55 protein-coding genes (2 of these 55 only partly in view) are annotated in these 56,516 nt (G+C 75.2%); 14 read left to right on the top strand and 41 right to left on the bottom strand.

Going from position 1 to position 56,516, the window contains the following annotated elements:
• The 22 genes from SJY06_RS00570 to SJY06_RS00675 all read right to left on the bottom strand — a co-directional run.
• Positions 1 to 754, bottom strand: the 5' portion of a protein-coding gene (locus SJY06_RS00570; protein WP_380163558.1) for a flagellar motor switch protein FliM. 161 nt of this gene lie to the left of the window's left edge; 754 of the gene's 915 nt are visible here — the first part of the coding sequence; it begins with the start codon at positions 752 to 754; its stop codon lies beyond the left edge, outside the window.
• Between the two features lie 66 nt (positions 755 to 820).
• Positions 821 to 1,384 (bottom strand): flagellar basal body-associated protein FliL, encoded by a 564-nt coding sequence (gene fliL / locus SJY06_RS00575; RefSeq protein WP_380163560.1) that lies wholly within the window; start codon positions 1,382 to 1,384, stop codon positions 821 to 823.
• Positions 1,385 to 1,471: 87 nt separating this feature from the next.
• Entirely contained in the window at positions 1,472 to 2,356 is an 885-nt protein-coding gene (locus SJY06_RS00580; RefSeq protein ID WP_380163562.1) for a flagellar motor protein MotB, read from the bottom strand.
• Between the two features lies 1 nt (position 2,357).
• Positions 2,358 to 3,143, bottom strand: coding sequence for a motility protein A (locus SJY06_RS00585; protein WP_380163564.1), 786 nt, complete (start codon positions 3,141 to 3,143; stop codon positions 2,358 to 2,360).
• Positions 3,143 to 3,532, bottom strand: coding sequence for a flagellar FlbD family protein (locus SJY06_RS00590; RefSeq protein ID WP_380163566.1), 390 nt, complete (start codon positions 3,530 to 3,532; stop codon positions 3,143 to 3,145). The genes SJY06_RS00585 and SJY06_RS00590 overlap by 1 nt, the downstream gene beginning before the upstream one ends.
• A 189-nt stretch (positions 3,533 to 3,721) precedes the next feature.
• The gene (locus tag SJY06_RS00595) at positions 3,722 to 4,894 is read right to left on the bottom strand and encodes a flagellar hook protein FlgE (RefSeq protein WP_380163568.1); all 1,173 of its coding nucleotides are present in this window, start codon (positions 4,892 to 4,894) and stop codon (positions 3,722 to 3,724) included.
• Between the two features lie 81 nt (positions 4,895 to 4,975).
• The gene (locus tag SJY06_RS00600; RefSeq protein WP_380163570.1) at positions 4,976 to 5,449 is read right to left on the bottom strand and encodes a flagellar hook assembly protein FlgD; all 474 of its coding nucleotides are present in this window, start codon (positions 5,447 to 5,449) and stop codon (positions 4,976 to 4,978) included.
• A gap of 138 nt (positions 5,450 to 5,587) precedes the next feature.
• Positions 5,588 to 7,243, bottom strand: a complete 1,656-nt coding sequence (locus SJY06_RS00605) for a hypothetical protein (RefSeq protein WP_380163572.1) — start codon at positions 7,241 to 7,243, stop codon at positions 5,588 to 5,590.
• A gap of 2 nt (positions 7,244 to 7,245) precedes the next feature.
• Complete coding sequence (locus SJY06_RS00610; protein WP_380163574.1) at positions 7,246 to 8,370, bottom strand: transglycosylase SLT domain-containing protein; 1,125 nt, start codon at positions 8,368 to 8,370, stop codon at positions 7,246 to 7,248.
• A complete protein-coding gene (locus tag SJY06_RS00615) occupies positions 8,367 to 8,783 on the bottom strand; it encodes a hypothetical protein (protein WP_380163576.1) in 417 nt (138 codons plus the stop codon). Before SJY06_RS00615 ends, SJY06_RS00610 begins: the two co-directional genes overlap by 4 nt.
• Positions 8,780 to 10,126: a FliI/YscN family ATPase gene (locus tag SJY06_RS00620; protein ID WP_380163578.1), complete on the bottom strand. Its 1,347-nt coding sequence runs from the start codon at positions 10,124 to 10,126 to the stop codon at positions 8,780 to 8,782. Before SJY06_RS00620 ends, SJY06_RS00615 begins: the two co-directional genes overlap by 4 nt.
• Entirely contained in the window at positions 10,123 to 10,794 is a 672-nt protein-coding gene (locus tag SJY06_RS00625) for a hypothetical protein (protein ID WP_380163580.1), read from the bottom strand. The genes SJY06_RS00620 and SJY06_RS00625 overlap by 4 nt, the downstream gene beginning before the upstream one ends.
• Entirely contained in the window at positions 10,778 to 11,839 is a 1,062-nt protein-coding gene (gene fliG, locus SJY06_RS00630) for a flagellar motor switch protein FliG (RefSeq protein ID WP_380163582.1), read from the bottom strand. The genes SJY06_RS00625 and fliG overlap by 17 nt, the downstream gene beginning before the upstream one ends.
• On the bottom strand, positions 11,836 to 13,473 hold the full coding sequence (gene fliF / locus SJY06_RS00635; RefSeq protein WP_380163584.1) for a flagellar basal-body MS-ring/collar protein FliF: 1,638 nt from the start codon (positions 13,471 to 13,473) through the stop codon (positions 11,836 to 11,838). The genes fliG and fliF overlap by 4 nt, the downstream gene beginning before the upstream one ends.
• Positions 13,470 to 13,841, bottom strand: coding sequence for a flagellar hook-basal body complex protein FliE (locus SJY06_RS00640; protein WP_380163586.1), 372 nt, complete (start codon positions 13,839 to 13,841; stop codon positions 13,470 to 13,472). The genes fliF and SJY06_RS00640 overlap by 4 nt, the downstream gene beginning before the upstream one ends.
• A complete protein-coding gene (locus tag SJY06_RS00645) occupies positions 13,838 to 14,245 on the bottom strand; it encodes a flagellar basal body rod protein FlgC (RefSeq protein ID WP_380163588.1) in 408 nt (135 codons plus the stop codon). Before SJY06_RS00645 ends, SJY06_RS00640 begins: the two co-directional genes overlap by 4 nt.
• Positions 14,246 to 14,249: 4 nt before the next feature.
• Positions 14,250 to 14,603 (bottom strand): flagellar basal body rod protein FlgB, encoded by a 354-nt coding sequence (locus SJY06_RS00650; protein ID WP_380163590.1) that lies wholly within the window; start codon positions 14,601 to 14,603, stop codon positions 14,250 to 14,252.
• A gap of 190 nt (positions 14,604 to 14,793) precedes the next feature.
• On the bottom strand, positions 14,794 to 15,135 hold the full coding sequence (locus SJY06_RS00655) for a hypothetical protein (protein WP_380163592.1): 342 nt from the start codon (positions 15,133 to 15,135) through the stop codon (positions 14,794 to 14,796).
• 76 nt (positions 15,136 to 15,211) lie between these two features.
• On the bottom strand, positions 15,212 to 15,694 hold the full coding sequence (gene fliS / locus SJY06_RS00660) for a flagellar export chaperone FliS (protein ID WP_380163594.1): 483 nt from the start codon (positions 15,692 to 15,694) through the stop codon (positions 15,212 to 15,214).
• Entirely contained in the window at positions 15,691 to 17,040 is a 1,350-nt protein-coding gene (fliD, locus tag SJY06_RS00665) for a flagellar filament capping protein FliD (RefSeq protein WP_380163596.1), read from the bottom strand. The genes fliS and fliD overlap by 4 nt, the downstream gene beginning before the upstream one ends.
• A gap of 127 nt (positions 17,041 to 17,167) precedes the next feature.
• The gene (locus SJY06_RS00670; protein WP_380163598.1) at positions 17,168 to 18,325 is read right to left on the bottom strand and encodes a flagellin; all 1,158 of its coding nucleotides are present in this window, start codon (positions 18,323 to 18,325) and stop codon (positions 17,168 to 17,170) included.
• A 108-nt stretch (positions 18,326 to 18,433) separates the two neighbouring features.
• The gene (locus SJY06_RS00675) at positions 18,434 to 19,399 is read right to left on the bottom strand and encodes a sigma-70 family RNA polymerase sigma factor (RefSeq protein ID WP_380163600.1); all 966 of its coding nucleotides are present in this window, start codon (positions 19,397 to 19,399) and stop codon (positions 18,434 to 18,436) included.
• Between the two features lie 208 nt (positions 19,400 to 19,607).
• Here SJY06_RS00675 and flgN point away from each other — a divergent pair, with 208 nt between their 5' ends.
• From flgN to fliW, 4 genes are read left to right on the top strand one after another with little or no spacing between them, the layout of a single operon-like run.
• On the top strand, positions 19,608 to 20,093 hold the full coding sequence (gene flgN / locus SJY06_RS00680) for a flagellar export chaperone FlgN (protein ID WP_380163602.1): 486 nt from the start codon (positions 19,608 to 19,610) through the stop codon (positions 20,091 to 20,093).
• Complete coding sequence (flgK, locus tag SJY06_RS00685) at positions 20,093 to 21,487, top strand: flagellar hook-associated protein FlgK (RefSeq protein WP_380163604.1); 1,395 nt, start codon at positions 20,093 to 20,095, stop codon at positions 21,485 to 21,487. Before flgN ends, flgK begins: the two co-directional genes overlap by 1 nt.
• Before the next feature lie 23 nt (positions 21,488 to 21,510).
• Complete coding sequence (locus SJY06_RS00690; RefSeq protein WP_380163606.1) at positions 21,511 to 22,365, top strand: flagellin; 855 nt, start codon at positions 21,511 to 21,513, stop codon at positions 22,363 to 22,365.
• Positions 22,366 to 22,382: 17 nt separating this feature from the next.
• Positions 22,383 to 22,796, top strand: a complete 414-nt coding sequence (gene fliW / locus SJY06_RS00695) for a flagellar assembly protein FliW (RefSeq protein WP_380163608.1) — start codon at positions 22,383 to 22,385, stop codon at positions 22,794 to 22,796.
• A 39-nt stretch (positions 22,797 to 22,835) separates the two neighbouring features.
• On the opposite strand, the gene SJY06_RS00700 is transcribed toward fliW, so the two are convergent.
• The 5 genes from SJY06_RS00700 to SJY06_RS00720 all read right to left on the bottom strand — a co-directional run bounded on the left by SJY06_RS00700 (position 22,836) and on the right by SJY06_RS00720 (position 26,476).
• A complete protein-coding gene (locus SJY06_RS00700; RefSeq protein ID WP_380163610.1) occupies positions 22,836 to 23,927 on the bottom strand; it encodes an SIS domain-containing protein in 1,092 nt (363 codons plus the stop codon).
• A complete protein-coding gene (gene purS / locus SJY06_RS00705) occupies positions 23,924 to 24,193 on the bottom strand; it encodes a phosphoribosylformylglycinamidine synthase subunit PurS (protein WP_380163612.1) in 270 nt (89 codons plus the stop codon). The genes SJY06_RS00700 and purS overlap by 4 nt, the downstream gene beginning before the upstream one ends.
• A 9-nt stretch (positions 24,194 to 24,202) precedes the next feature.
• Entirely contained in the window at positions 24,203 to 25,417 is a 1,215-nt protein-coding gene (locus tag SJY06_RS00710) for a hypothetical protein (protein WP_380163614.1), read from the bottom strand.
• Entirely contained in the window at positions 25,414 to 25,761 is a 348-nt protein-coding gene (locus tag SJY06_RS00715; RefSeq protein ID WP_380163616.1) for a PadR family transcriptional regulator, read from the bottom strand. The genes SJY06_RS00710 and SJY06_RS00715 overlap by 4 nt, the downstream gene beginning before the upstream one ends.
• Positions 25,762 to 25,825: 64 nt before the next feature.
• Positions 25,826 to 26,476, bottom strand: coding sequence for a hypothetical protein (locus SJY06_RS00720; protein ID WP_380163618.1), 651 nt, complete (start codon positions 26,474 to 26,476; stop codon positions 25,826 to 25,828).
• A gap of 137 nt (positions 26,477 to 26,613) precedes the next feature.
• Between SJY06_RS00720 and SJY06_RS00725 the strand changes: the two genes are divergently transcribed.
• Positions 26,614 to 27,267, top strand: a complete 654-nt coding sequence (locus tag SJY06_RS00725; RefSeq protein ID WP_380163620.1) for an MBL fold metallo-hydrolase — start codon at positions 26,614 to 26,616, stop codon at positions 27,265 to 27,267.
• A gap of 63 nt (positions 27,268 to 27,330) precedes the next feature.
• On the opposite strand, the gene SJY06_RS00730 is transcribed toward SJY06_RS00725, so the two are convergent.
• Positions 27,331 to 28,236 (bottom strand): phosphoribosylaminoimidazolesuccinocarboxamide synthase, encoded by a 906-nt coding sequence (locus tag SJY06_RS00730; protein ID WP_380163622.1) that lies wholly within the window; start codon positions 28,234 to 28,236, stop codon positions 27,331 to 27,333.
• Between the two features lie 38 nt (positions 28,237 to 28,274).
• Here SJY06_RS00730 and SJY06_RS00735 point away from each other — a divergent pair, with 38 nt between their 5' ends.
• Positions 28,275 to 29,834, top strand: coding sequence for a S10 family peptidase (locus SJY06_RS00735; RefSeq protein WP_380163624.1), 1,560 nt, complete (start codon positions 28,275 to 28,277; stop codon positions 29,832 to 29,834).
• 22 nt (positions 29,835 to 29,856) lie between these two features.
• On the opposite strand, the gene purD is transcribed toward SJY06_RS00735, so the two are convergent.
• Positions 29,857 to 31,122 carry a phosphoribosylamine--glycine ligase gene (gene purD / locus SJY06_RS00740; RefSeq protein WP_380163626.1) on the bottom strand — a complete coding sequence of 422 codons (1,266 nt, stop codon included), beginning with the start codon at positions 31,120 to 31,122 and terminating at the stop codon, positions 29,857 to 29,859.
• A gap of 62 nt (positions 31,123 to 31,184) precedes the next feature.
• Here purD and SJY06_RS00745 point away from each other — a divergent pair, with 62 nt between their 5' ends.
• Positions 31,185 to 32,225: a zinc-binding dehydrogenase gene (locus SJY06_RS00745; RefSeq protein WP_380163628.1), complete on the top strand. Its 1,041-nt coding sequence runs from the start codon at positions 31,185 to 31,187 to the stop codon at positions 32,223 to 32,225.
• Positions 32,226 to 32,350: 125 nt separating this feature from the next.
• Here the strand turns inward: SJY06_RS00745 and SJY06_RS00750 are convergent, their stop codons facing one another.
• The 5 genes from SJY06_RS00750 to SJY06_RS00770 all read right to left on the bottom strand — a co-directional run bounded on the left by SJY06_RS00750 (position 32,351) and on the right by SJY06_RS00770 (position 39,602).
• Entirely contained in the window at positions 32,351 to 33,637 is a 1,287-nt protein-coding gene (locus tag SJY06_RS00750) for a multidrug effflux MFS transporter (RefSeq protein ID WP_380163630.1), read from the bottom strand.
• An 81-nt stretch (positions 33,638 to 33,718) separates the two neighbouring features.
• Positions 33,719 to 35,005 carry an adenylosuccinate synthase gene (locus SJY06_RS00755; protein ID WP_380163632.1) on the bottom strand — a complete coding sequence of 429 codons (1,287 nt, stop codon included), beginning with the start codon at positions 35,003 to 35,005 and terminating at the stop codon, positions 33,719 to 33,721.
• 98 nt (positions 35,006 to 35,103) lie between these two features.
• Positions 35,104 to 36,141, bottom strand: a complete 1,038-nt coding sequence (locus SJY06_RS00760) for an NAD(P)/FAD-dependent oxidoreductase (RefSeq protein WP_380163634.1) — start codon at positions 36,139 to 36,141, stop codon at positions 35,104 to 35,106.
• 249 nt (positions 36,142 to 36,390) lie between these two features.
• Positions 36,391 to 36,858 (bottom strand): DUF3151 domain-containing protein, encoded by a 468-nt coding sequence (locus tag SJY06_RS00765; protein ID WP_380163636.1) that lies wholly within the window; start codon positions 36,856 to 36,858, stop codon positions 36,391 to 36,393.
• Positions 36,855 to 39,602, bottom strand: a complete 2,748-nt coding sequence (locus SJY06_RS00770) for a SpoIIE family protein phosphatase (protein ID WP_380163638.1) — start codon at positions 39,600 to 39,602, stop codon at positions 36,855 to 36,857. The genes SJY06_RS00765 and SJY06_RS00770 overlap by 4 nt, the downstream gene beginning before the upstream one ends.
• A 130-nt stretch (positions 39,603 to 39,732) precedes the next feature.
• On the opposite strand from SJY06_RS00770, the gene SJY06_RS00775 reads away from it, so the two are divergent.
• Complete coding sequence (locus tag SJY06_RS00775; protein WP_380163640.1) at positions 39,733 to 40,149, top strand: STAS domain-containing protein; 417 nt, start codon at positions 39,733 to 39,735, stop codon at positions 40,147 to 40,149.
• A gap of 57 nt (positions 40,150 to 40,206) precedes the next feature.
• On the opposite strand, the gene fbaA is transcribed toward SJY06_RS00775, so the two are convergent.
• On the bottom strand, positions 40,207 to 41,247 hold the full coding sequence (fbaA, locus tag SJY06_RS00780) for a class II fructose-bisphosphate aldolase (protein WP_380163642.1): 1,041 nt from the start codon (positions 41,245 to 41,247) through the stop codon (positions 40,207 to 40,209).
• A 157-nt stretch (positions 41,248 to 41,404) separates the two neighbouring features.
• Between fbaA and SJY06_RS00785 the strand changes: the two genes are divergently transcribed.
• A complete protein-coding gene (locus SJY06_RS00785; RefSeq protein ID WP_380163644.1) occupies positions 41,405 to 43,723 on the top strand; it encodes an HAD-IB family hydrolase in 2,319 nt (772 codons plus the stop codon).
• Positions 43,724 to 43,735: 12 nt separating this feature from the next.
• Here the strand turns inward: SJY06_RS00785 and SJY06_RS00790 are convergent, their stop codons facing one another.
• Positions 43,736 to 44,455 (bottom strand): DUF4386 domain-containing protein, encoded by a 720-nt coding sequence (locus tag SJY06_RS00790; RefSeq protein WP_380163646.1) that lies wholly within the window; start codon positions 44,453 to 44,455, stop codon positions 43,736 to 43,738.
• A complete protein-coding gene (locus SJY06_RS00795) occupies positions 44,455 to 45,405 on the bottom strand; it encodes an NAD-dependent epimerase/dehydratase family protein (RefSeq protein ID WP_380163648.1) in 951 nt (316 codons plus the stop codon). Before SJY06_RS00795 ends, SJY06_RS00790 begins: the two co-directional genes overlap by 1 nt.
• A gap of 124 nt (positions 45,406 to 45,529) precedes the next feature.
• Here SJY06_RS00795 and SJY06_RS00800 point away from each other — a divergent pair, with 124 nt between their 5' ends.
• Positions 45,530 to 46,225, top strand: coding sequence for a TetR/AcrR family transcriptional regulator (locus tag SJY06_RS00800; protein ID WP_380163650.1), 696 nt, complete (start codon positions 45,530 to 45,532; stop codon positions 46,223 to 46,225).
• A 62-nt stretch (positions 46,226 to 46,287) separates the two neighbouring features.
• Positions 46,288 to 47,511, top strand: a complete 1,224-nt coding sequence (locus SJY06_RS00805) for a zinc-binding dehydrogenase (protein ID WP_380169657.1) — start codon at positions 46,288 to 46,290, stop codon at positions 47,509 to 47,511.
• Positions 47,512 to 47,608: 97 nt separating this feature from the next.
• Here the strand turns inward: SJY06_RS00805 and SJY06_RS00810 are convergent, their stop codons facing one another.
• The 3 genes from SJY06_RS00810 to SJY06_RS00820 form a co-directional block, all read right to left on the bottom strand.
• Positions 47,609 to 48,754 (bottom strand): molybdopterin molybdotransferase MoeA, encoded by a 1,146-nt coding sequence (locus SJY06_RS00810; protein WP_380163652.1) that lies wholly within the window; start codon positions 48,752 to 48,754, stop codon positions 47,609 to 47,611.
• Positions 48,751 to 49,635: an NTP transferase domain-containing protein gene (locus SJY06_RS00815; protein WP_380163654.1), complete on the bottom strand. Its 885-nt coding sequence runs from the start codon at positions 49,633 to 49,635 to the stop codon at positions 48,751 to 48,753. Before SJY06_RS00815 ends, SJY06_RS00810 begins: the two co-directional genes overlap by 4 nt.
• A 101-nt stretch (positions 49,636 to 49,736) precedes the next feature.
• On the bottom strand, positions 49,737 to 50,921 hold the full coding sequence (locus tag SJY06_RS00820; RefSeq protein WP_380163656.1) for a glucose-1-phosphate adenylyltransferase family protein: 1,185 nt from the start codon (positions 50,919 to 50,921) through the stop codon (positions 49,737 to 49,739).
• Positions 50,922 to 51,090: 169 nt separating this feature from the next.
• Between SJY06_RS00820 and SJY06_RS00825 the strand changes: the two genes are divergently transcribed.
• Positions 51,091 to 53,454: an FdhF/YdeP family oxidoreductase gene (locus SJY06_RS00825; RefSeq protein WP_380163658.1), complete on the top strand. Its 2,364-nt coding sequence runs from the start codon at positions 51,091 to 51,093 to the stop codon at positions 53,452 to 53,454.
• A gap of 139 nt (positions 53,455 to 53,593) precedes the next feature.
• On the opposite strand, the gene SJY06_RS00830 is transcribed toward SJY06_RS00825, so the two are convergent.
• A complete protein-coding gene (locus SJY06_RS00830; protein WP_380163660.1) occupies positions 53,594 to 54,469 on the bottom strand; it encodes a DUF559 domain-containing protein in 876 nt (291 codons plus the stop codon).
• Positions 54,470 to 54,830: 361 nt separating this feature from the next.
• On the opposite strand from SJY06_RS00830, the gene SJY06_RS00835 reads away from it, so the two are divergent.
• Positions 54,831 to 56,420, top strand: a complete 1,590-nt coding sequence (locus SJY06_RS00835; protein WP_380163662.1) for a lactate racemase domain-containing protein — start codon at positions 54,831 to 54,833, stop codon at positions 56,418 to 56,420.
• On the top strand, positions 56,417 to 56,516 hold the 5' end (the start) of the coding sequence (locus SJY06_RS00840; RefSeq protein WP_380163664.1) for a lysophospholipid acyltransferase family protein. Its footprint extends 839 nt past the window's final position; 100 of the gene's 939 nt are visible here — the first part of the coding sequence; it begins with the start codon at positions 56,417 to 56,419; its stop codon lies off the right edge, out of view. Before SJY06_RS00835 ends, SJY06_RS00840 begins: the two co-directional genes overlap by 4 nt.

Consider the following 56,516-nt stretch of genomic DNA (forward strand, 5'->3'; position numbering starts at 1 on the left):
CGTCGTCGGAGGTCATCCGGATGCCCCGCATGCGGGCCCCGACCTCCATGGGCACGTCGGACAGGCCCTGCTCCGCCGCGGGGTTGGTGCGCGAGACGGTCTGCTGCTCGCTGCCCTCGGGGTTGAGCAGGGGCTGCATCGAGGCGTAGGGCACGGCGAGGGTCGCGGTGCCGGTGACGTCGCCCACGGTGACGGCGAAGTCCATGACGACCAGCGCCTCGGCCGGGCCGACCACCTGCGCGAACTGCGGGTTGGTCTCCAGCGCCTCCAGCTTGGGGGTGACGGCACCCAGCGGGGCGAAGGCGTACGGCAGCTCGGCCACGACGCGCTCGAGCAGGCCGCGCAGCAGCGCGGTCTCCAGCTGCGTCGCGGGACGCGTGGGCTGCTCGACGTCGCCGCGCCCGCCCAGCAGGCGGTCCACGGCGGCCATGGCCAGGTCGTGCTCGACGTGCAGCACGAAGTCGTGCAGCTCGGGCGAGGAGATGACCGCCAGCAGGGACGGCGCGGGCAGGGCGGCGACGTACTTGCCGTACGTCGTCTGCGTCACCGCGCCGGGCTCGACCTGCCCGTCGCGCAGCATGGTCGAGAACTGGGTCGCCCACTGCCGGGCGAACGTCTCGGCGACCACCTGCAGCCCGCGGGCGTGCTCGCGGGACAGCTTGGTGGGTCGTCGGAAGTCGTAGGGCTCGGGCGTCGTCGAGGCCCGCTGGCCCCGGCGACGAGCCGAGGTGGAGGAGCCGGTGTCTGTCCGCACCCCACACCTATCGGCCGATCGGGTGGACACTTGAGCGGCCGGCGCGCCGCGGGGGTCAGGCGGCTGTCACTGCATCACCCAGGACGTGATGTAGATGTCGTAGACGTGGTGGTGGTACGCCTCGTCGATCTCCGCCACCAGCTCGGCCTTGATCGCGGCGCGCTGCTCGGCGGTGGCCAGGTCCGTCATGGGCTTGCCGGACAGGTTGTCGATCAGGATGTCGAGGGCCTGGCTGCCGTCGACCTCCTCCTCGGCGTGGCCGGCGTCCTCGGGCACGGGCTGCTGCAGGGCGATGCCCACCTGCAGGTACCGGCCGTCGGCCAGGTTGATCGTGATCGGCTCCAGCGGGACGACGATGCCGGGCTCGGGGCCCTCCGCCTCGGCGGCGGCGGCCTCGGCCTCCGCGGCGGCGGCCTCCTCCGGGGTGGGCTCCCCGCCCATCAGCATGAAGTACGCCCCGCCGCCGGCGGCGAGCAGCGCGACCAGCAGCACGATGCCGCCCAGCAGCAGCTTCTTCTTCTTGCTCTTCACGGGGGCGCCGTCGGGGTCCCCCCCGACGGAGCCGCCGGCCCGCTGACCGGGGACCTTGGTCCCCTCGTTCAGGCTGCGGTCGGTGGTGGCGGTGGCCATGTCAGTCCTCCTTCGTCTCGGACGGGTCGTGGGTCTCGGTCTGGGTCTCGGTCTGGGTCTGGGTCTGGGTCGGGATCTGGGTCCGGTTCACGAGCGGGTCGCCTCCAGGGTCGGCAGCAGGGCCCGGACGTCGGCGGACTCGGTGGAGCGGACCAGCAGGTCCACCCGCCGGTTGGTCTCGATCGCGTCGGGGTCGGTCTTGGGCACCAGCGGCCGGGTGTCGCTGTAGCCGGTGGCGTCCAGCCGGCCGGGCGCCAGCCCGTCGACCTCGACCAGGCGCCGGACGACGGCCGCGGCCCGCGCGGCCGACAGCTCCCAGTTGGACGGGTAGATGGAGCCGCGGCCGACCGGCAGGTGGTTGGCGTGGCCCTCGGCGCTGATGGCGTTGTCGGAGCGGGCGAGCACCGGCGCGATGGCGTCGACGACCTCGGCGCCCACCGGCTGCATCTCGGCGCTGCCGCTGGCGAAGAAGACGTCGTCGGCGACCAGCACCACGACCAGGCCGTCGGTGGTGATCCGGTACGACGCCCGGTCCTCCAGGCCGTCGGCGGCCAGGGCGGCCTCGGCCGCCTCGGCGATGGCCTCGAGGCGGGCCAGCTCGGCCTCGGCCCGCTCCAGGTCGGTCTCGGTGCGCTCCACGGGCAGGCTGTCGGCGATGGACTGCGCCTCGCCGGCCTGGCCCGACTCGACCGGCCCCATCCGGGGCACGCCGATGTCGACCGGGGCGACCTGCTGCCCGGACCCGGGGAACGGGCTGTCGCTGCCGGACATCGCGATGTACCGCGGGGCGCCGAAGCCCGCCGACAGGCCCTTGCTCAGCTCGGCGAACTTCTGGTTGTCGACGTTGCTGATGGAGAACATGACGACGAACAGCACCATGAGCAGCGTGATCATGTCGGCGTAGGAGATGAGCCAGCGCTCGTGGTTCTCGTGCTCCTCCTCGTGGCCGCCGCGCTTCTTGTGCCCGGCCACGTCAGGCCGCCTTGGCCTTGTCGCCCTTGTCGGCCTTGGCGCTGCCCGGAGGCAGCAGGCTGCTGAGCTTGCGGGCCACGACGCGCGGGCTGGAGCCGGCCTGGATGGCGAGGACGCCCTCCAGCACCAACTCCATGCTGGCGATCTCCAGCTCGGACAGCCGCTTGAGGCGGGCGCCGACGGGCAGGAAGATCACGTTGGCGCTCATGACGCCCCACAGGGTCGCGAGGAACGCCGCGGCGATGAGGTGGCCCAGCTTGTCCGGCTCGGACAGGTTCTCCAGCACGTGGACCAGACCGAGCACGGTGCCGACGATGCCGAGCGTCGGGGCGTAGGCCCCCATGTCGGCGTAGAACTTGGCGCCGACCTTGTCGTAGGTGCGCTTGGCCTCGATCCGGCCGTACAGGATCTCCTGCAGGTCCTCCGGGTCGGTGCCGTCGATGGCCAGCTCGATGGCCTCCTTGAGGAACGGGTCCTCGAGCTTGGACGCGGCGTCCTCCAGGCCCAGCAGGCCCTCACGGCGGGCCTGCTCGGCCAGCGCCACGACGGTGTCCAGCGACGCGTCGGCCTTGGCGGCCTTGGCCGTCATCGCCTTGATCAGGTCCTTGGGGAAGCGGCCGGCGTCGGACATCGTGTTGCCGGCCAGGCCGACGGCGATGCTGCCGCCGAGCACGAGCAGCATGGGGGGCAGCAGGAACATCGCCATCGGGTTGCCACCCTCGAGGGTGGTCGAGACGAAGATCGCGGCGAAGCCGAGGACGACGCCGATCAGGGTCATCGGGTCCATCAGGCCCTCCTGGCCCTGAGCGGGACCACCCCGGCGACGGCGAGGCCGTCGTGGGTCGCGTCGTCGTCACGGCGGTCCTGGCGCTCCTGGCGCTCCTGGCGCTCCTGGCGCGCCCGGTCGGCGCGGTCGACGGCCTGGTCGAGGTCGTCGTCCGCGTCGTCGACCGGCGTGGTCGAGGTGACCTCCGCGGTGGCCAGCGAGCCCGCCGCGGCGACCACGCGGGCCCTGTAGCCGACGATGCGGTCGATCAGCTCGTCGAGGCTCTGCACCACGACGTAGCGGCTACCGTCGATGAGGGTCAGCACGGTGTCGGGGGTCTCTTCGGCCCGGTGGATCAGGTCCGGGTTCAGCGAGAACTCGCTGCCGTTGATCCTGGTGAGTCTGATCACGATGTCCGTCCGTGGCTGGTGGTGGGCGCGCCTTCCGTGGCGCGTCGTTCCTGGTGACGATCGGCAGCGGGGCCGACCGGATGAGGCGGTCCGGGTGGCGTAACCCGGACAGCCGAACGGGCCGCGGTGACCGCGGCCCGTCCGGGGTCCCGCCCCGTCAGCGGGTCGGGGCGGTGGCTGGTGGCGGCGTCAGCGCTTCATGTTGACGAGGTCCTGGAGGATCTCGTCGGAGGCGGTGATGACGCGGCTGTTCGCCTGGAAGCCGCGCTGGGCGATGATCAGGTTGGTGAACTCCTGCGCCAGGTCGACGTTGCTCATCTCGAGCATGCCGCCGGCCAGGGTGCCGCGGCCGTCGCCGGGCACGCCCACCTGGACGTTGCCGGAGTTGACGCTGGCGCGGTAGGCGGACCCGCCGGCCTTCTCCAGCCCGCCGGGGTTGGCGAACGTGGCCAGGGCCAGCTGGCCCAGGACCTCGCGGCGGCCGTTGGAGAACACGCCGACCAGCGCCCCGTCGGGACCGACGCCGAAGGACGACAGCGTGCCGACGGCGGCCCCGTCCTGGTCGAGGGCGGCCGCGGTGCTGGTGCCCGCGTAGCCGGTCATGGCGGTCATGTCGATGGTCAGGCCACCCACGGCCAGGGTGGCCGGCGTCGGGGTGGTGCCGCCGGCGGTGAAGTCCAAGGTGCTGTTGACGACCGTGGCGCCGTCGGTGACCTGGACGTCCCACTGGGTGGCGCTGACCCGGGTGTAGGCGATGGTCACGGTCCGGGCGTTGCCCTGGGCGTCGTAGACCTCGATGGCCGTGGTGACCGGGTTGGTGCTGGTGGAGTCGGCGGGCAGGTTGCCGCCCATGGTGACCGTGGTGCTGGCCTGCGGCTGCATCAGCACGCCGATCGGCAGCGTCAGGGCCCCGAGCGGGCCGTTGACGTCGGCCACGCCGTTGACGGCGCCCCAGCCCTGCACCAGGGACCCGTCGGTGGTGACCAGCCGGCCCTGCGCGTCGAAGCTGAACGACCCGGCCCGCGTGTACAGCTGCTCGTTGCCGTTGTCGACGACGAAGAACCCGTCGCCGGAGATCATCAGGTCGGTGGCGCGGCCGGTGGTCTGCGCGGCGCCCTGGCCGAAGTTGGTGTTGATGCCCGCCACGCGGGTGCCGAGCCCGACCTGCGCCGGGTTGGTGCCGCCCTGCTGGCCGTTGGGCGCCGCAGCCCCCTGCAGCAGCTGGCTCAGCGTGTCCTGGAACAGCGTCTGGCTGGACTTGAAGCCGGCGGTGTTGACGTTGGCGATGTTGTTGCCGGTGGTGTCCATCATGGTCTGGTGCGAGCGGAGCCCGCTGATCGAGCTGAACATGGAGCGGAGCACGGTGACCTCCTGAGGTCGTGGCTGGTGCAGGTCTGGGAGTGGTGCGGGTGCGGTCGGTCGGCCGCTCGTCGGGTGGTCGGGTCAGGCGGTGGCCGGGACGGACGGGGTCGCCGGGTCGCGGATCTCCTGCACGAGGCCGAAGGGCACCTCGACGGGGCCGGCGGGGGTGCTGACGCGCAGCACCGGCTCGTCGGCCGTGAACAGGGCGGACGTGACGGTGCCGGTGACGGCGGCGTTGTCCTCGCCGAGGAACACCACCTCGCGCCCGACGGTCGACCCGGCGCCCCAGCGCTGCTGGATGCCGAGCGAGGCCGCGGTGGAGTCGGCGACCTCCTGCAGCTTCTCGACCTGGGTGAACTGGGCGGTCTGCGCGATGAACTCCGCGCCCTCGGCCGGGTTCAGCGGGTCCTGGTAGCGCAGCTGGGCGACCAGCAGCTTGAGGAACGCGTCCTTGCCGAGGCCGTCGGAGGCCGCGGGGGCGGCGGGGGTCGACTGGGCGGTCGCGTCGGCCACCGACCAGGTCGGGACGGTGCTGCCGGTGGTGGGGACGGTCATCGTGGTCCGCCTGTCTGCTCGGGTTGGGGCTGCTCGGGTGAGGGCTGCCGGCGAGGGGGCTGCCGGGGTCGGCGTCGCGGGGGCGGTGGTTCGGTGCCCGGGTAGGTCCTCGTCAGGCGAGGGCCCCGGGTTGAGGGCTCAGGCACGGACGTCCACGCTCCGTCGCCCGGTGCCCGGGTCACGCAGCAGACCGGGCCCGTCGAGGACGGCGGGCCGGCGCGGGACGTCGACCGGCAGGTCCGGGGAGCCCGCCGGCAGCCGGTCGTGGTGGCCGGCGGGACGGCGGCCGTCGCCGGAGCCCGGGTCGAACCGACCGCCCTCGCGGGAGCCGTGGTCACCCACGTGCTGGCGCAGGTCCGACAGGGCCTCCCGCAGCACGTCCCGGGTGCGCTCGTCGCCGCCGGCCAGCCCGATGTCGATGCCCGCGGCGGTGTGCTCGGCGGTGATGCGGACCGGTCCCAGCTCGGCCGGGCTCAGGTGCAGCACCAGGCGGGTCACCTCGCCCAGCGCGGCGCCGGCCAGGCGGGCCCGCGTGGCGGCCGCGACCTGCTCGAGCTGCTGCAGGGTGAACGGTCCGACGGCCGCCCCGGCCGGTGCGGCGGCGGCGGGACCGGCGGCGGTCGCGGCCTGGGCCGGCGCGGTGAGCGAGAACGCCCCGGACGTCCCCGCCGCGGCCGGCGCCCCGGTCCCGGGTGCGACGGGCTCGGCGCCTCGCGCCGGACCGGAGGGGGCACCGGAGCGGGCGGCCGACGACAGCCCGGTCGCGGTGGCCGCGCCGACCGCTCGGCCGTCCTGACCGACGGCGCCCGGCTGCGTCGGGGTGACGCCCCCCTGGGGGGCGCCGCCGGCGGTCGGGCCGGTGGCGCCCGGGCCGGTCGTGCCCGCACCGGCCGAGCCCGCACCGGCGGTGCCCGTCCCGGCCGTGCCCGTCCCGGCGATGCCCGCCCCGATGGCGCTCTCGCCGGCGGTGCCCGTGCCGGTGGCGCTGGTGCCGCCGGCGCCCTCGCCGGCCGTGCCCGTGCCGGTGGTGCCCGTGCCGGTGGTGCCCGTGCCGGTGGTGCCCGTGCCGGTGGTGCCCGTGCCGGTGGTGCCCGTGCTGCCCGTGCCGGCGGCGCCGGTGGTCGTGCCCGTCGTGGCCGCACCCGAGGTCGCGGCGGTGGTGCCCCCCGCACCCGTCCCGGCCCGGCCCGTCCGGTCGACGCCCGCGGCCCGGCCCGGGCTCGCGTCGGCCGTGGTGGTGTCCCCGGCACCGGCGGTCCCGGTAGCACCCGGGGCACCGTCGGCGCTGCCGGTCGGGGCGGCACCGGCCGCGCCCGGTCCGTTGCTCTCGACGGCGTCACCCGTGCCCACCTTCGCGGTGCCCGCGGTCGCACCGCCCGGCCCGTCGGCGTGGCCGTGCTCGTGCCCGGCCGGGCGGTCCGCCGCGTCGACGACCGGTCGGTGGACCTGCGCCCCGACCCGGTCGCGCACGGCTGCGTCAGCCGGCGAGGCGGGTGCGCGGGAGTCGTCGGCCGGCCGGTCGGCGTCGCGGACGACGGCCCGCCGGGCCCCGGCCCGCTCGGCGGCGCGCTCGGCCGCCCGGTCCGCGGCACGGTCGACCGCGCGGTCGGCGGCGCGCTCGGCCCGGTCCGCCGGCCGGTCGGCCCGCCGGTCCACGGGTCGGTCGGCGGCGTGCAGGTCCCGCATCACGCGGTCGAAGGCCGTCGGGTCGGACCGGCGGGCGGGTGCGGCACCGGCCAGGTCGGTCCCGGTGGGCGTGGCCGCGCGGGCCGACGGGGTCAGGAGGTTCGCCATGGTCATCCTCGTCCCATGGCCGCGGTGATCGCGGCCACGTAGTTGCGGGTCTCCGCGAAGGGCGGGACACCGTCGTGGCGCCGGACGTTGCCCGGGCCGGCGTTGTAGGCGGCCAGCGCCAGGTCCAGCGACCCGAAGGCGTCCAGCTGCTGGCGCAGGTAGCGGGCGGCGCCGTCGATGGCCTGGGCCGGGTCCATCGGGTCGACCCCGAGCTCGCGGGCCGTGGCCGGCATGATCTGCATCAGGCCGCGGGCACCGGCGGGGCTGACCGCGTCGGTGCGCATGCCGGACTCCTGGTGCGCCACGGCCTGGAGCAGGCCCACGGGCAGGTCGTAGCGGGTCGTCGCGGCCTGGAACGCCGCGCCCAGGTCCTGCCCGGACGCCCACGCCGGCCGGGCGGCCGCCACCGCGGACGCCGCGGACCCGCCCGAGGCGGGGACCACCCGGCGGATGGTCGTGGTGTCCGGCCAGACGTCGCTGATCATGACGTCGGTGCCCTTGCGGCGCGCGTGCAGCATCTGCCCGTCGCCGACGTAGATGCCGATGTGACGACCGCTGGGCGAGCCCTTGCTGTCGTAGACCAGCAGGTCGCCCGGCCGCGCGTCGGCCATGGACGCGACCTCGGTGCCCACCGAGCGCTGCTCGGCCACGGTGCGCGGCACGGACACGCCCAGGTCCTTGAAGACCCGCTGCACCAGCCCGGAGCAGTCCAGGCCCTTGGCCGGGTCGGTGCCGCCCCACAGGTAGGGCACCCCGAGGTACGTGCGGGCCGCGGCCACGACGTCGGAGCCGGTGGGCCCGCCGCCGCCCGACGGGGTCGGGGACGTCGCCGGCGCGGCGGCCGGGCCACCGGTGGCCGGGGCCGGGGCGCCGGTCCGACCGGAGTCCGTCGTGGCCCCGGGACCCGCCGTCCCCGTCAGCCCGGTCAGCCCCGTGGCCCCGAGGGCCTGGCTGAGCGGCGTCGTGGTCGCCCCGGCCTGCGTGCTGCTCACGGCCGCGCTCAGCGAGCTGGCGAACGAGTCGGCCAGCAGCGGGTCGACCTGGGCCCGTCCGGTCCGGGCGCTCAGCATGTCGATGCGGGAGCTGATGGCCGCGATGCGCGACTGGACCTCGGCCAGGCCGCTCACGGTCGGGTCTCCCGGTGCCGGCGCAGGCTGGTGACGACGTCGTCGAGCTCGGCGGCCTCGGCCTGCTCGCGACGTCGTCGCACCTCTGCGGTGCGCCGCTCCTCCAGCCGCTCGACGGCCTTGAGCCGCATCCGTGCGACGGCGACCAGCTGCTGCTGCTGCTGCGCCACGGCCGTGGCGCTGGCCACAGCGTCGTCGGCGCGCGACAGGTCGCCGAGCAGCCCGGCCCGCCGGGCCAGCGCCAGCCGGGGGTCGCCGTTGGAGTCGAGCAGGTTGGGGTCCCCCTGCAGCCGGCCCACCACCTGGGCGCGGGCGGCCTGGCTGCGGGCCCGGGCGGCCACGGCCGTGGCGACCTCGCGCTCGGCCTCGCGGCGGGCGGCGCGGCGCAGCCCCAGCAGCGAGGTCAGGCTCATGCCGGGCCCGCCGCGTCGGCGATGGCGCGCAGCGCCCGCACGGTGTCGGGCAGCGGGGCCGGCTCCGCCAGCCCCTGGCTGCAGAACACCTCGACGGGCTCCTGCAGGCGCAGGGCCGCGTCGACGTCGGCGTTGCTGCCGGCGACGTACGCCCCGACCTCGACCAGGTCCCGGGCGTCACGGTGCGCGGCCAGCAGCCGGCGCACGCGGGTGGCCGCGGCGAGCTCGTCGGGCGTGCTGATGTGGGGAGCCAGCCGCGAGATCGACCCCAGCACGTCGACGCTGGGGAACCGGCCGGCGGTGGCGATGGCCCGGCTCAGCACGACGTGGCCGTCGAGCACGCCGCGCACGGCGTCGGCGATCGGCTCGTTGTGGTCGTCACCGTCGACCAGGACGGTGTAGACGCCCGTGATGGAGCCACGGGCCAGCGGCCCGGCGCGCTCGAGCAGCCGCGGCAGCATGGCGAACACCGACGGCGGGAAGCCCCGGGTCGCCGGCGGCTCGCCGGCGCTCAGGGCGACCTCGCGCTGGGCGGTGGCGACGCGGGTCAGGCTGTCCATGAGCAGGACGACGTCGGCGCCCTCGGCCGCGAACCCCTCGGCGATGCGGGTGGCGGCGAACGCGGCGCGCAGCCGCAGCAGGGGCGGGTCGTCGGAGGTCGACACGACCACGACGGAGCGGGCCAGGCCCTCGGGGCCCAGGTCGTCCTCGACGAACTGGCGGACCTCGCGGCCGCGCTCGCCCACCAGGGCGATGACGGTGACGGCGGCCTCGTTGTTGCGCGTGATCATCGACAGCAGGCTCGACTTGCCGACGCCGGAGCCGGCGAAGACCCCGATCCGCTGGCCGCGCCCGACCGGGGTGAAGGCGTCCAGGACCCGTACGCCCAGCGGCAGCCGGGCGGTGATGCGGCCGCGCTGCAGCGGGGACGGGGCCGTGGCCTCGACGTCGCCCCAGGCCGTGGTGGCGGGGGCGGGCCGGCCGTCCAGCGGCGCGCCGGTGGGGTCGATGACCCGGCCCAGCAGCTCGCGACCGAGCGGCACCCGGGCGCGGGCGCCGGTGGCGCGGGCGGTCACCCCGACGGCCAGGCCGGCCGTGCCGTGCAGCGGGGTGCAGGACAACCGGGTGCCGTGGGCGGCGACGACCTCGGCCTCCACCGCGTCGTCGCCCTCACCGACCAGGACGATCTCGCCGAGGGCGGCGCGGACGCCGTCGACCTCGACCCCGAGGCCCACCACGGCGCTGACCCGGCCGTCACGGCTGGGGGCGGCCGCCTCGGCGGCGCGGGCCAGGCGCGGGGCCAGCAGCACCCGCAGGGTGTCGGGGCGCGTCGCGCGAGTCACGCCGGGTCCTCCGTCACGGCCTCGACCGCGGCCCGGACGGCGGTCCGCAGCACGTCGGTCACGGTGGTCGCGCCGCTGCGGACGACGACGTCGCCCGCCGCGAGCCGGGAGTCACCCAGGACGACCACGCCCGCGGGCAGGCCGTCGGGCAGCACCCCGGCGCGCTCCAGCAGCCGGACGCCGTCGGGCGCGACGTGCACGGTGGTCGGGGCGCCGGGCTCGGCGGCCTCCAGCGCGCGGCCCAGCCGCGCGACCAGCGTCTCGGCCGTGGGTGCGGCCTCCAGGACGACCTGCTGGGCCAGGGCGGCGGCGGCGCCTGCCACCACGTCCACGAGCTCGGCGGTGTCGATGCGGGCGTCCTCCTCCAGCTGCAGCGCGCCGGCACGCAGCTGCAGCATCAGGTCGTCGACCCGGGCCCGCACGCGCCGCTGCTCGGCCGCGAGGGCGTCGAGCCGCAGCTGCTCCCGGGCCTGGGCCGCGACCGTGGCGCGGCGCAGGCCCTCGCTGTAGCCGGTGGCGTACCCGGCGGCGAAGCCGTCCGCGCGACCGGACCCGCCCGTGCGCTCGGGTCCCGGCACCACGCCGGGGACGAACGCGCGGACCTGGGCGGGCACGGCCGGGCGGTGCGCGAGCAGGCCGGGCGTGAGCAGGTCAGGAGACGAACTCATCGTCACCACCCCGCCGCACGACGATCTGGCCGGACTCCTCGAGCGAGCGGATGATCTGCACGATGGTGGCCTGGGCCTCCTCGACCGCGGACACCCGGACGGAGCCGAGCACCTCGATCTCGTCGACCAGGTCCTGCCGGGCGCGCTCGGAGACGTTGGACAGGACCTTGTCCCGGACGACCTCGGGCACGGACTTGAGCGCCGTGGCCAGGACGACCGAGTCGACCTGCCGCAGCACCATCTGCACGGCGCGGTCCTCGAGGCTGACGATGTCGGCGAAGACGAACAGCCGGGCGCGGACCTCCTCGGCCAGGGCCGGGTCGGTCGCCTCGAGCCCGTCGAGGATGGCGCGCTCGGTGGCGGCGTCGGCGCGGTTGATGACGTCGACCAGGCTCTGCACGCCACCGGTCATCACGTCGCCGGTGCTCTGCGGCAGGACCGAGGAGGTCCGGGCCTTGAGCACGTCCTGCAGCACGTTGAGCGCGTGGGGCTGGAACCGGCCGGTCTTGGCCAGCCGGCGGGCGACGGCCGTCTGGTCCGTGGCCGACAGGCCCGCCATGACGACCGAGGCCTGGTCGGGACGCAGGTGCACCAGCACGGCCGCCAGGGTCTGCGGGTGCTCGCCGCGCAGGATCGACATCAGCTGCTGGGGGTCGACGTCCTGCAGGAACTTCAGCGGGCGCTCGGCCACGGAGCTGGCTATCCGCTTCATGACGTCGCCCGCGTTCTCCTTGCCCAGCGAGCGCTCCAGCACGTCGCGGGCGTAGCCCTCGCCGCCGGCCCCCACGACGCCCTGGCGGACCGCCAGGGAGTGGAACTGGGTGAGGACCTGCCCGGCGATGGTGGGCGACACGTCGCGCAGCCGCACGACCTGGGCCACGAGCTCGTCGAGGTCGGTGCCCTCCATGTGGCGGATGACGTTGGCGGCGCGCTCCTTGCCCAGCATCACCAGCAGGACGGCGGCCTTCTGCAGACCGGACAGGTCCACCGCGGGGGCGGTGGCGCCGGGCGCGACGGTCACGGGCGGGGTCTCGGTGACGGTCATGCGGACCTCCGGTCGGCGAGCCAGGAGCGGAGCAGCTCGGCCACCTCGGCCGGCTCGCGGTCGACGAGGTCGATGACCTCCTCGCGCTGCTGCTGCAGCGCGGCCATCTGCTCGGCCTCGGGGTCGGGCACGGCGGGCAGGGCCTCACGGGGGGCGGGGACCGGCGGCAGCGGGGCCGGCGGGGCGGCCTCCTCGACCGGCTCGTACAGCCCCAGGTCGACGGGCTCGCGCTTCTTGCGGCGCCGCGTGCCCATGATGATCGTGGCGATGACCACCAGCAGGACCAGGCCGGCCAGGACCGCGTTCCAGATCAGCTGCTGCTGCCCGGCCGCGGCCTCGGCCTCGGCCGCGGCGTCGAGCTCGGCCTGCACGGCCTCCGCGTCACCGACGTCGAAGGGCATCTGGGTCACCGACACCACGTCGCCGCGGGCGGCGTCCAGGCCGACGGCGGCCGACACGGTGTCCTGCAGGGCCAGCATGTCGGCGCGGGCCACGGCGTCGCGGTCGACGACCACGGACACGCTCAGCCGCTCGACGGCGCCCGGGGCGGACACGACCCGCTCGGTCACCTTGCCCACCGCGTTGTTGACCGTGGTCGACTCCGACGCGTACGCGGAGTCCGCGCCGCCGGTGCCGTTGGGCACGGCGATGTTGTCCGGGCCGAGCACCCCGGCCTCGCCGTTGCCGGCGCCGGTGTAGTCCTCGGTCTCGATGGTCTGGCTCAGCGGCAGCACGCCGGCCTCGGGGGCCAGGAACCGCTCGGTGGTCGCCTCGGCCTCGTCGAAGTTGAGCCCGGCGGTGACGGTGGCGACCGCGTTGCCGGGGCCGACGACCGTGTCCAGCAGGGCCTGCAGGTCACCGGCCACGCGGGACTCGAACTCCGCGGTCAGCTCGCCGGCCTCGCCGCCGGCGCCGCCGACCGCACCGGCCGCGCCGGAGGCCGACAGCATCGTGCCCTCGTCGTCGACGACGGTGACCGACTCCGGCGTCATGCCCTCGATGGAGCTCGACACCAGGTTGACCACGGCCTGCACCTGGCCCTTGTCCAGGGTGGTGCCGGTCGCGGTGTCGACCAGGACGCTGGCCGTCGGGGTGTCGCTCTCCTCGAGGAACACGTCCTTCTCGGGGATGGCCAGGTGGACCACGGCGGTCTCGACGCCGTCGATCGAGGCGACGGTGCGGGCCAGCTCGCCCTCCATCGCGCGCTGGTAGGCGACCTCCTGCTGGAACTGCGAGGCGGTGACGCCCTGCTCGTCCAGCAGCGAGTAGCCCCCGGTGTCGTCACCGGGCAGGCCGGCGGCCGACATCTGCAGCCGCAGGTCGTAGACCTGCTCGCTGGGCACCAGCACCGTGGCGCCGCCGTCGGCCAGCTCGTAGGGCACCCCGGCGGCCTGCAGCTGCTCGACGACGGCGCCGCCGTCGGCCGAGGACAGCCCGGTGTACAGGGGGCCGAGCTGCGGCGTGCGCTGCAGCTGCACGAACATGACGGCGCCGACCAGCAGCGCGACCGCGACGACGACGCCGATGGTCTTCTGCGCGGCGGGCAGCTCGTTCCACGCGGACTGCGCGCGGCGGGCCTGCTGGGTGGCCTTGACCCGGGGGTCGTTGCTGACCACGGTCTGGCGAGGGCTCACAGCTGCATCCTCATGATCTCGGAGTAGGCGTCGACGGCCTTGTTGCGCAGGGCCACCATCATCTGGGTGGCGAGGGTGGCCTCGGTCGCGGCGATCGTGTACTGGCTCGGGTCGGCGAGCTGGCCGGTGACGGCCTTGACGGCGAGGTCGTCGGCGTTCGCCTGCAGCTGCTGCACCTGGTCCAGCCGGCCGATGGTGGCCTGGCCGGCGCCGGACCCGGCCCCGGCGAGAGCGCCGGCGAACTCGGCCCCCGCGGCGGCGGTGGCGGTCGGGTCGAGCGGGGGCAGCGGGGCGGACAGGGCGCTGACGCCCTCGACCCCGGTGGTGCCGCTGACGCCGGCCACGGCGGCGATCGGCTGGACGCTCACGAGCTGCGCCCGACGTTGATCGCGGCGGAGTAGGCGTCACGGGCGCGGTCGACCACGGCGAGGTTCGCCTGGTACCCGCGCTGGGCCATCATCAGCTGCGCCATCTGGCTGGCCATGTCGATGTCGGGGGTGCGGATGTAGCCCTCCGCGTCGGCGTAGGGGTGGTCGGGGGCGTAGACCATGCGGCCGTTCGGGTCGCCGAGCTCGATGCCCGCGACCTGGGCGCCGCCCACGCCGTCGCCGTACTGCACGGCGCGGGCCACGACGTAGCGGGCCTGGAAGGCGTCCTCGCCGGCGGGGTTGACGGTGTTGATGTTCGACAGGTTGTCGCTGACCGCGTCCAACCACTTGCGGTAGACGCTCACGCCGGAGCCGGCGACGCCGAAGACGGGGAAGGAGGTCACCGGCTCAGCCCATCGTCCGGATCGCGGCCCGGACGACGCCGAACCGGTCGTCGATGGCGCGCAGCGCGAGCTGGTACCGCATGCCCGTGTCGATCGACTGCAGGGTCTCGGTGTCCAGGTTGACGTTGTTGCCGTCCATCCGGGTCGGCTCCAGCGACAGCGCCTGGGTGTGCGCCGTGAGCTCGCGCCGGCCCGATCCGGCGGCCTTGGCGACCGCGTCCTCGAAGGCCACCCGACGGGACTGGAAGCCCGGGGTCTGGATGTTGGCGATGTTGTCGGCGATGGCGCGGCTGCGCGCGCTCAGGCCGGTGACGGCGCTGAACAGGGCGGCACCGGTCACGGACGCGGTCGTGGTCACTTCGGCGGTCTCCTCATGCCTACCCCGGGGATGCGGGGCGGTCAGGGGGGCGGCCGGTCCGTCGGCCTGCGGAGTGAGCGATCCGTGCTCGTACTGGGTGTCGTCCCCGGGGGCCCTGGAGTGGATCGGCCGTTCGGGTGACCGTGGGCCCGGCCGGGCGCGCCTGCCGGCGGCCCCGCTGAGAGAACGCTCAGAGGGCCTGGTCGACGTACATCGGGCGCGAGTGCGGGTCGGAGGGCACGATCCGCTCGACGACGTCCAGGTGGCGTCGTGAGCTGGTCATGGCCGTCGCCAGCCGGCCGGCCAGGGCCAGCTGCCGTTCGAGGATGCGCTCGGCGCGCTCGCGCATGCTGTCGGGCAGCGGGTGCGTCAGGCGGGGTGGGGTCCAGGTCACCGTCGGGGCGGTCTCACCGGGCTCGAGGTGGCTGTCGCGCAGCACGGCCTCGGCCCGCTCGACGTCGAGCTCCAGGTCGTCCAGGGCCCGCTGCCACGCCCGGTCGAAGTCGTCACCGCTGCTGCGGGGGGCGGGCACGCGCCGGGTCTGCTCGCTGGGGTACCCCGGGTGTCCGGTCGGGGCGGCCGCGCCGGGTCCGCGGATCACGAGCGGGTCAGCCGACCACGGAGGTGCGCTGCGGCGGCACCGCGGCGTCGCTGAACGGGTCCCGCCGGGTGGCGACGGCCGGGACCTGGGTGCTGCTCGCGGCCTGGCGCCAGGCGTCCGCCAGCGGCTCGGCGACGCGCCGGCAGGCGGCGGTCCGCTCGGGGTCGTGACCCACGTTGGCGCTGACCAGCTCGCTGAGCAGGAACGAGTACACCGACAGCAGGCCGGGTCCGCCGGACCAGGCGTCGACGTCGAGGCTGCTCATCAGCTCCGACACGATGGCCTGGGCGTGCACGAGCTGCTCCGACGCCGCGGCGTGGCGGCCCGCGCGCTGCTCGGCCTCGCCCCGCTCCATGTCCAGCAGCAGGCGGTCGAACAGCTTGACCAGCAGCTGCGACGGGCTGGCGGTGCTCAGCGAGTCGTCGGTGAAGCGGCCGAGCCGGGCGGCGGTGGTCCGCGCGCCGGCGAACCCGAAGGCGGCGGCGCTCACGAGCCGTTGCCCAGGTTGGCCTGCAGGCCGGCCAGCTGGCCGGACAGCCAGCTGGACTGCGACTGCAGCTTGCCCAGCGCGACCTCCAGACCGGTGAACTGGCGCTGCAGGATGGTCCGGCGGACCTCGAGGCGGCGGTCCCAGGAGTCGATGGCCGTCTGCAGGTCCTTGCTGCGCTGCTCGCGACCCTGCACGGCGCTGGTGATGGTGCCGCTCTCGGCGTTCGTGGCCCGCTCGAGGACGGCCGTGAGCCGGGTGGCCAGCCCGTCCCGGGGGGTGCTCACCCCGTCGACGGTCGTGGCGGCGGGCGCGATGAACGCCCGGGTGGCCTGCGGGTCCCGGGCGTAGGCGTCGGCGAACGCGGCCTCGTCGAAGACGAGCCGCCCGGTGCGGGTGGTCTGGATGCCGACCTCGGCCGCGGAGCGCCCGCCGAGGGCGTCGGAGGCGGCGCGCAGCAGGTCGTTGCCGATCGAGCGCACCATGGTGTCGGCGGACAGCGGCGCGCGCGTGGTGGCGGCGGGGTCGTTCTTGGTCTGGGTGGCGATCTCGTCCAGGGCCGCGTTGACGGCGTCGACGACGGCCTTGACCGCGGCCGTGGTCTTGGCCTGGTCCGAGGCGACGGTCACCGTGCTGGGGCCGGTCCCGGTCAGGTTCACGGTGACCCCGGGCAGGATGTCGGCCACGGTGTTGCTGGCCGAGGTGCCGCGGATGCCGTCGACCTCGTAGACCGCGTCGACGCCGGCGACCGTGGGGTCCATGGCGATCGTCAGGCCGGAGGTGACGGCCGCGGGGGTGCCCGCGCCGGTCTCCTTGGCCTGCAGCTGCAGGGTGTAGGTGTCCGCGCCGGTCCGCACCGCGACGGCGGTCAGACCGGTGTCGGGGGTGTCGTTGATGGCGGCGATGACGTCGGCGAGCGAGCCCGACCGGGGCGTGACGGTGACCTCGACGCCCTTGGCGTTGAGGATCGTCAGCGGGCCGCCGTCGGTGACGGTGGCGTCCAGGCGGTGGCTCTCGGTCGACCGGGTCCGCGCGGCGGTGGCCAGCGAGAGGACGTCGATCGTCGCCTTGCCGGCCAGGGCCGACGTGCCGGACGTCGCGGTGAGCGAGGTCCCGGTCACGGTGGACGTCTTGGCGTCCCAGGTGGCGTCCTTGGTCAGGGCCGCGATGGCGGTCTCGGCCGACTTGAGCCGGCTGGCGACGACCTGGAACGCGGTGACGCTGCTGGTCTGGTTGCGCAGGGTGGTCTTGAGCTGCTGCTGCGGGATCGCCTCGACCTGCATCAGCTGGTTGATCAGGGTGGTCGTGTCGAGGCCGCTGGCGAGGCCGTCGATGCCGAAGGTGCCCATCGCTGGCGGTCCTCTCTGCTGGTTCGGGTGGGGCGGGCGGGGTTGGAGCCCGACCGCCGGGGACCTGGGTGCGGTCCCCGGCGGTCGGTGGTTCAGGTGCTCGTGCTGCTACCGGGGGTTACCGGGATCAGCGCAGCAGGGACAGGACGCCCTGGGGGGCCTGGTTGGCCTGCGCGAGCATGGCGGTACCGGCCTGCGACAGGATCTGGGACTTGGTGAAGTTGACCATCTCCAGCGCCATGTCGGTGTCGCGGATGCGGCTCTCGGACGCCGACAGGTTCTCGACGGCGACGTTGAGGTTCTTGATGGTGTGGTCGAAGCGGTTCTGGACCGCACCGAGCTCCGCACGGGTGGTGGAGACCGTCTTGATGGCCTCGTCGATCGCCGTGATGGCGCCCTCGGCACCCGTGGCCTGCTTGACCGTCATGACCTCGGTCGAGTCGGTCGGGGCGGCGGCCTGGGTGACCGTCAGACCGGTGGCGGTGCCGGCCAGGGTGACCGCACCGGTGCCGAACTTGGCGTCCACAGCGGACTGCAGGTTGGCCAGCTTGGCGGTCTCGTCGTCCCCGGAGGCGTGCTTGACCGAGGACAGGTCGACCGTCTTGCCACCGATGGAGATGCTGCCGCTGAGGCCGTCGAAGCCCTCGGAGGCGGTCAGGTCGTTGGTGCTGCCGACGGTGTAGACACCGGCGGTGGCGGCCGTCACGTCGGACGCGGTGGTCTCGGTGACGTCCGAGCCCACGCCCGCGGCGGTCACGTCGACGCCGGCCACGCCGAGCCCGGTGGCGCCCATGGAGGTGCCGACCTTGACGCTGATGCTCTCGCCGACGTTGGCGCCGACCTGGAACTTGCCGTCGTAGTTGCCGTCGAGCAGCTTGGCGCCGTTGAACTGGGTGGTGTCGGCGATGCGGGACAGCTCGTCCTTCAGCTGCGAGAGCTCGGACTGGATGTTGCCCTTGGCGTCGGAGGACAGGCCGCCGGAGTTGGCACCCTGGACCGACAGGTCGCGCATGCGCTGCAGGATGGCGTGCGTCTCGGTGAGCGCACCCTCAGCGGTCTGGACGACGGAGATGCCGTCCTGGGCGTTGCGGACGGCGACCTTCAGGCCACCGACCTGCGAGCGCAGGCCCTCGGAGATGGCCAGGCCGGCCGCGTCGTCCGCCGCGCGGTTGATGCGGAAGCCGCTGGACAGCTTCTCCAGCGACTTCTCCATGTTGCCCTGGGTGACGGACAGGTTGCGGTAGGAGTTGAACGCCGCGATGTTGTTGTTGATCTGAAGACCCATGATCTGTGTTCCTCCGTGATGTTGGTGTGGACTCGGCCTTCCGTGGCCAGGATGTGGATCGGCGGTGCGGGTCAGGACCTGAGCGTCAGGTCCTCCTCAGGAGCGGTCTCACCCGGTCGCAGCAGCACGGGGCGCGACGAGGCCCGTGAGCACGGCGGAGCCGGCGGCGATGCTGGCCCGGGAGTCGGAGGCGGCGGCGACGGCCGCGGCATAGGCGGCCTCGCGGCGGTTGACCACGCGACCCCCCTGGACGGGCATGGTGACGGCCGACGCACCGGCCGGGGCGGGTGCCCCCGCGTCCTGCGCCTCGACGGCCTCCAGCGCGGCGCGCAGCAGGGCGACGCCCTCGGCGCGCAGCTGCGAGACCCGGGACTCGGTGACGCCCAGGCGCACGGCGATGGCGGCCATCGGCTCCTCGTCCAGGTAGTGCCCGCGGACGGCCTCCCGGACGCGGTCCGGCAGCAGGTCGACCGCCCGGCGCAGGCGGCCCAGGTGCTCGGCCAGCACGACGTGGTCCTCCGGGGACAGGCCCGGGTCGCGCAGCGAGTCCTGCACGCTGCGGGCGGAGTCCGGGGCGGCGGCCACCTCCTCCAGGCTGGTCAGGTACGAGCGGTGGGTCTCGGCCCGCACCCGGTGCACCTGGCCGGGGTCGACGCCCAGGGCGTCGGCGAGCTCGTCGACGCTGGGGGTGCGGCCCAGGGCGGCCGTCAGCGTCTCGGTGGTCTCGGCCGTCTGGCGGGCCCGGGACCGGGCCCCGCGGCTGGCCCAGTCGACGGCACGCAGCTCGTCGACGATGGCCCCCCGCACGCGGGTGCGGGCGTGGGCGGTGAACGGGACACCGGTCTCGGGCCGCCACGAGCGCGCGGCCTGCAGCAGACCCTCCACGCCGGCCCCGGCCAGGTCGTCACGGTCCACGTGCGAGGGGACGCGCGACATCACCTCGCCGACGCAGTGACCGACCAGGGGCAGGTTGGCGACGACGAGGGCGTCGACGTCGACGTCCGTCGGGCTGTGGCTCGGCGTGGTGTCGCGGGCGCCCGGCGGGACCAGGGCGGCGAAGGGATGGCTCGGCACCCGCAGTTCGTCGTCGGGGCCCGGGTGGGCCTTGAGGGGCCGAACGGGGGTACCTGGTGCGCCGAACGGGTGAGCAGGCCCGCGCGCCTCCTTCGATCGACGGAGTCCCCTCAGGTCGCGGGGCCCACCGCCGAACAGCACCGGGAACGACGGTGAGGCCGTCGTCGGTCGAGGTGCGCTCGTCGGAGGCACCGGAGGAGGTGTACAGGTGGCACTCGCGGACTTCTGCCGCATCCTGTGGCGCGAACGAGAGCTCCTCGAGCTCCTGCTGTTCAAGCTGGAGGAGGAACAGCTCGTGCTGGCCTCCGGCCGGGCGCGCTGGCTGGCCCACGCCACCCGTGAGGTCGAGGCGGTCCTGGACCAGATCCGGGACTCCGAGCGCGTGCGCACCCTGGAGACCGACGTCGTCGCGATGGAGCTGGGGCTGGCCCCCGGACCGTCGCTCATCGCGATCGCCCGCACCGCCCCGGAGCCGTACGCGGCCATGCTCCTGTCGCACCGCGACGCGTTCCTCACCCTGACCGCGGAGATCACCGAGCTGGCCCAGGCCAACCGCCGGCTGCTGCACGAGGGCATGGTCGGGCTCAGCGAGGCCCTGGCCGCCGTCGAGGAGCCGGCCCAGACGTACGGCCCGGCCGCATCCCGCACCCTCCCCCGCCAGAGCGCGGGCCGACTCGTGGACGAGGCACTCTGATGTCGAGCTTCGCAGGACTGCACACCGCCCTGTCCGGGCTGGTGGCCCAGCGCTACGGCCTGGACACCACCGGCGCGAACGTGGCCAACGCCAACACGCCGGGCTACTCCCGCCAGCGGGTGGCCATGGACCCGACCAACCCCTCCTCGACCGGTACGGCGCTGTTCTCGCGCTGGGACGGCCCCGGCACCGGGGTCCGGGTCACCGACCTGCAGCGCGTGACCGACGAGCTGGTCGCCGCGCGGGTCCGCACGGAGCGCTCCACCGCCCAGTTCATGGACGTGGACCGCACCGCGTGGGCCCGGCTCGAGGTGTCGCTGGGCGAGCCCGGCGACACGGGGCTCACGTCGCGGCTGTCGACCATGTGGGCGTCGTTCCAGGACCTGGGCAACAACCCCGGCAGCGAGGCCGCCCGCACCCAGGTGCTGCAGGCCGCCCGCGGGGTCACCGACTCCCTCGGCGCCAGCGCCGCCGGCGTCGAGCGGGCGTGGAACGACCAGCACAGCGCGCTGAAGCTCGCCCTGGACGAGGTCAACACCACGTCCGCGGCCGTCGCCGACCTGAACACCGCCATCCGGGAGGCCACCGCCGGCGGCCAGGCCCCCAACGAGCTGCTCGACCAGCGCGACGCCCTCGTCATCCGGCTCAGCGAGCTGACCGGGGGCCAGGTCCGCGCCGGCGAGCTCAACACCGTCGACGTCTTCGTGGGCGGCACGGCCGTCGTCCGGGGCGGCCGGGCCACCGAGCTGTCCGTCGGGGCCGGCGGAGCCGGCGATCTGGCGGCCGTGCGGGCCGGCGGGGCCGTGGGCGTGACCGGCATCGGCGGCAGCGGGGTCGACGTGCCCGGCGGTCGGATCGGTGCCGTCCTGGTCGGGCTCAACTCGACCTGGCCCGGGGTGATGGACTCCCTGGACGCGGCCGCCGTCGACGTCGCCACGCAGGTCAACGCCGTCCACGTGACGGGCGCCGGCCTCGACGGGGTGACCGGTCGCGACTTCTTCACCGGCACCACCGCAGCGGGCCTGACGGTCGCCCTGACCGACACCGACCACGTCGCGGCGGCCGTGCCCGGTGGCGGTGTCCTGGACGCCACCATCGCCGACCGCCTCGGGGCGATCGGCCAGCAGGCGGGCTCCCCCGACGCCGGCTGGCGGCGGTTCGTGGCCGACGTCGGCGCCCAGGCGCAGGCGGCGACGCGCCGCTCGACCGCGCAGTCGGTGGTGGTGGGCGACGTCATGGCCGCCCGCGAGGCCGTCTCCGGCGTCGACATCGACGAGGAGCTCACGAACATGGTCATGTTCCAGCGCGCCTACGAGGGGTCGGCGCGCATGCTGACCGCCGTGGACCAGGCGCTCGACACCCTGATCAACCGCACAGGACTGGTGGGTCGCTGATGTTCCGGATCACGCAACGCTCGATGGCCGACACGACGTACGCGAACCTGCAGGCGTCGCTGGGCCGCTCGTCCACGCTGCAGGAGCAGCTGTCCAGCGGCAAGCAGATCAGCCGCCCGTCGGACAACCCCATCGGGGCCAACGACATCATGCAGCTGAAGGCCGAACGGGTCGCGACGGCGCAGTACATCCGCAACGCGGAGAACGGCGTCTCGTGGCTGGACACCGCCGACAACGCGATCCAGCTGTCCTCGGCCGCGCTGCGCCAGGCCCGCGACCTGACGGTGCGGGGGGGCAACGCCGCCCTGGGCCAGCCGGGCCGGGACGCCATCGCCGCCGAGCTGCGGGGGGTCCGCGAGAGCATGGTCGAGCTGGCCAACACCCAGTACCTGGGTCGGCCCGTGTTCGGTGGCACCACCGACGGCCCGGTCGCCTTCGACGCCACCGGCGCCTACGTCGGCAGCCCGACCGGCACGGTGGAGCGTCGCATCGGGGCCGAGTCGGTCGTCCGGGTGGACGTCGACGGTCGCGCGGCCTTCGGTGACGGCCCCGACAGCGTCATCGCCCGCATCGACGCCGTCATCGCGGACCTGGCCACCGGTCAGCCCGTCGACGGCCGCCTGGCCGAGCTCGACGACTCGCTCGACCGGCTGCTGGGCGCCGCCTCGGACGTCGGCGCCCGCACCAACCGGATCGAGAACCTCAAGCTCAAGGCGGAGGACGCGGCCATCACGCTGCGCTCCTCGCAGTCGCAGATCGAGGACGTCGACCTGCCCAAGACCATCCTGGAGCTGCAGCTGCAGTCCACCGCCTACCAGGCGGCGCTCGGGGCCACCGCCCGGGTGCTCCAGCCCACGCTGCTGGACTTCCTGCGATGACGTGCTTGGCTGGGACGATGAGCGACAGCGTCCCCACCGACACCCCGGCCGAGGACGCGCGCCTGGTCCACCTGGTGCACCCGCTGCCGGGCCTGCCCGGGCGCAGCGAGTACCGGCTGCGTGGCCTGGAGGCCTCCGGCGTGCTGTTCTCGCTGGAGTCCCTGGACGGCGAGGTGTCGCTGCTGCTGGCCGCCCCGTGGGCGTTCTTCCCGGACTACGCGCCGGTGCTGAGCGACGAGGACGTGGACCTGCTGGGCCTGACCGGTGCCGCCGACGCGCTGCTGTTCGTCGTGCTGACCCCCGGCGAGACCGCGGCCGGCTCCACGGCCAACCTGCTGGCCCCGCTGGTCCTCAACCAGGTCGACGACCGGGCGGTGCAGGTGCTGCTGACCGGCAGCGAGCTGCCCGTGCGGGCCCCGCTCGCCGCCTGAGGGCCACGCCCGACCGTCGCCGGACGCGCGCCGCCGGGCTCAGGTGTCGGTGCGGGTGACCTTGCGCAGGCCGCGCGGCGCGTCGGGGTCCAGGCCCAGCACGAGCGCGGCCCGCTCGATGGCCAGCTGCAGCGGCACCACGGTGCCCAGCGGCGTGAGCACCTCGGGCAGGTCCGGGCCGGCCACGGCCACGTCGACCGCCGCCGCGAACCCGGCGTCCCCGCCGACGCCCACGGTGCGGGCGCCGCGGTCGCGCAGCTCGCGCGCGAGCTCGGTCATGGCGCCGGTGAGCGGTCCGTCGGCCGCCGACACCAGGACGGCCAGCACGTCGTCGTCGACCACGGCGATGGGGCCGTGGCGCAGGTCGGCGTAGGACAGGCCGCGGACCGGACGCAGGCAGGTCTCCTCCAGCTTGAGCGCGACCTCCAGGGCCGTGCCCATGAGCAGGCCGCGGCCGCTGACCAGCGGGTGGCGCGACGCGCTGAGCGCGGCGGCCGCCTCGTCGACGCCCTGCTGCTGCTCCACCAGCCGGGCCACGACGTCCGGCACCCGGGCGATGTCCGCGTCGAGCGAGGTGACCTCGGGCGCCAGGGCCGTGCCGAGGACGACCATGGCCGCCAGCTGCGTCAGGTAGGACTTGGTCGCGGGCACGGCGAGCTCGGGCCCGGCCTGGGTCTGCAGCGCCAGGTCGGCCGTGCGCAGCAGCGGCGAGCCGGGCACGTTGGCCACGGCGACCGTCGCGGCCCCGCGCCGGGCCGCCCACTGCTGGGTGGCGACGATCTCCTCGGTGGCGCCGGACTGCGACACGCTGACCACCAGGGTGTCGTCCAGGTCCAGCTCGACCCCGTTGCCGTCCGGGCCGTAGTGGGTGGCCAGGCTCGGCGCCGCCATGGACCCGCGCACGCCGGCGTGCGCACCCAGCAGGTAACGGCCGTAGACGGCGGCGTTGTCGCTGGAGCCGCGGGCCACGAGCATCACGTGGCGGCGACCCTCGAACAGCCGGCGCAGGTCCTCGCGCAGCGGCAGCAAGGCCTCGAACGTGGCCGCCAGCGCCTGCGGCTGCTCGGCGATCTCGCGCGCCATGTGGGTCGGGGCGGTCGCCTCGGCCGTCGTCCCCCCGCCCCGGCTCACGGCCGGGCGCCTTCCTCCGCGTCCTCGACCACGCGGATCGAGACCACGTCCTCGATCACGGGGTTGCTGAGCATCGACTCCGCGGCCTCCCGGACCCGGGCCACGGTCGCCTCGTCGGCGACCTCGACCGTCACCTCGAACCGCTTGCCCTGCCGCACCTCGGTCAGACCGGTGTAGCCCAGCCGGCCCAGCGCGTGGGTGATGGCGGCGCCCTGCGGGTCCAGGATCTCCGGCTTGGGCATGACATCGACGACGAGGCGCGGCATGGGCCGAGCCTAGTGGTGGCCGGCGGACGCCGGGCCGGGGCCGCCGGGGGCGGGCGGGTAGGCGACGAACTCGTGGCCGAACAGCACGACGGGCGTGTCCGGCAGCACGTCGTCCCCGCCGCGGGCGCTCCAGACGTCGACCAGGGCCGGGGGCGGGCCGGTCCGGCGGGCCCGGACCACCTGACGGTGGGTGAGCAGCGCCGCGACGGACACCCCCCACACCACCAGCAACGGGACCAGGGCCGCCCAGCTGGTGTCGCCCCCCCAGGTACCCGGGGGTCCCCAGCCGGTCAGGGCGGCGAACGCCTGACCCAGGGGCAGCGCGGCCGCCAGCAGCGGCAGCACCGCCGCCGCGACCGCGACCGGCACCACCAGCAGCAGCGGCACGGGGACCAGGCGGCGCCAGGGCTGCGCGGGCCGGTCGGCCAGGCGCCGCCCCACCCGGGCCGGCATGGCCACCAGGGGGACGACGGTGCTCGTCAGGAGCAGGACCAGGGGGACGAGCCCGGTCGAACCGAAGGGGGCGAGGTCGAGGTCGGGGGTTCCGGGCGCGCCTGCCCACCACCACCAGGCCGTCACGGCGAGCAGGGGCGGGGCCGTCACCAGCGGGGCCAGCGCCGCCCACAGCAGCCGGTCGGTCCACGCCCAGCGGACCCGGGGCTGCCAGGGCACCGACCCGTCGAAGCTGGTGGCGACCTGCTGCTGCCGGTCGACGTCGGCCAGCTGGCGCAGCACCGTCCGCCGCCGCCAGCGCATGGGCCAGGCGAGGCTCATGTAGGCCACCACGACCACGGGCAGCAGCAACCACCAGGACAACCACCGCCCCCCGGTCCAGGTCGCCGTCAGCAGGAAGGCGAGGGCGACGAGCCCGGGGAAGCCGAGCACCGCCTGCCGGAAGCCCCAGAACCGGCCGTTCAGGTCGTCCAGCAGCCACTCGCGGTGCGCCCGGCCGGGCAGAGTGTCGTTCCAGCGCCACAGCAGCCAGGCGACGAACCGCGGCCGGGTGCGCCAGCGGTAGGCCAGCGCGCCGCGCGCCAGGTCCAGCCCGGTCCTCGCCCGCACCCGCCGCGCCCCGGCGGGCCGGGTGTCCAGCAGCAGCCCCAGCACCTCGTCCTCGCGGGCGCGCCGCCAGCGCGGCGGGTAGGCGCGCAGCCACCGCCGCGCGTCGGCCGCGTAGGCCTGCTCGTCCGGGCCGGCGGCCCCGTCCGTCGTCGGTCCGCTCATGCGCTCCCCCACGCCTCCTCCTGCTGCCCCGTCGCGCGCAGCCGGCCGCGCACGGCCAGCACCACCTGCTCCCGGCGGGCGGTCTCCTCGTCGAGGACCGTCGTCCCGGCGTCGGTCAGCCGGTAGTAGCGCCGCAGCCGGCCGGCCACGCGCTCCTCGCCGTCGGGCGCCACCAGGCCGGCCTGGCCCAGGCGGTCCAGCGCGCCGTAGAGCGTCCCCGCCCCCAGCGTCACCGCCCCGTCGGTGAGCGCACCGACGACCCGCACGACGTCGTAGCCGTGCCGCCGACCGCCCGACAGGGCGGCCAGCACCAGGTACGGGACGTCGCCCAGCGGGGTCGGCACCTAGGCAATGTATCGCGGCGCGATGCATCCGTCGACGACCTGTCCGTCGAGCGGGCAGCCGGGCTCAGCCTGCGGCGGCGCGCACCCGGTCGCGACCCTCGGCGAAGAACTCGGCGATCCCGCCCGCGTCGGGCACCTGGTCCCAGGTGCGGACCGCCCCGAACGGGGCGTCGAAGAACGGGTCGGCGACCGGCCGGAACGGGCCCACGTAGGCGTAGGGCTGGGTCGAGAACCCGTCCCCGGGCGAGACGCCGTAGTTGACCTCGTCCACGGTCACGGCCAGGTCGAAGTGCTCGGGCCACAGCACGGCCCGCTCCTCCGGCGCGAAGGTCAGCAGGCCCGCGGCCCCGACGGCGAAGAAGTCCATCAGCGCGGTGGCCGTGTCGGCGTCGATGGACAGCGGCTGGTCCAGCTCCACCCCGGAGGTGTCCGTGTAGAGCCCGACGGGTGGTCCGGCCTGCACCCCCACGGCGGCACCCAGCGCCATCACGCTGGTCGCGCCGAGCAGCGACGCCTCCCCGGCCGGTCCGGAGACGGAGGTCGCCCCCAGCCGCAGCCGGGGCTCGGCCACGGTCTGCACCGACCCCGGCTCCACGGACAGCCGGATGGTGCCGGCGGCCCGGTGCTGGGGGCCGGCCAGCACCCCCTCGGCCACGGCGTGGAGCCCCAGGCGGGTACTGAGCAGCAGGTCGGCGCTGGGTCGGCTGTCGGGCACGGCGGCTCCTCGGGTCGCGGCAGGGCAGGGTGCAGCGGGACGTCACCGCCCCGTCCGTCGACGGTAGGGGCGAGGCCGGGGCGGGCACCAGCGCACCGCGGTCTGGATCGACGAGCGGCGCTGCGGTAGGACGGGGCATGGACATCGAGCACCTCGGCCACGCCTGCCTGCGGGTCCACCACGACGGGGACACGATCCTGCTGGACCCGGGTGTCTTCTCCCCCGGCCTGGTCGAGCAGCTGGGCACCTCGACCGGCCCGGGCGCCGTGCTCGTCACGCACGCCCACCCGGACCACCTCGACCCGGACCTGGTGCCGCTGCTGGAGCGGGTGGTCGGCCCCGGCGGGGTGCTGGCCGAGGCCGGGGCCGCGCAGGTGGTGCGCGAGGCCGGCGGGTCGGTCACGGAGCTGGTCGTGGGCGCCGAGCACCGGCTGGGCGGGGTGACGGTGCAGGTGGTGGGCGGCCGGCACGCCGTGATCCACCCCGACGTGCCTCGGATCGGCAACGTCGGCCTGCTGCTGCGCGCCGGCGGGGTCACGCTGTTCCACCCCGGCGACTCCTACGAGACCACCCCGGACGGCGTCGACGTCCTGGCCCTGCCCCTCAACGCCCCGTGGGCCAAGGTGGCCGAGACGGTGGAGTTCGTCCGGGCGGTGGGCCCGCGGGTCGTCCTGCCGGTGCACGACGCGCTGCTGCAGCCCGAGCGGCGCGAGGTGTACCTGGCCCACGTGCGCAACCTGGGCGGCGCCGCGGTCCACGACCCCGCCCGCGACGGCGTGCTGCACGCCTGAGCGGGCGGACGCCGTCGGGTCACCGCCGCCGCGTCGGTCCTGGCGCCGCGTCGGCCCGCGCGCCTACAGGTCGGCGCCGGTGAGCCGCCGGTAGACCTCGCGGTAGCCGGCCGCGGTGCGCTCGACGACGTCGGCGGGCAGGGGCGGCGGCGGGGCGTCGGAGGCCCGGTCCCATCCGGACGCGGGCGAGGTCAGCCAGTCCCGCACCACCTGCTTGTCCAGGCTGGGCTGGGCCTGGCCCGGCCGCCAGCCGTCGGCCGGCCAGAACCGGGAGGAGTCGGGGGTCAGCACCTCGTCGCCCAGCACGAGCGAGCCGTCGCCGTCGGGGACCCGCCCCAGCTCGAGCTTGGTGTCGGCCAGCAGGATCCCGGCCCGCTCGGTCACCGCGGCCGCCCGTTCGTAGACCGCGAGCGTGACCCGCCGCAGCTCCTCCGCGGTCTCGCGGCCGACCTCGGCCACGACGGCCTCGAACGTGACGTTCTCGTCGTGGTCGCCGACGGCGGCCTTGGTCGCGGGCGTGAACACGGGGGCGGGCAGCCGCGAGCCCTCCACCAGGCCCGGCGGCAGCGCGACGCCGCACACCGTGCCGTCGTGGTCGTACTCCACCGTGCCCGACCCGGACAGGTAGCCGCGGGCCACGCACTCGACCCCGACCATGTCCAGGGCCCGCACCACCACGGCCCGGTCGGCCACCTCGGCCGGCGCCGCGGCGTCGACGAGGTGGTTGGGCACCAGGTCGCCGAGCTGGTCGAACCACCAGCGGCTCAGCGCCGTCAGCACCGCCCCCTTGCCGGGCACCGGGGTGGGCAGCACGTGGTCGTAGGCGCTGACCCGGTCGCTGGCCACCAGCAGGAGCACGTCCCCGTCGGGGTGCGGTGTGGTGGGCGCGTAGACGTCGCGCACCTTGCCGGAGAACCGGTGGGTCCAGCCGGGCAGGTCGGGCGGCCGGGGCGCGGTCGAGGGGGGCACCCGCGAGATCGTAGGGCCCCCGCTCCTAGGGTTGGCGCGTGAGCGACGAGGACGAGACCACCGAGACGACCCGACCGGGCGGGACCACCGCGGAGCGCCCCGGGCGCGACGACGCGGCCGACGCCGAGGCCACGAAGGACGAGCCGACGGACGACCTGGTGACCACCGAGCACACGCTGACGGTGGTGGACCCCACCGACCCGGCCACGGCCGCGCGCGAGCTGCGCTACCGGGCCCGGACCGGTCGGCTGGTCGTGCGCCGCGAGGTCACCGGCAAGGACGGCTTCGAGGGCCACACCGCCGTCGCCGAGATGGCCGTCACCAGCTACGAGGTGCTCGGCACCGACGGCGACCCGGACACGTCCCGGCCCGTGACGTTCGTGTTCAACGGCGGGCCCGGGGCCTCCAGCGTCTGGCTGCACCTGGGCGTGCTCGGCCCGCGCCGCGTCGTCATGGGCGACGCCGGGTCGCTCGCCCCGCCGCCGGGCGGGCTGGCCGACAACCAGCAGACGCTGCTGGCCGAGACCGACCTGGTGTTCATCGACCCGGTGTCGACCGGCTGGTCCCGGGTGCGGTCCGGTCGCAAGGCCGACGAGTTCCACGGCTTCACCGGCGACGTGGAGTCGGTGGCGGAGCTGATCCGGCTGTGGACCACCCGCAACGACCGGTGGCTGTCGCCCAAGCTGCTGGCCGGGGAGTCCTACGGCACGCTGCGGGCGGTCGCGGTCGCGTCGCACCTGCAGCAGCGCCACCACATGCCCGTCAACGGGATCGCGCTGATCTCGATGGTGCTGGACATGGGCACCATCCGGTTCCACCCCGGCGACGACCGCCCCTACGTCGGGTTCCTGCCCACCTACGCCGCGCTGGCCCACTTCCACGGCGTCGCGGGCGAGGGCGTGACCGTCGAGGACCACGTCGCGGCGGCGCAGGAGTTCGCCCGCGGCGACTACGCCTCCGCCCTGGCCGCCGGCGCCCGGCTGGACGCCGACCAGCGCGCCCGGGTGGTGGCCCGGGCCGCCGAGCTGACCGGGCTGAGCGAGGACTACCTGGACCGGGTCGACCTGCGGGTGGAGCACATGCGCTTCTACTCCGAGCTGCTGCGGCACCGCCGTCAGGTGATCGGCCGCCTCGACGGCCGCTTCGTCGGATACGAGGACGACTACGGCCGGGAGCGGATGGCCGTCGACCCGTTCATCACCGCGACCGGCGGGCCGTACACGGCGGCGTTCCTGCACTACGTCAGCACCGAGCTCGGCTACCGCAACGACCTGCCGTACAAGGTGCTCAGCGAGCTGGTGCACCCGTGGAGCTACAAGGAGTTCGAGGGCCGCTCGGTCAGCGTGGCCGAGGACCTGGGCGCCCTGCTGCGGCGCAACGAGTTCCTGCGGGTGCACGTGGCGTGCGGGCTGTACGACGGGGCCACCCCGTTCGCCGCCGCCGAGGACACCATCGCCCAGCTGCGCGTGCCCGCCGCGGCGCGGGAGCGGGTGGAGACCGTCTACTACCCCAGCGGGCACATGATGTACCTGCACGAGGAGTCCCGGCTGGCCCAGTCCGCCGACCTGGCGCGGTTCGTCCGGGCCTGCCGCCCCTGACGCCGTCGTGCCGCCGAGGGCCTCAGCCCTCGGCGGCGATGTCCAGGCGGAGCTGACCGCCCGGGACGTGCACGTGCTCCACGGCCTCGTAGGCCGTGGAGCGCGCGGCGGCCACGTCGGGGCCCGTGCCCACGACGGTCAGGACCCGGCCGCCCGCGGTGACCAGGTGCCCGTCCCGCTCCGCGGTGCCGGCGTGCAGCACGTGCGCCCCGGCCACGGCGTCCGCCTCGGTCAGGCCCAGCACCGCGTCGCCGGTGCGGGGCGAGGCCGGGTAGCCGGGCGCGGCCACGACCACGGCCACGGCGGCGCCGCCGGTCTCCTGCAGCCCGCCCGTGGCCTGGACGTGCTCGGCCAGGCGCCCCTGCGCGGCGGCCAGGAGCAGGGCCCCCAGCGGCGTGCCGAGCCGGGCCAGGACCACCTGCGCCTCGGGGTCGCCGAGGCGGACGTTGAACTCGACGACGCGCAGGCCCTCGCCGGTCAGCGCCAGACCGACGTACAGCACACCGGTGAACGGCGTGCCCCGCCCGGCCATCTCGCGCAGGACCGGTCGGGCGACCTGGTCCAGCACGTCGTCCACGAAGCCCTCGGGCAGCCAGGTGAGCGGGGCGTAGGCGCCCATGCCGCCGGTGTTGGGGCCCTGCCCGCCGTCGCGCAGCCGCTTGAAGTCCTGCGCCGGGGCCAGGGCGACGACGTCGTCGCCGTCGCACAGGCAGAAGACCGAGACCTCGGGCCCGTCCAGGTACTCCTCCACGACCACCCGGCCCAACGGCACGTCCAGGCAGGACGCGGCGTGGGCCAGGGCCGCCTCGCGGTCGTCGGTCACCACGACGCCCTTGCCCGCGGCCAGGCCGTCGTCCTTGACCACGTACGGCGCGCCCAGCTCGTCGACGGCCGCGACGACGGCGTCCAGGTCGTCGCACACGAACGGGCGGGCGGTGGGTACCCCGGCGGCGGCCATGACCTCCTTGGCGAAGGCCTTGCTGCCCTCCAGCCGGGCCGCGGCGGCGGACGGCCCGAAGCAGGGGATGCCCGCCGCGCGCACCGCGTCCGCCGCCCCGGCGACCAGCGGGACCTCGGGGCCCACCACGACCAGGTCGGCGAGCGCCGCGACGGCGAGCTCGGCGATGCCGGCCGGGTCCTGCATGCCGACGTAGCGGCAGTCGGCCCCCGCGGCGGCCATGCCCGGGTTGCCCGGGGCGGCCACCACCGCGCTCACCCCGTCCTCGGCCAGCAGCGACCGGACGATGGCGTGCTCCCTGGCACCGGACCCCACGACGACTACGCGCACGGGCAGGGAGGCTATCGCTGTCCGGCGCGCCCCGCGGCGGTGGACTGCCGTACGGTCCGCGGGTGCGCGCAACCGTGATCCACGCCCTCGGTGACATCCGCTCCGAGACCCGGCCCGACCCCGTCGTCCAGGAGCCGACCGACGCGGTCGTGCGGGTCCTGGCGACCTGCGTTTGCGGCTCCGACCTGTGGCCCTACCGGGGCGAGAACCCGGTGGACGAGCCGCACGGGATCGGCCACGAGCACGTCGGGGTGGTCGAGGCCGTCGGCGCGGCCGTGACCGACGTGCGCGTCGGGGACGTGGTCGTCGCCCCGTTCACCTTCTCGTGCGGGCGCTGCGTGCACTGCCTCGCCGGCGTCCACACGTCGTGCCTGGTCGGCGGGGTGTTCGGCGGCGAGACCGGCTGCCAGGCCGAGCTGGTCCGGGTGCCGCAGGCCGGCGGCACGCTGGTGCGCGTCGACGGCTTCTCCGCCGCCGCCCCGCCGCCGGACGACCTGCTGCGGGACCTGCTGGCCTGCAGCGACGTGATGGGCACCGGCTGGCACGCGGCCCGGGCGGCCGGGGTGCGCGAGGGTTCGACGGTGGTCGTGGTCGGTGACGGCGCGGTGGGCCTGTGCGGTGTGCTCGCGGCCGTGCAGCAGGGCGCCGCCCGGGTGGTCGCCATGAGCCGGCACGCCGACCGGCAGGCCCTGGCCCGCCGGTTCGGGGCCACGGACGTGGTCGCCGAGCGGGGCGAGGCCGGTGAGCAGGCCGTGCTCGAGCTCACCGACGGGGTGGGCGCGGACGCGGTGCTGGAGTGCGTCGGCACCGAGCAGTCGATGCGGACGGCCTTCGCCGTCGCCCGGCCCGGCTCGACCGTGGGCTTCGTCGGCGTGCCGCACGGCGGCCGTCCGCCGCTGAGCCGGATGTTCCGGCAGAACATCGGCCTGGCCGGCGGCATCGCACCGGTGCGCGCGTACCTGCCCACCCTGCTGCCGCTGGTGCTGGCCGGGTCGATCCACCCCGGCGCCGTGCTCGACGCGGAGCTGCCGCTGGCCGAGGCCGCCGAGGCCTACCGCCGGATGGACGCCCGCGAGTCGGTCAAGGTGCTCCTGCGGCCGTAGCCGGCCCGCCTGGGTTCCCGACGCAACGGCACACGGCGTCGAGATCGTTCCGACGCAACGGCACACACCGTCGCCCTATCCGACGCAAGGTGCCGTTGCGTCGGTCAGGGGCGGGCGGGGGCGCGTCAGGCGCGCAGGACGTCGGCGGCGTGACGGTGCTCGGGGACGACCAGCAGCGCCACGGCGGCCGAGGCGGCGAAGGCGACGGTCATCAGGGCGGTCATGCTCGTCGCGCTCGTGCTGCCCAGCACGCTGGCCAGCGGGCTCACCGCGCCGCCGACCGCGAACTGCAGCACCCCGACCAGGCCCGAGGCCAGCCCGGCCCGGGCGGGCGGCTGGCCGTTGAGGACGTGGGCCGAGGCCGCGGGCATGGCCATGCCCACCACGCCCATCGCCACCACCAGACCGGCGATCAGCACCGCCAGCGGCAGGTCGCCCAGCAGCGACAGCGCGAACACGGTCCCGATCGACACGGCCCCGACCACCGGGGCGCCGCGCAGCACGCGCAGCAGGCCGAAGCGGGCCACCAGCCGGCTCGACAGCTGGCTGCCGGTGATCAGCGACACGGTGACCGCGGCGAAGACGATGCCGTACCCCAGCTGCGAGACGCCGTACTGCTCCTGCAGCACGAACGAGCTGCCGTTGATGTAGACGAACAACCCCGCGAAGGCGAGGCTCGCGACCATGGCCGGGGCGATGAACGTGCGGTCGACCAGCAGCCGGCCGTAGGAGCCCGCCAGCCGGCTGACCGGGATCGGGCGCCGCTCCTCGCGCGGCAGGGTCTCGGGCAGCAGCACGGCCGTCAGCAGCGCCAGCAGCACGCCGATCCCGGCCAGGATGACGAACACCCCGCGCCAGCTGGTGACCTCGAGCACCAGCGAGCCGACGAACGGCGCCACCATCGGCACCGCCCCGACGACCAGGAACAGCTTGGCGAACGCGCGGGCCAGGTCCGGCCCGTCGGACAGGTCGCGCAGGATGGCCCGGGCGGTCACCATGCCCGCCGCCACGACGAACCCCTGCACGAACCGCCCGGCCGTCAGCAGGCCCAGGGTGGGCGCGGCCGCGACCAGCAGCGACGACGCGGCCCAGGCGAGCAGCCCGACCACGACCGGCAGCCGCCGACCGACCCGGTCCGCCACCGGCCCGATCACGAGCTGGCCCAGGGCCAGACCGAACACGCACGCGGTCAGGGTCAGCTGGATCTGCGTCTCCGCGACCCCGAACTCCGCCGCCAGCGTGGGGTACGCGGGCAGGTAGAGGTCGATGGTCAGCGGCCCGGCGGCGGTGATGGCCGCCAGGAGGAACAGCTCACGCGGACCGAGCCGCGAGAAGAAGCCGGCCCGGGGTCGGCCGGGACCCGGGACGTCGGCGGACGGACGGGTGGCGTGGGAGGTGGGTTCAGTACGCATCTGGTTAGCGAGGGTAACAGTTACCTCTGCTAACCACCCACCGGAGCGAGCCCGGCGGGCACCACCGGTACGAGGTCGGCCTCAGCCCAGCAGGTCGTGCCGGACCACGGTCTGCTCGCGTCCCGGGCCGACCCCGACCGCGCTGATCCGGGACCCGCTCATCTGCTCCAGCGCCTCGACGTAGCGGCGGGCGTTGGGCGGCAGGTCCTCGAAGGCGCGCGCGGCCGAGATGTCCTCGGTCCAGCCGTCGAAGAACTCGTACACCGGCGTCGCGTGGTGGAAGTCGGTCTGGCTGACGGGCATCTCGTCGAAGCGCACGCCGTCGACGTCGTAGGCCACGCAGACCGGGATCCGCTCGAACCCGGTCAGGGTGTCCAGCTTGGTGACCACGAAGTCCGTCACCCCGTTGACGCGCTGGGCGTAGCGGGTGATGACGGCGTCGTACCAGCCGCAGCGGCGCGGCCGGCCGGTGGTCGTGCCGAACTCGTGACCGACCTCGCGCAGCCGCTCGCCGTCGGCGTCGAACAGCTCGGTGGGGAACGGCCCCTCCCCCACGCGGGTCGTGTAGGCCTTGACCACGGCGATCACGCGGTCGACCCGGTTGGGGGCCACGCCGCTGCCGGTGCAGGCCCCGCCGGAGGTCGCGTTGGAGCTGGTGACGAACGGGTAGGTGCCGTGGTCGACGTCCAGCAGCGTGGCCTGGCCGCCCTCGAACAGCACCGTCTCGTCGCGGTCGAGCGCCTGGTTGAGCACCAGACCGGTGTCGGCGACGTACGGCTGCAGGCGCTCGGCCTGCGCCAGCAGGGAGTCGGCGACCTCGTCGACCGTGATCGCGCGCCGGTTGTAGACCTTCACCAGCAGGTGGTTCTTCTGGTCGAGCGCGCCCTCGATCTTCTGGCGCAGGATCTTCTCGTCGAACAGGTCCTGGACCCGGATCCCGACGCGGTTGATCTTGTCGGCGTAGGCCGGGCCGATGCCGCGCCCGGTCGTGCCGATCCGTTGCTTGCCCAGGAACCGCTCGGTGACCTTGTCCAGGGTGCGGTGGTAGGTGGCGATGACGTGCGCGTTGGCCGAGACCAGCAGCCGCGAGCAGTCCACGCCGCGCGCGGTCAGGCCGTCGATCTCGGTGAACAGCACCTCGGGGTCCACGACCACGCCGTTGGCGATGACCGGGACGACGCCGGGGCTGAGGATGCCCGAGGGCAGCAGGTGCAGGGCGTACTTCTCGTCCCCCACCACCACGGTGTGCCCGGCGTTGTTGCCGCCGTTGAACTTGACGACGTAGTCGACGCGCGAGCCGAGGGCGTCGGTGGCCTTGCCCTTGCCCTCGTCACCCCACTGCGCACCGATCAGCACGACTCCGGGCATGCGACGACTCCTCCGCTGGCTCGGGCCCGTCGGACCCCTGTGACGTGCGAACGGCCCCGTGGCGCACCGGCCCCGGGACCCGTTCCTGCCCCGCCAGGCTAGTGCAGGCCGCCCGGGGACCGGCCCGGGACGAGCCGTTCGGCCAGCTCCCCGCCCAGCCGGTGCCCCGACAGCCACGCGGCCTCGATCCGGGACCGCTCGCCCCAGGCGTCGCCGCACACCCCCACCGTGCCGTCGCCGGTCAGGGCGAACTCGGGGGCGGGCCGGGTGCGGGTCGGGCTGGCCAGCGACCACCGGTGCGCCCGGGCCCACTCGGGCTCCTCCAGGTCCACCCCCAGCACCCGCGACAGGTCCGCCAGCACGTGCGGCACGGCCGAGGCCGGGTCGTCGAGCCGGCTGGCCGCGAACACCGGCGTGGTGTGGACCACCAGCACCGGGGCGTCGTCCCCCCGGCGCCGGCCGTCGTCGGCCACCCAGTCCACGACGGGCGAGCCGTCGACGAACACGCCGTCCAGCTCCGGCCAGCCGCGTCGGGTCCACGCCGCGTACACCGACAGCACGGGCCGCCAGTCCCAGGGCGGGCCGTCGACGATGCTGCGGGCCACGTCCTCGGGCAGCAGGTCCACCGCCTGCGGGTCCGGCATGGCCAGCACCACCGCGTCGTAGCGCTCGCCGTCGACCAGCACACCGGGCCCACCCGGCCCGGTCACCGGCTGGACCTCGGTGACCTCGCGGGGGTGCTCGACGTCCAGCCCGGCGGCCAGGTCCTCGACCAGCGACCGCAGCCCCGCGGTGCCGGCCCAGCGGACCGGGCCGACCTTGGTCCCGACCAGGCGCTCGCCGTCGGACAGGTGGAACGTGTCGGTCCAGTGCCGGACCAGGCCCCGCTCCTGCCAGTCCCGGACCACGGCGGCGAAGCCGTCGTCGCGCACGGTGAAGTACGAGGCCCCGGTGTCGACGACGTGCCGACCCACGACCGTGTCGACCGTGCGGGCGGCCATCCGCCCGCCGAGGCGACGGCCGCGGTCCACGACGCGCACGCCCACCCCGGCCTCGTGCAGCCGTCGGGCGCAGGCGACGCCGGAGATCCCCCCGCCGACGACGAGGACGCTGCGGGGGCGGTCTGCTCGGTTCACGGGGCCCAGTGTGGGGGGCCGCCGCCGGGGACGCGCGGGCGGGTCGGACCCGCCACGCCCGAACCGGTGACCGGGTAGTGCGACAGGCCGTGACAGGCCACACTGTGAGCCGCGTCGGCCGCCGCGAGGTGGGCCGGCGGGTGGTCCCGAAGGGGTCCGGGACCACCGGGGGCCGCGGTCGTCACCGGCCGCGGCCCCTCGACCCGGGGGCCGGGTCGAGGTGGCCGCCGGCTGAGGGTCAGGCCGGGCTCAGGCCAGGGTCGGGTCGCAGTCGGCCAGCAGGGCGCCCAGCCGGGTGACCTCGTCGGCCTCGCCCACGTGCTCCGCCGCGCCGGCCAGGGCCCGCACGCTGCGCAGGAAGCCCTGGTTGGGCCCGTGCGCCCACGGCACGGGGCCGTGGCCCTTCCAGCCCGAACGGCGCAGGGCGTCCAGGCCCCGGTGGTAGCCGGTGCGCGCGTAGGCGTAGGCCGCGATGGCGTGCGACAGCCGCTGCTCGTCGTCGCCCTCGCCCCGGGCGGTGTCGGCGCGGGCCAGGGCCTCCTCGGCGAGCACGGCCCAGGCCAGGCTGGAGGCGGGCGCCGAGGCGGCCACCGTCGCGGCGGGCGTGCCGGCGGCGAGCGCCTGCTCGGCGGGCTCGTGCAGGCCGGCGGGCAGGTGCGTGGCCGCGGGGCCGGCCAGCAGGCCGGGGCCGCGGGGCGGGTCGGTGGGGGTGCTCACGGGGTCTCCTCGGTGGGGCTGTCGGGGGTGCGGTCGTCGTGGATCGGGTCGTGGCCGGCCCGCAGCTGCGCCCAGACGAGCTTGCCGGAGCGGGTCGGCGACCAGCCCCACCGTGCCACCTCGTTGACCACGTGCAGACCGTGCCCGCCCTCGCCCAGCGGCCGGTGCGGCACGAGCCGGGGCGGCTCGGGGTTGGCGTCCTCGACCTCGATCCGCAGCCCGGAGGCGGTGTCGAACAGCCGCAGCTGCACCATGCCCCAGCCGTGCAGCACGGCGTTGGCCACCAGCTCGGAGACCACGACCTCGGCCAGGTCCGCCTGGGGCACGGCCCACACCGCGCAGGCCCGCATGGTGGCGTGCCGGGCCTTGCCGACGCTGGAGGGGTCCGAGGGCAGCTGCCAGCGCCGCTGCCGCGGCGCCGCCGCGCGGGGGGCGGGCAGGTCGGCCACGTCCATCGGCACCCGCATGACCACCACGGCCGTGTCGTCCTCGGGGGAGTCCCCCAGCTCGGCCAGCAGCAGCTCGCCCACGCTGTCGGCCCGGACCGCCGTCGCCCCGGCCAGCAGCCGCTTGAGCGTCTCGATGCCCTGCGCCATCGGCCGGGAGCGGCGCTCGATGAGCCCGTCGGTGTAGGCGACGACCACGTCACCGGGGCGCAGCCGGACGGTGTCGGACAGCCGGGCGCCCTCGCGCAGGCCGATCATCGTGCCCTGCGCCGAGTCCAGCGAGCGCACCGTGTAGCCCTCGACGGGGCCGTCGGGGCCCGACCCGGCCGCGCGCACCGGGCTGCACACGAGCGTGGGCAGGTGCCCGGCCGAGGACCACGACAGGTCCCACTGCCCGTCGTCGCGCCGCCGCAGGGTCATCAGCACCAGGCTCGCCATCCGGGAGATGCCCATGCCCGAGGCCAGGTGGTCGACCCGCATGAGCACGCTGCCCGGGTCCTCGAGCTCGTAGGCGTAGGAGCGCACGACGGAGCGGAGCTGGCCCATGGTCGCGGCCGCCTCGACGTCGTGGCCCACGACGTCACCCACGACCACCCCGGCGACCTCGTCCCCGATCGGCAGCACGTCGTACCAGTCGCCGCCGACCTGGGCGTGGTCGACGTTGGGCGTGTAGTGCGCCCACACGTCCAGACCGGGGATGCCGGACTGCTGCGGCAGCATGGAGCGCTGCAGCGTCTCCGCCAGGGAGTGCTCGCGGGCGTACAGCCGCGCGATCTCCAGGCTGAGCCCGACCCGACGGGCCACGACGCGGACCAGCTTGCGCAGGTCGTCACCGACCGGGGCGGGGCTGTACGAGGCGGCGTCGGTGCCCTCCAGGCCCACCAGCAGGACGGCGATGACCTCGTCGCGCCCCGACAGCGGCACGGCGACGTAGCTGCCGCCGACCCGACCCGCGACGGTCTCGGCGAACCAGCCGGTCAGCGTGCCCGTCCGGCTCACGGTCGCCAGGTCCAGGACGGTCTCGCCGGCCGCGCCCTCGCACACGGCGCGCAGCGGGTCCTCGGTCACCAGGTCGGCCACGGCGGGGCCGAAGCGTCGGCCCGCGCCGATCAGGTCCTCCACGCCGTCGCCGGAGGCCGCCACCACCTCCACGGAGCGGTCCAGCTGCACCACGGCGGCCCACGGCACGACCGTGTCGGTGAGCACGCTGGTCAGCCGGGCCAGGGACGCCTCCGCGTCCAGCTCGATGACGGCGTCGCTGACCCGGTCCAGCAGCACCAGGCCGGCCCGGGCGCGCTGCTCGGCCAGCAGGGCCCGCTCGCGCTGCTCCTGCACCAGCACCCGCTCGGTGACGTCGACCTGGACGCCGACGAAGTTGACCAGCTCGCCGTCGGCGTCGAGCACCGGCGTGATGGCGACCTGGTTCCAGAACGCCGTGCCGTCCTTGCGGTAGTTGAGCAGGGTCTCGGTGACGGCGCGCTTCTCGCGCAGCGCGGTCGAGATCCGGGCGACGGTCTCCGGGTCGGTGTCCGGGCCCTGCAGGAACTTGCAGTTCAGCCCCGCGGCCTCCTCCGAGGAGTAGCCGGTCGTCCGCTCGAAGGCGGGGTTGGCCCACACCATCGGGTTGTCCGGCTGGTGCGGGTCGGAGATGGTGAACGACAGGTCGGTGGCGATGACGGCGCGGTTGCGCAGCGCGCTGGCCTGGGCCAGCGCGGCCTCCTGGGCGGACTGGACGGCCCCGACCGGCTGCCCGGCCACCGGCTGCCCCAGGGCCTGCCCGGCGGCGTCGACCACGCCCTGCATCTCGGCCGCGCTGGTGCCGGTCCCCGTCAGCTGCATGAACACCACGAGGCCGCGACCGTCCATGCCGCTGCCCAGCGGGAAGCCCGTCACCCACAGCGGGCCGACGACGTCGGCGACCGTGTCCCCGCCGGCGCGCTGCCGGTCCCGCTCGCTGCCCGCCGCGTCCGAGGCCCGCTCGGACTCCCGTCGGATCAGCTCGCCGGCGACCGGCTCGCCGCGCGCCACCCGCGACAGCGGGCTCGCGGTGTCGGCCAGGTCGGCCCCGCCCGGGTCGACGAGCCCGGCCAGGCGCCCCCACTCGTCGACCCCGATCGGCAGGGTCTGGCTGCCGGCCATCGCCATCGCCATCAGGTTGGCGTACTCCACGCGGCTGCTGGCCAGGTCCACCACGAGCACGGCGGCGTCCGCCTCGTGCATCACCCGTGGCAGGTGGCTGAGCGGCACGCGTTCCTCCTCGTCGTGACGTGACCCGACGCCGTGGTCGTCATGCTCCACAGCGGGATTATCCGCCACGGGGGTGCCCGGGGGGTGCCCGGCCCAAACCGCACCAGGCTGCGAAGTCCGGACGGCTTGCTAGCGTTCGTCCGAAGCACCACACCGCGGGGGAGCAGCAGGAGAGCCGTTGATGACATCCGAGAACGAGTCGGAGCAGGCCGCCGAGGCGACCGACGACACCCAGGCGTCACCGGTGCACGCCGTGCGCCCGGTCGACCCGGGCTCCGTGCACGTGCTGTTCGAGCCGGAGACCACCAAGGTGGTGCTGACGGGCGAGATCGACGCCGAGCTCGGGCCCGACCTGCTGGAGGCCGCCGACGACGCGCTGTCCACGGCCCGGCCGATCGAGGTGGACAGCCACCTGGTCACGTTCATGGACTCCACCGGGGTGGCGTTCCTGGCCCGGCTGGCCTCCCGTGCGTCGCGCCGCGTGGTGCTGCTCGACCCGCCGGACGTCGTCCGGTTCCTCATCGAGACCACGCGGATCTCGTCGCTGCTGGACGTCGTGACCCGCCAGGACGCCCCGGAGGCCGACGCCGGGTCCTGATCCCGGCGGGACCGGCGGCCTCGGGCGAGGCGCCGGTCCCCACCGGGGTGCGGTGGCTCAGCGCAGCCGGTGACCGGCGCTGCGCAGGTTCTGGCAGGCCTCGACGACGCGGGCGGCCAGACCGGCCTCGGCCGACTTGCCCCAGGCGCGCGGGTCGTAGGCCTTCTTGTTGCCGACCTCGCCGTCGATCTTCAGCACGCCGTCGTAGTTGGCGAACATGTGGGACACGACGGGACGCGTGAACGCGTACTGGGTGTCGGTGTCGATGTTCATCTTCACCACGCCGTAGTCCACGGCGTCGCTGATCTCCTGGGCGGTGGAGCCCGACCCTCCGTGGAACACCAGCAGCGCGGGCTTGCTGCCGGCCGGGGCGCCGATCTTGGCCGCGATGGCGTCCTGGCACTCGCGCAGGATCTCCGGGCGCAGCTTGACGTTGCCGGGCTTGTAGACGCCGTGGACGTTGCCGAAGGTCAGGGCCGCCATGTAGACGCCCTTCTCACCCGGTCCGCCGGTGCCGAGCGCGTCGACCATCGCGATGGCGTCCTCGGTCGTCGTGTACAGCTTGTCGTTGATCTCGTTGTCGACGCCGTCCTCCTCGCCGCCGACCACGCCGACCTCGATCTCGAGGACGACCTTGGCCTCGGCCGACAGGGCCAGCAGCTCCTCGGCGATCTGCAGGTTCTCCTCCAGCGGCACCGCGGAGCCGTCCCACATGTGCGACTGGAACAGCGGGTTGCCGCCGGCCTTGACGCGCTCGGCGCTGGCCGCGAGCAGCGGCCGGACGAAGCCGTCGAGCTTGTCCTTGGGGCAGTGGTCGGTGTGCAGGGCGATCTGCACGTCGTAGCTGTCGGCGATCTCGTGGGCGTAGGCGGCGAGCGCCTTGGCCCCGACGACCATGTCCTTGACGGTCGAGCCGGACAGGTAGTCCGCACCGCCGGTGGAGACCTGGACGATGCCGTCGCTCTCGGCCTCGGCGAAGCCGCGGATGGCGCCGATCAGGGTCTGGGACGACGTGACGTTGATGGCCGGGAAGGCGTAGGAGCCGTCCTTGGCCTTCGTCAGCATCTCGGCGTAGCTCTCGGGGGTTGCGATGGGCATCGCGGGCTCCTCGGTGTGTGGCAGGTCACGTGGCGGGGCCGATCCTTCCACGTCGGGGTGCGGCCGGGCCGCGCGCGTCCAGCCGGGGCCGGGCCCACCGGCCGGGGTGCCACGGCACGGGCCCGAGGCGCCCCGCGGCAGGTGGTTGGATGACCGGATGCGGATCGCGGACTCCCTGGACGGCAAGCGGATCCTGCTGACCGGCGTCACCGGCTTCGTCGGGGAGGCGCTGCTGCACAAGCTGCTGCGCGACGTCCCCGGCTGCACGGTGGTGGCGATGGTGCGGCCCAAGTCGGGCCAGCCGGCGGCGGACCGGGTCACGAAGCTGCTGGCCAAGCCCATCTTCGCCGACGTCCCCGAGGGTGCGGCGGCGCGCGTGGTCACGCTGTCCGGCGACCTGAACGACGTGCCGGAGCTGCCGAAGGACCTGGACGTCGTCGTGCACTGCGCGGGCGACGTGTCGTTCGACCCGCCGATCCAGTCGGCCTTCGACACCAACGTCATCGGGGTCAAGGCCCTGGTCGACCGGGTGGTCGAGGCCGCGCACCGCGAGGACGGCTCCTACTCCCCGCTGCACTACGTGCACGTGTCGACCGCCTACGTCGGGGGTCGCCGGCGCGGCCCGGTGATGGAGGCCGCCGTCGAGCACACGGTCGACTGGCAGGCCGAGTACGACGCCGCCCAGCGCGTCGCGGCCCGGATCGAGGACACCTCCCGCACCCCGGCCGTGCTGCAGAAGCTCCTGACCAAGGCCGAGAAGCACCACGACCGCGCCGGGCCGCTGGCGGTGGCCGCCGACGCCGAGGAACGACGCCGCACCTGGGTGACCGACCAGCAGAAGGCCGCCGGCGGGGACCGGGCCCGGACGCTGGGCTGGACCGACGTCTACACGTTCACCAAGGCGCTGGGCGAGCGGGTCGTCGAGCAGGTCGCCGCCCCCGTGCTGCCGACCACGGTCTACCGGCCCAGCATCATCGAGTCCGCCCTGACCACGCCCCACCCGGGCTGGATCGAGGGCTTCAAGATGGCCGACCCGATCATCCTCGCCTACGGCCGCGGCGAGCTGCCCGAGCTGCCGGCGGCGCCGGACTCCGTCATCGACATCGTGCCGATCGACCTGGTGGTCAACTCGATCATCGCCGTGGCCGCCACACCGCCGCCCGTCGGCGAGCCCGCGTACTTCCACCTGAGCTCGGGCTCGCGCAACCCGTGCACGTTCCGCCAGCTGTACGACTACGTGCGGGAGTACTTCGCCCGGTACCCGTTCGACATGGACTCCCGCGGCGCGGTGCGGCTGGCCACGTGGCGGTTCCCGGGTGCCCGGATCGTCGAGCGGGCCCTGACCACGGGCGAACGGGCCTACGACCTGGCCGAGGGCGCCCTGTCGCTGGCCCCGCGCAGCGACAAGGTCCGCTCGATCGCCCGCAACCTGGACACCCAGAAGCGGCGGCTGGACTTCCTGCGCCGCTACATGGACCTCTACCGGGCCTACACGCAGGTCGAGCTGTACTTCGTCGACGACAACATGCTGGCCCTGCACCAGGCCATGGATCCGGCGGACCAGGAGACGTTCGGCTTCGACACCGCGGTCATCGACTGGGAGCACTACCTGATCGAGGTGCACTGCCCGGCCATCACCAAGGGCGTGCGCGACTACGACGTCATCCGGCGCAAGCGCAACCGCTCCGGCGGTCCGGCGCCGCGCGTCATCGCCCCCCGCGACCCGGCCGAGCCGGTGGACCCCGACGCCGCGCCGGTGCTCGCGGTGTTCGACATGGACGGCACCCTGCTGACGTCCAACATCATCGAGACCTACCTGTGGGTGCGCCTGCCCGAGCTGTCGGCCGCCGGCAAGGTCAAGGAGCTCGCGGCCACCGCGGCCCGGCTGCCGCTGTACCTGCGGGCCGAGCGCCGTGACCGCGGGGCCCTGATCCGCAGCGCCTACCGCCGCTACGAGGGGGCCGACCTGCGGGCGCTGGAGGAGATGGTCGACGAGACCCTGACCCCCCACGTGCTGGAGCGGGTGAGCGGGGCGGCGATCCGGCGGGTGCGGGAGCACCGCGCCGCGGGGCACCGGACGGTGCTGATCACCGGCGCGGTGACGCCCATCACGCGGCCGCTGGCGCCGCTGTTCGACGAGATCGTGGCCGCGGAGCTGCACGTGGACGCCCGCGGGCGCTGCACGGGCTTCCTCAAGCGGCCGCCGCTGGTGGGTGAGGGGCGGGCGGCGTGGCTGCGGCGCTACGCCCAGGTCGAGGGGGCCGACCTGTCCAAGGCGTACGGCTACGCGGACAGCCACTCCGACCTGCCGATGCTGCAGGCGGTGGGCCGGCCCACCGCCGTCAGCCCCGACGTCACCCTGTTCCGCGAGGCCCGCAAGCTGCGCTGGCCGATCGAGGACTGGCGGACCGCCGGCCGCACCGCGCGGCTGCAGCTGCCGAGCATCGACACGTCCCAGGCGCACCTGCCGGGCTGAGGGTCCGCCCGGTCACCCGCTCACCGCGGCGGCCTCGGGGGCGGGCGCCACGGGCCGGACCACGAGCAGGACGCCCAGCGCCAGCAGCCACAGGTACCAGGCGGTGTAGACGTTCAGGGCCCAGAGCTCGAGCGTGGGCAGGTCGAACGCGGTGGCCACCGGCACCAGCACGGCCCAGACCCCGGCCAGCAGCACGCCGAGCCGGGCGAACCACCGGGGCAGCCCCTGCGCCCGCAGCACGAACAGCGCCACCCCGACGGCCCACACGCCCTGCAGCAGCCAGCCCAGGTGCTCCCCCAGCGCGCCGCCGGCGTAGCCGTTGAGCACGTCGTAGGCCGCGGCCGTCGCCGCCCGCTCGGCCTCGCTCGCCGCGGGATCGCTCCAGCGCTCGGCCAGACCGGGCACGGCGAGCGGCCAGCGGACCCAGCCGAGCATCTGCGCGAACGCCCCCAGCACCCCGAACGCCGTGAGCGCGCGGGCCGCGGTCTGGCCCCGGGTCAGGCCGTCCTGCAGGGCCACCGCCCCGGGCACCAGCAGCAGGCTGGACAGCAGGAACACGTAGAACCCGGCCCGGACCCACTGCTCGGCGGCCGCGAACCGGTCGAGGGCCACCGTGCCGGGCTCGTCCAGCACGGCGGGCCAGCCGAACCGGGTGCCCAGCACGGCGTAGCCGACCAGGCTCAGGACGGCCGAGCCCACGAGCAGGCCGCCGGTGACGGGCAGCCGGCGCATCAGGCGGCCAGACCGGGAGCGGTCCCGGCCGCCGGGGCCTGGGCCAGCACCTGCGCCAGGGTCGTGGCCCACGGCTGCGGCCGGAGCCCGAAGTGCTCCCGCGCGGCGGAGTCGTCGACGACGAACGGGTCGGTGAACTGGTAGACGGTCCCGGCGACCTCGCGGACGTACGGGGCCACGGTGCCGACGGCGCGCAGCAGCGCGGCCGGGGTGCCGGCCACCCGGGGCGCCGGCGCCCCGGCCAGCTCCGCCAGGTCGGTGAGCGCCTGCCGCTGGGTCCGGGGCGGGGCGGTGGGCACGTGCCAGGCCCGGCCGTGCGACGTGGGGTCCGCGGCGGCCGCCACCAGCAGGGCGACCACGTCGGCCGTCGCGGTCCACGAATGCGGCTGGTCGGGGCTGCCCATCACCCGGCAGCGGCGTCCCGCCCGTACGGCCGGCACGTGGCGCGACAGGTGCGAGGTGGCCGCCGGGGCGTCCGGGTAGTCGCTGCCCCGGACCTCGACGTAGCGGACCCGGCCCTGCTCGTGCGCGGCGAGGGCCTGCTGCCACATGGCCACCCGGACCCGGCCCTTGCTGTCGTGCGGACGCAGCGGCGTGCGCTCGGTCATCGGGGCGTCCACCCGGCCGTAGACGTACAGGTTGCTGACCGTGGCCAGCACCGCACCGGTGGCGCCGGCCACCTGCAGCAGCGAGGCGGCCAGCGGCGGCCAGTCGACGGGCCAGCGCGTGTAGGGCGGGTTGGCCGCGTTGTACAGCGCGGTGGCGCCGGCCCCGACCCGGCCGAGGACGGCGGGGTCGGCGGCGTCGGCGGCCACCCGCTCGACCGCGGGGTGGTCCGGCCCGGACCCCGAGCGGGTGACGACCCGGACCCGGTGGCCCGCCTCGGCGAGGGTGCGCGCGACCCCGGACCCGACCGGGCCGGCGCCGACGACGACGTGGAGTTCAGACATCAGTGGTCTCCCTAGTGAGCGGTGCTCTCTGTTCGGGTCTCCAGTGAACCCCTTCACCCGACGTCCGGTCAAGAGCAGTGCTCTTCGTTGTGTGCGCCGCTCTCGGCCGTGGCAGGATCGGCGCATGACGACGAAGGCGGAGGGGGTGCGGGCGCAGGCGCGCACCCGGATGCGGGGCGTCATCCTCGACACCGCGCGGGCGCACCTGGCGGAGCACGGCGCCGGCGGGCTGTCGCTGCGGGCGGTCGCCCGCGACGTCGGGATGGTCTCCTCGGCGCTGTACCGGTACTTCGACAGCCGGGACGCGCTGCTGACCGCGCTGATCATCGACGCCTACGACGGCCTGGGCGACGCGGTCGAGGCGGCCGAGGGCACCGTCACGCGCGAGGACCTGACGGGTCGCTGGGCCGCCATCTGCCGCACCACCCGCGACTGGGCACTGGCGGACCCGCAGCAGTACGCCCTGGTCTACGGCTCGCCCGTGCCCGGCTACGCCGCCCCGCAGGACACGGTCGGACCCGCCACCCGCGTCACGAGGCTGCTGGCCGACCTGCTGGGCGACGTGGCCGCGGCCGGGCGCGACGACGGGGTCGAGGTCACGCCGGCCGTGGCGGCCGCCGTGGCCCCGGCCCGCGCGTTCGCCGGCGACCGGGTCTCCGCGGACCTGATGGTGCGGGGCCTGATGGCCTGGACCTACCTGTTCGGCGCCGTGTCGTTCGAGCTGTTCGGGCAGCGCCACCGGGCCGTCGCCGACGACGGGCTGGACGTGTTCTTCGCCGAGGAGACCGCCCGCATCGGCCGCCTCATCGGCCTGTCCTGACGCCGACGCGACCCGGGCCCCGTCGCCCCGGGTCGCCGCGGTGCGGTTGGATGACGCCCGTGATGCTGGCTCTGGAGCTGTTCCGCTCGGTCCCCCGCTACGCCGCGGCACGTGCCATCACGGCCGCCGGGTCGGTGCCCGGGCTGCTGGTCGGGCCGCTGGCTCCCGTGCGCCTGCTCACCCGCCCCGAGCCCCAGGTCCGCCACGACGGCTGGGGCGAGGTCAAGGTCCACCTGGGCGGCATCTGCGGCTCCGACCTGGGGGCGGTCACCGGCTCGACGTCGCTGTACTTCGCCGGGGTCTCGTCGATGCCGTGCGTGCCCGGCCACGAGGTCGTGGGCACCCTCACCCGCGACGTGGAGGACCTGACGGCCGGTACCCGGGTGGTCGTCGACCCGGTCCTGGCCTGCGCCGCGCGCGGGCTCGAGCCGTGCGAGCAGTGCGCTCAGGGCCTGACCAACCGGTGCGACCGGGTCAGCGTCGGGCACCTGCGTCCCGGCCTGCAGACCGGTTACTGCTCCTCCACCGGGGGCGGCTGGGGCGAGCGGCTCATCGCGCACCGCTCCCAGCTGCACGTGGTCCCCGACGACCTGAGCGATGCCCGCGCGGTGCTGGTGGAGCCCCTGGCCTGCGCGGTCCGGCTGGCCGAGCGGGCCCAGGTGCAGGACGGGCAGACGGTGCTGGTGTCCGGGGCCGGGGCCGTGGGGCTGTTCGCCACCCTGGCCATCCGACGGCTGACCCCGGCCGGGCGCATCGTCGTGGTGGCCAAGCACGGCGCCCAGGCCTCGCTGGCCCGGGCGTTCGGCGCCACCGAGGTCGTGCAGCCGGCCGAGGCGCTGCGCGGCGTCCGCCGCAGCACCCAGGCGCTGACGGTCGAGACCCGGCTGCCCGGCGCGGCGCGACGCTACGACCAGCAGTACCTGCTCGGCGGGGTCGACGTGGCGGTAGACGCCGTCGGCTCGTCGTCCTCGCTCGACCTGGCGATGCGCGCCACCCGCGCCGGTGGCCGGGTCGTGCTGTCCGGGATGCCGCAGAAGGGCGCCGACCTGAGCCCGGCCTGGTTCCGCGAGCTGGACGTCGTGGGCACCTACGCCAGCAGCGGCGAGGCCTTCCCCCGCGCGCTCACCCTGGCCGCCGAGGCGCCGCTGGGCGACGGCATCGGCGGTGAGGGCGACGTGCTGAGCGCGGTGTACCCGCTGCACCGCTGGCGCGAGGCGCTGGACCACGCCAGCAGCGCGGGTCGGCTGGGCGCCGTCAAGATCGCGTTCGACCCCCGCCAGCGCTGACCGAGGCCGCACCGTGGCCGCGGCGGCGCGGCGGTCCGGGCGCGACCCCGCGCCGCGTCGGCGGGGCGGTCCGGCGGGCCGACCGGCGACGCCCGTCCTAGGGCAGCGGCAGCCAGCGACCTCGGCCGTCCGGGCCCACGGCGAGGAACCCGTCGGCCTCGGCCAGGCCGCGCAGCATCCCGGCGCCGTCGTGCCCCAGCAGCACGGGCTCCCGGGCCCCGGGCACCAGCCGGGCGGGCAGCAGGCGCGTGCCGCCGCCCGCCGGCACGGGCCCGGCGCCGGCCGGGACGGCCAGGTCGACCAGGGGCTCGTCGGGCCGACCGAGCCAGCCGTCCAGCAACGGCGCCAGCAGCGTGACCACCGCGGCCACCGCGGCCAGCGGGTTGCCGGGCAGCGCCAGCACCACCGGACCGTCGGGCACGACCGCGAGCACGGCGGGCCCGCCCGGCCGCACCGCCGTGGCGTCCACCACCGTCCGTGCCCCGACGTCGCGCAGCGCCTCGCGCACGTGGTCCGCCGGGCCGCGGGCCGTGCCGCCCGTGGTCACCACCAGGTCGACCGTGGACCGGTAGGGGCCGGCGAAGACGTCCCGCAGCGTCGCCGCGTCGTCGCCGGTCCGGGCGCTGCGGGCCACGTCGGCGCCCAGGTCGTGCAGCACCGGCGGCAGCAGGTGGCTAAGGCTGTCCCGCACCCGGCCCGGACGCGCGGCGCCGGAGTCGACGAGCTCGTCCCCGGTGACGAGCAGGACGGCGCGTGGCTCGACGACCACGTGCACCGTGTCGGCGCCCGCCGCGGCGGCCAGGCCGAGCCGGGCGGGGCCCAGGGTCGAGCCGCGGGCCAGGACCACCTCGCCCGCCGTCAGCTCCTCGCCGCGCGGGCGGACGTCGCGGCCGGGCGGCGGCGCGGGGGCGTGCAGCATCCCCTGGTCGACCAGGCCGGCCTCCAGGCGGACCACGGCCTCGGCCCCCCGGGGCAGGCCCTCCCCGGTGGCCACGGCGCAGGCCTGGTCGGGACCCACCCCCGCGGGGGCCGACCCGACGAGCCGCCAGGGCCCCGGCCCGGACACCGCCCAACCGTCCATGGCGGCGCTGTCGACGACGGGCAGGTGCGACGCGGCTCGCACGTCCACGGCCAGCACCCGTCCCAGCGCCCGCTCCAGCGACACCGGCACGTGACGGGGCACCCGGGCGCCGCCCAGGTCGCGGGCGGCGCGGCGTGCATCGTCGAGGTCGGGTCGGTTCACCCGTCGCCGTCGGCGGGCAGCATGGCGAGCACCCGGTCGCGCAGCGCGGGGAGGTCGGCGCGGCCCTGCGGCCCCGCGGCGGCCAGGCCGGCCGCGACGCCCACCGCGAACGTGGTCAGCGGGGCGGCCGGGCGGGCGACGGTGTGGGCGGCGTCACGGGCCAGGTCGAGCACCAGGTCGACCAGGTCGCCGACCTCGACGCCGTCGGTCGCGGCGTGCAGCTGCAGCTCCTCCACCAGGCGCGCCGCCCACTCGTCCAGACGGGCACGGCTCAGGTCCTCGGGGGTGTCCACGTCCACCAGCCTGCCCCACCCGGAGCCCGCCGGGGTGCCCGACCACCGCAGCCCGGTGACGACGTGCCGCAGCCCGGGCGCCCGGGCGCCGTCGCCCCGGGCCGCGGCCCCGGCCACGGCGGCCCGCGCCGCCTGCCGCAGCGGGGCGACGCGGTAGGCCGCGGTCAGCCACTGCGCCCGGCCGTCGCCGTCCTCGGCCACGACGGCGTCCAGCCCCGGGTCGTCCTGCAGCCGGGCCACGAGCGTGCGCAGCGCCTCGACCGGCAGACGCGGCAGGTCGGCGGCCAGCAGCACGACGACGTCCTCGCGGACGTGCTCCAGCCCCGCCAGCAGCCCCGCCACGGGGCCCGAGCCCGGCGGGTCCTCCCGGGTGAGCACGAGCTCGCAGCCGGGCTGGACGTCATCAGGCAGCCGGGGCCCGACCACCACCACGCGGGACACCCCGGCCGCCGCGGCCGCCTCGACGGCCCGGCCCAGCAGCGACACCCCACCGACCGTGGCCGCCGTCTTGTCCCCGCCGAACCGGCTCCCCGCCCCGCCGGCCAGGACCACGGCCTCGACCCCCGTCGTCGCGGTCACCGGCTGCATGCGCGCAGTGTGCCGGACCCGGGTGAGATCGGCCGGACGGCGGCGACACGCCGGCACGCACCGTCAGGAGCCGGACCTCACGCCCCGCCAGACGCGTGACCTCACGCCCCGGCGTCGGGGGCGGGCAGGCGGCCGCCGGGCGGGACCGAGGTGCCGGGCTCGACGTGGGCGCCGCGTCCGACCAGGGCGACCTCGTCGTCGTCGGCGCCCGGTCCCCCGATGACGGCGTCCCGCCCGACGACGACCTCGCTGTCCAGGACGGCCCGCTCGACCCGCGCCCCGGCACGGACCACCGCCCCCGGCAGCAGCACGCTGTCCACGACGTGCGCCCCGGCCTCGACCACCACCCCGGTGGACAGCACCGAGCGGCGCACGGTGCCGCGCACCGACGACCCGGGCCCCAGCAGGCTGTCGGCCACCTCGGCCCGGGCCGACACCTTGGCCGGGGCGTGCCGGCCGGGCTGGGTCAGCAGCGGCCAGGCGGGGTCGTCCAGGTCGAACGGCGGCCGGGGGCCCAGCAGCTCCATGTGGGTCCGCCAGTACGCCTCGACCGTGCCGACGTCCTGCCAGTAGCCGGTGAACCGGTGCTCCCGCAGCGACCCGTCGGCCACCAGGCGCGGCAGCAGGTGGTCGCCGAGGTCACCCAGGTCGTCCACCTCCTGCGCGAGCTCGTCGAGCAGGTCGAGTACGGGCCCCGGGCTCAGCGCGAACACCTCGGTCGCGATCAGGTCGGTGGCGGGCTGCTCCGGCTTGTAGGCGTACCCGGTGACCGTCCCGTCCGCGACCTCGACGACCCCGTAGCGCGTGTTGTCACCGTCGTGGGCGACCGTGACGGCCGTCATCGCGGCGCCGGAGTCCCGGTGGGCCAGCGCGACGTCCAGGTAGTCCAGCCGGTACACCGCGTCGGCGCTGACCAGGACCACCACCTCGGGGTCGGCCTCCCGCAGCGACGTGGCCGTCTTCCACAGCGCGTCGGCGGTCCCGGTGTGGAAGCCCTCCCGGTGGTCGCCCTCGTGCGGGTGCACCACCATCAGACCGCCGCGGGTGCGGTCCAGGTCCCACGGCCGGCCGTTGGCCAGGTGCTCCGACAGCGGCCCGGGCGTGTGCTGCTGCAGCACCCAGACGTCGCTCACCCCGCTGTGGGCGCAGCTGCTGAGCGCGAAGTCGACGAGGCGGAACGACGCGCCGAACGGCACCGCCGGCTTGGGGCGGTCCTGCGTCAGCAGCTCCAGCCGGCTGCCCGCGCCGCCGGCGAGCACGAGGACCAGGACCCGGGGCAGCGACATGCCCCGGATCATGGCGTGCCCCCGCGACGCGAGCACGCCGTGACGGCCGGGACGGGGTCGCGACCAGGACCGGGCCGGGGCCGGGCGGTTCTCAGGTCGTGGCCGCGACGACCTCGTGCCTACCGTGACCCCGGTACGCCGCGCCGTGGCGACCGGGAGGGCGAACGACGTGACCAGCGACAGGAGCCACCACCCGGGAGCCACCGCGGCGCCCGCCGAGGACCACCCCGACGACCCGACCGCCACCCGGACGACCGCGCCCGGCCGCTGGGCCACGGGCGTTCCGGCCATCGTGTCCTCGGCCGCGCAGGGGGTGCTGCAGGACGGTGCCGACGTCACCGCCCGCACCTGGGCCCGGCTCAACCAGACGTCCGGCTTCGACTGCCCCAGCTGCGCCTGGCCCGACCCCGCGCCCGGCCACCGCAGCCCGTTCGAGTTCTGCGAGTCCGGGGCCAAGGCCGTCGCGCACGAGGCGACCGCACGGACGGTGACACCGGGGTTCCTGGCCCGGCACCCGCTGCGCCTGCTGGCCACCCGGTCGGACTGGTGGCTGGAGAAGCAGGGCCGGCTCACCGAGCCCCTGGTCCGGCGGCCCGGCTCGGACCGTTACGAACCGATCGGCTGGGACGAGGCCCTGGACCTGGTGGCCGACGCGCTGCGCGAGGTCGACCCGGCCGAGGCGGTGTTCTACACGTCCGGGCGCGCCAGCAACGAGGCCGCGTTCGTGCACCAGCTGCTGGCCCGCGGCCTCGGCAGCAACAACCTGCCGGACTGCTCCAACATGTGCCACGAGGCCTCGGGCGTCGCCCTGAACGAGGTGCTCGGCAGCGGCAAGGGCTCGGTCACGCTGGACTCGCTCGAGCACGCCGACCTGGTGCTGCTCGTCGGGCACAACGTGGCCACCAACGCCCCGCGCATGCTGAGCGCGCTGGAGCTGGCCAAGGAGCGCGGCGCGTCCGTGGTGGCGGTCAACCCGCTGCGCGAAGCCGGGCTGCTGCGGTTCAAGAACCCGCAGCGCCCGCTCAAGGCGTTGGGCCACGGCACCGACGTCGCCGACGAGTTCCTGCAGGTCCGCCTGGGCGGGGACCTGGCCCTGTTCCAGCTGCTGGGCAAGCGGATGCTGCAGCGCGAGGCCGCCGCCCCCGGCACGGTCCTGGACACGGAGTTCCTCGACCGGTTCACCAGCGGCCTGGACGCCCACCGCACCCACCTGCTCGGCCTGGACGAGGCCGAGCTGGCCCGGGCGACGGGGCTGGCCGACGACGAGGTCGAGCGGGTGGTCGACCTGCTCTGCGCCTCGCAGCGCACCGTCGTGGTGTGGGCGATGGGCGTCACCCAGCACGTGCACGCCGTGGACACTGTGCAGGAGTTCGTCAACCTGCTGATGCTGCGCGGCATGCTCGGCCGCCACGGCGCGGGGGTGCTGCCGGTGCGCGGGCACAGCAACGTGCAGGGCAACCGCACCGTCGGCATCTCCGAGGCCATGCCCGAGGAGTTCCTGGCCGCCCTGGGCGAGGAGTTCGGCTTCGACCCGCCGCGCGAACCCGGGGTGGACGTCGCCGGCACCCTCGAGGCGCTGCAGGCCGGTCGGGTGCGGGTGTTCGTCGGCCTGGGCGGAAACTTCGTGCGCGCGGTCCCCGACTCCGCCGCGGTCGAGCGGGCCTTCGAGCAGGTGGACCTGACCGTCCAGCTGTCGACCACCCTCAACCGCACCCACGCCCACGGCGGGCGGACCGCCCTGGTCCTGCCGGTCATCGGGCGCACCGAGCGGGACACCCAGGCGGGCCCCGACGGTCGCGGCGCCGACCAGGTCGTCACGGTCGAGGACTCCGAGGGCCGGGTCCACGCCAGCCGCGGCCGGCTCGACCCGCCGTCGCCGCAGGTCCGCAGCGAGACCGCCGTGCTGGCCGGCCTGGCCCGGCGGCTGTTCGTCGGCCCGGACGGCGCCACGCGGCCCGGTCGCCCGCACGCGGACTGGGACTCGCTCGTCGCCGACTACTCCCGTATCCGGTCCCACGTGTCGCGGGTGCTGCCGTCGCTGTTCACCGACTACGAGACGCGGGCGACCGCACCCGGCGGGTTCCTGCTGCCCCACGCGGTCCGCGACGAGCGGCGCTTCGACACCGACGACGGCCGGGCGCACTTCACCGTCCACGAGCTGCAGTACCCGCAGGTGCCCGAGGGCCGGCTGCTGCTGCAGACCATGCGCAGCCACGACCAGTTCAACACCACGGTGTACGGGTACAACGACCGCTACCGGGGCATCAAGGGTGGGCGCAAGGTCGTCCTGGTCCACGCCGACGACCTGGCCGCGCGCGGCCTGGCCGACGGCGACCTGGTCGACCTGGTGAGCGAGTTCCACGACGGCGAGCGCCGCCTGGACGGCCTGCGCGCGGTGGCCTACCCGACCGCCCGCGGCTGCGTCGCGGCCTACTTCCCCGAAGCCAACGTGCTCGTCCCCGCCGGCCACCTGGGCCGCCGCTCCCGCACCCCCGCCAGCAAGTCCGTCGTCGTCCGCCTCGACCGGGCCTGACCCGCCGGCCGGGGCCGCCCGCCTCGCTGGCCCGCCGGCCGGGGTTGGTGAGATCGGCCAAACGACGGCGACTCGCCGCGCCCGCCCGTCAGACGGCGGACCTCACGGGCAGCCACGCCCGGATGCGCGACGGCCGCCGTCACGCGGCGGACCCCGCACCCAGCCGCGCCCGGATGCGCGACACGAGGACCTCGACCGGCCCCCGGAGGTGCTCGGCCAGCACGACGACGACCACCCAGCCCGCCCGTTCGAGGTCCTCACGCCGGCGGTGGTCCGCGGCCCACTGGGACGGCGTGCGGTGGTGGTCGCCGTCGTACTCCACGGCGACACGCGATTCCGGCCACGCCAGGTCGACCCTGGCCACGAACCGCCCCGTCGCGGTCCGGACCACGTGCTGCACCGCCGGCGGCGGCAGGCCCGCGGCGGTGAGGACGACCCGCAGCCTGCTCTCCTGCGGTGACTCGGCGCGCCCGTCCAGCAGGTCCAGCGCGGAGCGGACCAGCGCCGACCCACGACCACCCGGTCGCCCGGCCAGGACCGCGACCAGGTCGTCGCGGTCACCGTGGCCCGCGTGCAGCAGGGCGTCCCCGGTCGCCACCAGATCCGCGGTCGAGGGCCCCAGCGCCGCGAGGTCGCACCAGGCCCGCGGCAACGACGTCACGGGTAGTCCCTCCAGGCGGTACGGCGCCATGGCCTGCGTCGACCGGTGACCCACGAGCCCCCGGTCCACCGGGGTGCTGAGGCCGAACGGCACCGTGACGTGCAGCTGACCGGACACGCCGCGCGGGACCGGTAGCCCGGCCAGCTCGAGGGCGGTCGAGTGACTGAGGCGGCTGCGGGGCGGCACCGCCGAGATCACGGCGGCCCCTCGAGCGCGCAGGTCGTCGGCCCACACGAGCTCCAGGTACCGGTCCCGTACGACCCGGACGAACTCCCCGCTGCGCGTCAGCCGTTCGCGCGAGACCCCCTCCCGCCGCGCCCGTTCCCGGGTCCACACCAGCTGCTCCCACCCCACAGCACCCGAGCCTGCGGCTCGACCGCCCGCCAGGGAGGTCGCTCGGGACCCTGTGGACGACCGACGGCCCCTGTGGACACGTTCCTCACAAAGAGCCCCGTCCCCGACGAGGTCGGCCGGACGACGGCCCCTGACGGCGTGTCCCCGTCAGATGACGGATCTCACCCGCGCCGGAGGGCGGGCAAGGACGACCGAACCGTCGATGCTCGACGACCCCCGCTGGGGCGCCCGCTCGGACGAGATCCGCCGGACGACGGCCTCTGCCGGCGTGTCGCCGTCGGGCGGCCGATCTCGCCCCTCCCCCGCCGCAGTGCTGGGCGCGGTTCCGGGGCAGGGGGCTGGCGGTGGTTGGATGACACGCATGACGCGTCCCGGTTTCGTGCTCGAGGTGGACGACCGCACCCCGCCGCTCGTGGTGCACGAGGGCGAGGGGTTCCGGCTGGAGTCGTTCCCCCGCGGGACCCGCGTGGTCTACCCGCCGGAGAGCCTGCCCGCCGTCCCCGACGTCGACGCCGCGATCGACGAGGCGCTGCGCAACCCGGTCGACTCCGAGCCGCTGCCGAGCCTGCTGTTCGCCGGCATGCGGCTGACGATCGCCTTCGACGACATCAGCATCCCGCTGCCCCCGATGAAGAGCCCGGACATCCGCCAGCGCATCATCGAGGCCGTCCTGGAGATGGCCGCGGCGGCCGGGGTGGACGACGTCGAGCTGGTCAGCGCCAACGCTCTGCACCGCCGCCTCAACCCCGACGAGCTCAAGCACATCGTCGGCGAGCGGGTGTTCCGCAGCTTCTTCCCCCAGGGCGCGCTGTACAACTTCGACGCCGAGGACAAGGAGAACATCGCCACCCTCGGCAAGACGCGCCACGACGAGGACGTCCAGATCCACAAGCGGTCGGCGGAGTCCGACCTGCTGGTCTACGTCAACGTGAACCTGGTGGCGATGGACGGCGGCCACAAGTCCGTCGCGATCGGCCTCGCGCCGTACTCGAGCCTCAAGCACCACCACAACCCGCAGACCATGGTCAACAGCCGGTCGTTCATGGACCACAAGAAGTCGGCGCTGCACTCCAGCGCCTGGCGCATGGGCAAGGTCGTCGCGGAGCACGTCAAGGTGTTCCAGATCGAGACCACGCTCAACAACACGATCTTCCCCGACGCGTACTCGTTCCTGCAGAAGCGCGAGTGGGAGTGGAACATCGCCGACCAGGCCCGCTTCGTCGGCATCCGCCGCGGCATGGCGCTGGCGCCCAAGCGGGTCAAGCACAACGCGTTCCACTCGATGCGCGGCGCCTACGGGCTGACCGGCGTCGTCGCCGGCGAGGTCGAGGCCGTGCACGAGAAGACCATCGCCGCGGTCCACCGTCAGCAGCTCGTCCCGGTGCAGGGCCAGAGCGACGTCATGGTGCTGGGCGTGCCGTTCGTCGGCCCCTACAACGTCGACTCGGTCATGAACCCGATCCTGGCCGCCTGCATGGGGCTGGGCTACTACTTCAACAGCTACCGGGGCCAGCCGGTCGTGCGCCAAGGCGGCGCGGTGATCCTGTACCACCCGGTCGCGCAGGAGTTCAACCAGCTGCACCACCCCTCGTACGTGGACTTCTTCGAGGAGGTCCTGTCCACCTCGACCGACCCGCAGGTCATCGAGAAGCAGTTCGAGGAGCGGTACGCCACCGACCCCTGGTACGTCCACCTGTACCGGACCAGCTACGCCTACCACGGCGTCCACCCGTTCTACATGTGGTACTGGATCGCGCACGCCCTGGACCACCTGGGCAGCGGGCGCAACGTGGTGTGGGTCGGCGGCAACCGCAAGGCCTGCGCCCGGATGGGCTTCCGCGCGGCCTCCACGCTGCAGGACGCGCTGGAGATGGTGTCCGACACCGTCGGCCCGGACCCGTCCATCACCTACCTGCACAACCCGCCGCACCTGGTGGCGGACGTCACGTGAGCCGGACCACGCCCACCTCGTGGGTGCGGGACGGCGTGCGCGACGTCCGCACCGTCGCGCGCGGCTGGCGCTGGGGCGTCGGCCGCAAGGCGCTCG

Origin of the sequence: Jannaschia sp. R86511 (assembly GCF_042466345.1) — a bacterium.
Classification (GTDB): domain Bacteria; phylum Actinomycetota; class Actinomycetes; order Actinomycetales; family JBBAYJ01; genus Aquipuribacter.

What these genes read in the sequence shown, in the direction of transcription:
- fliL (WP_380163560.1), bottom strand. Translation starts at nt 1,384, where the DNA reads ATGGCCACCGCCACCACCGACCGCAGCCTGAACGAGGGGACCAAGGTC.
- SJY06_RS00585 (WP_380163564.1), bottom strand. Translation starts at nt 3,143, where the DNA reads ATGGACCCGATGACCCTGATCGGCGTCGTCCTCGGCTTCGCCGCGATC.
- SJY06_RS00600 (WP_380163570.1), bottom strand. Translation starts at nt 5,449, where the DNA reads ATGACCGTCCCCACCACCGGCAGCACCGTCCCGACCTGGTCGGTGGCC.
- SJY06_RS00605 (WP_380163572.1), bottom strand. Translation starts at nt 7,243, where the DNA reads ATGGCGAACCTCCTGACCCCGTCGGCCCGCGCGGCCACGCCCACCGGG.
- SJY06_RS00615 (WP_380163576.1), bottom strand. Translation starts at nt 8,783, where the DNA reads ATGAGCCTGACCTCGCTGCTGGGGCTGCGCCGCGCCGCCCGCCGCGAG.
- SJY06_RS00625 (WP_380163580.1), bottom strand. Translation starts at nt 10,794, where the DNA reads ATGAGTTCGTCTCCTGACCTGCTCACGCCCGGCCTGCTCGCGCACCGC.
- fliG (WP_380163582.1), bottom strand. Translation starts at nt 11,839, where the DNA reads ATGACCGTCACCGAGACCCCGCCCGTGACCGTCGCGCCCGGCGCCACC.
- fliD (WP_380163596.1), bottom strand. Translation starts at nt 17,040, where the DNA reads ATGGGCACCTTCGGCATCGACGGCCTCGCCAGCGGCCTCGACACGACC.
- SJY06_RS00670 (WP_380163598.1), bottom strand. Translation starts at nt 18,325, where the DNA reads ATGGGTCTTCAGATCAACAACAACATCGCGGCGTTCAACTCCTACCGC.
- flgK (WP_380163604.1), top strand. Translation starts at nt 20,093, where the DNA reads ATGTCGAGCTTCGCAGGACTGCACACCGCCCTGTCCGGGCTGGTGGCC.
- SJY06_RS00690 (WP_380163606.1), top strand. Translation starts at nt 21,511, where the DNA reads ATGGCCGACACGACGTACGCGAACCTGCAGGCGTCGCTGGGCCGCTCG.
- fliW (WP_380163608.1), top strand. Translation starts at nt 22,383, where the DNA reads ATGAGCGACAGCGTCCCCACCGACACCCCGGCCGAGGACGCGCGCCTG.
- purS (WP_380163612.1), bottom strand. Translation starts at nt 24,193, where the DNA reads ATGCCGCGCCTCGTCGTCGATGTCATGCCCAAGCCGGAGATCCTGGAC.
- SJY06_RS00710 (WP_380163614.1), bottom strand. Translation starts at nt 25,417, where the DNA reads ATGAGCGGACCGACGACGGACGGGGCCGCCGGCCCGGACGAGCAGGCC.
- SJY06_RS00725 (WP_380163620.1), top strand. Translation starts at nt 26,614, where the DNA reads ATGGACATCGAGCACCTCGGCCACGCCTGCCTGCGGGTCCACCACGAC.
- SJY06_RS00750 (WP_380163630.1), bottom strand. Translation starts at nt 33,637, where the DNA reads ATGCGTACTGAACCCACCTCCCACGCCACCCGTCCGTCCGCCGACGTC.
- SJY06_RS00755 (WP_380163632.1), bottom strand. Translation starts at nt 35,005, where the DNA reads ATGCCCGGAGTCGTGCTGATCGGTGCGCAGTGGGGTGACGAGGGCAAG.
- SJY06_RS00775 (WP_380163640.1), top strand. Translation starts at nt 39,733, where the DNA reads ATGACATCCGAGAACGAGTCGGAGCAGGCCGCCGAGGCGACCGACGAC.
- fbaA (WP_380163642.1), bottom strand. Translation starts at nt 41,247, where the DNA reads ATGCCCATCGCAACCCCCGAGAGCTACGCCGAGATGCTGACGAAGGCC.
- SJY06_RS00785 (WP_380163644.1), top strand. Translation starts at nt 41,405, where the DNA reads ATGCGGATCGCGGACTCCCTGGACGGCAAGCGGATCCTGCTGACCGGC.
- SJY06_RS00790 (WP_380163646.1), bottom strand. Translation starts at nt 44,455, where the DNA reads ATGCGCCGGCTGCCCGTCACCGGCGGCCTGCTCGTGGGCTCGGCCGTC.
- SJY06_RS00795 (WP_380163648.1), bottom strand. Translation starts at nt 45,405, where the DNA reads ATGTCTGAACTCCACGTCGTCGTCGGCGCCGGCCCGGTCGGGTCCGGG.
- SJY06_RS00800 (WP_380163650.1), top strand. Translation starts at nt 45,530, where the DNA reads ATGACGACGAAGGCGGAGGGGGTGCGGGCGCAGGCGCGCACCCGGATG.
- SJY06_RS00805 (WP_380169657.1), top strand. Translation starts at nt 46,288, where the DNA reads ATGCTGGCTCTGGAGCTGTTCCGCTCGGTCCCCCGCTACGCCGCGGCA.
- SJY06_RS00815 (WP_380163654.1), bottom strand. Translation starts at nt 49,635, where the DNA reads ATGCAGCCGGTGACCGCGACGACGGGGGTCGAGGCCGTGGTCCTGGCC.
- SJY06_RS00820 (WP_380163656.1), bottom strand. Translation starts at nt 50,921, where the DNA reads ATGTCGCTGCCCCGGGTCCTGGTCCTCGTGCTCGCCGGCGGCGCGGGC.
- SJY06_RS00835 (WP_380163662.1), top strand. Translation starts at nt 54,831, where the DNA reads ATGACGCGTCCCGGTTTCGTGCTCGAGGTGGACGACCGCACCCCGCCG.